Annotated in this window: 67 protein-coding genes and 1 pseudogene (1 of these 68 cut by a window edge); 42 read left to right on the plus strand and 26 right to left on the minus strand. The window is 66.1% G+C overall.

Annotation, left to right across the window (positions count from 1 at the left end):
- Positions 1-283 precede the first annotated feature (283 nt).
- Positions 284-1,285 (plus strand): tyrosine-type recombinase/integrase, encoded by a 1,002-nt coding sequence (locus tag VLK31_RS06950; protein WP_409167647.1) that lies wholly within the window; start codon positions 284-286, stop codon positions 1,283-1,285.
- Here the strand turns inward: VLK31_RS06950 and VLK31_RS06955 are convergent.
- The 15 genes from VLK31_RS06955 to VLK31_RS07025 form a co-directional block, all read right to left on the minus strand.
- Positions 1,250-1,498 carry a helix-turn-helix transcriptional regulator gene (locus VLK31_RS06955; protein WP_409167648.1) on the minus strand — a complete coding sequence of 83 codons (249 nt, stop codon included), beginning with the start codon at positions 1,496-1,498 and terminating at the stop codon, positions 1,250-1,252. The genes VLK31_RS06950 and VLK31_RS06955 overlap by 36 nt on opposite strands.
- Positions 1,495-1,821 carry a hypothetical protein gene (locus VLK31_RS06960; protein ID WP_409167649.1) on the minus strand — a complete coding sequence of 109 codons (327 nt, stop codon included), beginning with the start codon at positions 1,819-1,821 and terminating at the stop codon, positions 1,495-1,497. Before VLK31_RS06960 ends, VLK31_RS06955 begins: the two co-directional genes overlap by 4 nt.
- Positions 1,821-2,282, minus strand: a complete 462-nt coding sequence (locus VLK31_RS06965; RefSeq protein ID WP_409167650.1) for a hypothetical protein — start codon at positions 2,280-2,282, stop codon at positions 1,821-1,823. The genes VLK31_RS06960 and VLK31_RS06965 overlap by 1 nt, the downstream gene beginning before the upstream one ends.
- Positions 2,279-2,794 carry a hypothetical protein gene (locus VLK31_RS06970; protein WP_409167651.1) on the minus strand — a complete coding sequence of 172 codons (516 nt, stop codon included), beginning with the start codon at positions 2,792-2,794 and terminating at the stop codon, positions 2,279-2,281. Before VLK31_RS06970 ends, VLK31_RS06965 begins: the two co-directional genes overlap by 4 nt.
- Positions 2,795-2,797: 3 nt before the next feature.
- A complete protein-coding gene (locus tag VLK31_RS06975) occupies positions 2,798-3,493 on the minus strand; it encodes a hypothetical protein (protein WP_409167652.1) in 696 nt (231 codons plus the stop codon).
- A gap of 29 nt (positions 3,494-3,522) precedes the next feature.
- A complete protein-coding gene (locus VLK31_RS06980; RefSeq protein WP_409167653.1) occupies positions 3,523-3,765 on the minus strand; it encodes a hypothetical protein in 243 nt (80 codons plus the stop codon).
- 112 nt (positions 3,766-3,877) lie between these two features.
- Positions 3,878-4,489: an exonuclease domain-containing protein gene (locus VLK31_RS06985; RefSeq protein WP_409167654.1), complete on the minus strand. Its 612-nt coding sequence runs from the start codon at positions 4,487-4,489 to the stop codon at positions 3,878-3,880.
- Positions 4,486-4,914: a hypothetical protein gene (locus VLK31_RS06990; RefSeq protein WP_409167655.1), complete on the minus strand. Its 429-nt coding sequence runs from the start codon at positions 4,912-4,914 to the stop codon at positions 4,486-4,488. Before VLK31_RS06990 ends, VLK31_RS06985 begins: the two co-directional genes overlap by 4 nt.
- 1 nt (position 4,915) lies before the next feature.
- Positions 4,916-6,730: a YqaJ viral recombinase family protein gene (locus tag VLK31_RS06995; RefSeq protein ID WP_409167656.1), complete on the minus strand. Its 1,815-nt coding sequence runs from the start codon at positions 6,728-6,730 to the stop codon at positions 4,916-4,918.
- A gap of 13 nt (positions 6,731-6,743) precedes the next feature.
- Positions 6,744-7,715, minus strand: coding sequence for a hypothetical protein (locus VLK31_RS07000; protein ID WP_409167657.1), 972 nt, complete (start codon positions 7,713-7,715; stop codon positions 6,744-6,746).
- Positions 7,716-7,735: 20 nt separating this feature from the next.
- Positions 7,736-8,119 (minus strand): hypothetical protein, encoded by a 384-nt coding sequence (locus VLK31_RS07005; RefSeq protein WP_409167658.1) that lies wholly within the window; start codon positions 8,117-8,119, stop codon positions 7,736-7,738.
- A gap of 1 nt (position 8,120) precedes the next feature.
- Positions 8,121-8,363: a hypothetical protein gene (locus VLK31_RS07010; RefSeq protein ID WP_409167659.1), complete on the minus strand. Its 243-nt coding sequence runs from the start codon at positions 8,361-8,363 to the stop codon at positions 8,121-8,123.
- Complete coding sequence (locus VLK31_RS07015; protein WP_409167660.1) at positions 8,360-8,596, minus strand: hypothetical protein; 237 nt, start codon at positions 8,594-8,596, stop codon at positions 8,360-8,362. Before VLK31_RS07015 ends, VLK31_RS07010 begins: the two co-directional genes overlap by 4 nt.
- Positions 8,593-8,796: a hypothetical protein gene (locus VLK31_RS07020; RefSeq protein WP_409167661.1), complete on the minus strand. Its 204-nt coding sequence runs from the start codon at positions 8,794-8,796 to the stop codon at positions 8,593-8,595. Before VLK31_RS07020 ends, VLK31_RS07015 begins: the two co-directional genes overlap by 4 nt.
- 1 nt (position 8,797) lies before the next feature.
- A complete protein-coding gene (locus VLK31_RS07025; RefSeq protein ID WP_409167662.1) occupies positions 8,798-9,763 on the minus strand; it encodes a hypothetical protein in 966 nt (321 codons plus the stop codon).
- A 213-nt stretch (positions 9,764-9,976) separates the two neighbouring features.
- Between VLK31_RS07025 and VLK31_RS07030 the strand changes: the two genes are divergently transcribed.
- Entirely contained in the window at positions 9,977-10,231 is a 255-nt protein-coding gene (locus tag VLK31_RS07030; protein ID WP_409167663.1) for a hypothetical protein, read from the plus strand.
- Positions 10,232-10,550: 319 nt separating this feature from the next.
- Here VLK31_RS07030 and VLK31_RS07035 read toward each other — a convergent pair whose 3' ends face one another.
- Both VLK31_RS07035 and VLK31_RS07040 read right to left on the minus strand, forming a co-directional pair.
- On the minus strand, positions 10,551-11,120 hold the full coding sequence (locus VLK31_RS07035) for a DUF4124 domain-containing protein (protein ID WP_409167664.1): 570 nt from the start codon (positions 11,118-11,120) through the stop codon (positions 10,551-10,553).
- A gap of 121 nt (positions 11,121-11,241) precedes the next feature.
- Entirely contained in the window at positions 11,242-11,787 is a 546-nt protein-coding gene (locus tag VLK31_RS07040; RefSeq protein WP_409167665.1) for a helix-turn-helix domain-containing protein, read from the minus strand.
- Here VLK31_RS07040 and VLK31_RS07045 point away from each other — a divergent pair.
- The 37 genes from VLK31_RS07045 to VLK31_RS07225 all read left to right on the plus strand — a co-directional run bounded on the left by VLK31_RS07045 (position 11,775) and on the right by VLK31_RS07225 (position 40,358).
- Positions 11,775-12,071: a transcriptional regulator gene (locus VLK31_RS07045; protein WP_409167666.1), complete on the plus strand. Its 297-nt coding sequence runs from the start codon at positions 11,775-11,777 to the stop codon at positions 12,069-12,071. The two genes, VLK31_RS07040 and VLK31_RS07045, sit on opposite strands and share 13 nt — an antisense overlap.
- Positions 12,072-12,242: a hypothetical protein gene (locus VLK31_RS07050; protein ID WP_409167667.1), complete on the plus strand. Its 171-nt coding sequence runs from the start codon at positions 12,072-12,074 to the stop codon at positions 12,240-12,242.
- Positions 12,243-12,375: 133 nt separating this feature from the next.
- The gene (locus VLK31_RS07055; RefSeq protein WP_409167668.1) at positions 12,376-12,642 is read left to right on the plus strand and encodes a hypothetical protein; all 267 of its coding nucleotides are present in this window, start codon (positions 12,376-12,378) and stop codon (positions 12,640-12,642) included.
- Positions 12,639-13,625, plus strand: coding sequence for a DUF1376 domain-containing protein (locus VLK31_RS07060; RefSeq protein ID WP_409167669.1), 987 nt, complete (start codon positions 12,639-12,641; stop codon positions 13,623-13,625). Before VLK31_RS07055 ends, VLK31_RS07060 begins: the two co-directional genes overlap by 4 nt.
- A complete protein-coding gene (locus VLK31_RS07065) occupies positions 13,600-14,091 on the plus strand; it encodes a hypothetical protein (protein WP_409167670.1) in 492 nt (163 codons plus the stop codon). The genes VLK31_RS07060 and VLK31_RS07065 overlap by 26 nt, the downstream gene beginning before the upstream one ends.
- Entirely contained in the window at positions 14,088-14,561 is a 474-nt protein-coding gene (locus tag VLK31_RS07070; RefSeq protein WP_409167671.1) for a hypothetical protein, read from the plus strand. Before VLK31_RS07065 ends, VLK31_RS07070 begins: the two co-directional genes overlap by 4 nt.
- On the plus strand, positions 14,558-15,019 hold the full coding sequence (locus VLK31_RS07075; protein WP_409167672.1) for a RusA family crossover junction endodeoxyribonuclease: 462 nt from the start codon (positions 14,558-14,560) through the stop codon (positions 15,017-15,019). The genes VLK31_RS07070 and VLK31_RS07075 overlap by 4 nt, the downstream gene beginning before the upstream one ends.
- Entirely contained in the window at positions 15,010-15,228 is a 219-nt protein-coding gene (locus VLK31_RS07080) for a hypothetical protein (protein WP_409167673.1), read from the plus strand. The genes VLK31_RS07075 and VLK31_RS07080 overlap by 10 nt, the downstream gene beginning before the upstream one ends.
- A 220-nt stretch (positions 15,229-15,448) precedes the next feature.
- The gene (locus VLK31_RS07085; protein WP_409167674.1) at positions 15,449-15,622 is read left to right on the plus strand and encodes a hypothetical protein; all 174 of its coding nucleotides are present in this window, start codon (positions 15,449-15,451) and stop codon (positions 15,620-15,622) included.
- The gene (locus VLK31_RS07090) at positions 15,589-15,774 is read left to right on the plus strand and encodes a hypothetical protein (RefSeq protein WP_409167675.1); all 186 of its coding nucleotides are present in this window, start codon (positions 15,589-15,591) and stop codon (positions 15,772-15,774) included. The genes VLK31_RS07085 and VLK31_RS07090 overlap by 34 nt, the downstream gene beginning before the upstream one ends.
- A 6-nt stretch (positions 15,775-15,780) precedes the next feature.
- The gene (locus tag VLK31_RS07095) at positions 15,781-16,320 is read left to right on the plus strand and encodes a hypothetical protein (RefSeq protein ID WP_409167676.1); all 540 of its coding nucleotides are present in this window, start codon (positions 15,781-15,783) and stop codon (positions 16,318-16,320) included.
- Between the two features lie 51 nt (positions 16,321-16,371).
- Complete coding sequence (locus VLK31_RS07100; RefSeq protein WP_409167677.1) at positions 16,372-16,929, plus strand: hypothetical protein; 558 nt, start codon at positions 16,372-16,374, stop codon at positions 16,927-16,929.
- The gene (locus VLK31_RS07105) at positions 16,922-18,358 is read left to right on the plus strand and encodes a terminase large subunit domain-containing protein (protein ID WP_409167678.1); all 1,437 of its coding nucleotides are present in this window, start codon (positions 16,922-16,924) and stop codon (positions 18,356-18,358) included. The genes VLK31_RS07100 and VLK31_RS07105 overlap by 8 nt, the downstream gene beginning before the upstream one ends.
- 1 nt (position 18,359) lies before the next feature.
- The gene (locus VLK31_RS07110) at positions 18,360-20,504 is read left to right on the plus strand and encodes a hypothetical protein (protein WP_409167679.1); all 2,145 of its coding nucleotides are present in this window, start codon (positions 18,360-18,362) and stop codon (positions 20,502-20,504) included.
- Positions 20,501-20,713: a hypothetical protein gene (locus VLK31_RS07115; protein ID WP_409167680.1), complete on the plus strand. Its 213-nt coding sequence runs from the start codon at positions 20,501-20,503 to the stop codon at positions 20,711-20,713. The genes VLK31_RS07110 and VLK31_RS07115 overlap by 4 nt, the downstream gene beginning before the upstream one ends.
- Before the next feature lie 30 nt (positions 20,714-20,743).
- Positions 20,744-21,556, plus strand: a complete 813-nt coding sequence (locus tag VLK31_RS07120) for a hypothetical protein (RefSeq protein ID WP_409167681.1) — start codon at positions 20,744-20,746, stop codon at positions 21,554-21,556.
- Positions 21,557-21,573: 17 nt separating this feature from the next.
- Entirely contained in the window at positions 21,574-22,617 is a 1,044-nt protein-coding gene (locus tag VLK31_RS07125) for a N4-gp56 family major capsid protein (RefSeq protein WP_409167682.1), read from the plus strand.
- A gap of 45 nt (positions 22,618-22,662) precedes the next feature.
- Positions 22,663-23,019: a hypothetical protein gene (locus VLK31_RS07130; RefSeq protein WP_409167683.1), complete on the plus strand. Its 357-nt coding sequence runs from the start codon at positions 22,663-22,665 to the stop codon at positions 23,017-23,019.
- Positions 23,020-23,024: 5 nt separating this feature from the next.
- A complete protein-coding gene (locus VLK31_RS07135) occupies positions 23,025-23,525 on the plus strand; it encodes a hypothetical protein (RefSeq protein WP_409167684.1) in 501 nt (166 codons plus the stop codon).
- 1 nt (position 23,526) lies between these two features.
- A complete protein-coding gene (locus VLK31_RS07140) occupies positions 23,527-24,183 on the plus strand; it encodes a DUF6682 family protein (RefSeq protein ID WP_409167685.1) in 657 nt (218 codons plus the stop codon).
- Between the two features lie 50 nt (positions 24,184-24,233).
- Positions 24,234-25,475, plus strand: coding sequence for a hypothetical protein (locus VLK31_RS07145; protein WP_409167686.1), 1,242 nt, complete (start codon positions 24,234-24,236; stop codon positions 25,473-25,475).
- The gene (locus VLK31_RS07150; RefSeq protein WP_409167687.1) at positions 25,472-25,978 is read left to right on the plus strand and encodes a hypothetical protein; all 507 of its coding nucleotides are present in this window, start codon (positions 25,472-25,474) and stop codon (positions 25,976-25,978) included. Before VLK31_RS07145 ends, VLK31_RS07150 begins: the two co-directional genes overlap by 4 nt.
- A 10-nt stretch (positions 25,979-25,988) precedes the next feature.
- The gene (locus tag VLK31_RS07155) at positions 25,989-26,420 is read left to right on the plus strand and encodes a hypothetical protein (RefSeq protein WP_409167688.1); all 432 of its coding nucleotides are present in this window, start codon (positions 25,989-25,991) and stop codon (positions 26,418-26,420) included.
- A gap of 2 nt (positions 26,421-26,422) precedes the next feature.
- A complete protein-coding gene (locus VLK31_RS07160) occupies positions 26,423-27,097 on the plus strand; it encodes a hypothetical protein (protein ID WP_409167689.1) in 675 nt (224 codons plus the stop codon).
- Entirely contained in the window at positions 27,097-28,929 is a 1,833-nt protein-coding gene (locus tag VLK31_RS07165; protein ID WP_409167690.1) for a hypothetical protein, read from the plus strand. Before VLK31_RS07160 ends, VLK31_RS07165 begins: the two co-directional genes overlap by 1 nt.
- A complete protein-coding gene (locus VLK31_RS07170; RefSeq protein WP_409167691.1) occupies positions 28,926-30,743 on the plus strand; it encodes a hypothetical protein in 1,818 nt (605 codons plus the stop codon). The genes VLK31_RS07165 and VLK31_RS07170 overlap by 4 nt, the downstream gene beginning before the upstream one ends.
- Positions 30,743-31,774 carry a hypothetical protein gene (locus VLK31_RS07175; RefSeq protein WP_409167692.1) on the plus strand — a complete coding sequence of 344 codons (1,032 nt, stop codon included), beginning with the start codon at positions 30,743-30,745 and terminating at the stop codon, positions 31,772-31,774. The genes VLK31_RS07170 and VLK31_RS07175 overlap by 1 nt, the downstream gene beginning before the upstream one ends.
- A 78-nt stretch (positions 31,775-31,852) precedes the next feature.
- The gene (locus VLK31_RS07180) at positions 31,853-32,095 is read left to right on the plus strand and encodes a hypothetical protein (RefSeq protein ID WP_409167693.1); all 243 of its coding nucleotides are present in this window, start codon (positions 31,853-31,855) and stop codon (positions 32,093-32,095) included.
- Positions 32,096-32,107: 12 nt separating this feature from the next.
- Complete coding sequence (locus VLK31_RS07185) at positions 32,108-32,515, plus strand: hypothetical protein (RefSeq protein ID WP_409167694.1); 408 nt, start codon at positions 32,108-32,110, stop codon at positions 32,513-32,515.
- Positions 32,515-33,954 (plus strand): hypothetical protein, encoded by a 1,440-nt coding sequence (locus tag VLK31_RS07190; protein ID WP_409167695.1) that lies wholly within the window; start codon positions 32,515-32,517, stop codon positions 33,952-33,954. The genes VLK31_RS07185 and VLK31_RS07190 overlap by 1 nt, the downstream gene beginning before the upstream one ends.
- 132 nt (positions 33,955-34,086) lie before the next feature.
- Positions 34,087-34,695: a hypothetical protein gene (locus VLK31_RS07195; RefSeq protein WP_409167696.1), complete on the plus strand. Its 609-nt coding sequence runs from the start codon at positions 34,087-34,089 to the stop codon at positions 34,693-34,695.
- 9 nt (positions 34,696-34,704) lie between these two features.
- Positions 34,705-35,043: a hypothetical protein gene (locus tag VLK31_RS07200; protein ID WP_409167697.1), complete on the plus strand. Its 339-nt coding sequence runs from the start codon at positions 34,705-34,707 to the stop codon at positions 35,041-35,043.
- Positions 35,040-35,339 carry a hypothetical protein gene (locus tag VLK31_RS07205; protein WP_409167698.1) on the plus strand — a complete coding sequence of 100 codons (300 nt, stop codon included), beginning with the start codon at positions 35,040-35,042 and terminating at the stop codon, positions 35,337-35,339. The genes VLK31_RS07200 and VLK31_RS07205 overlap by 4 nt, the downstream gene beginning before the upstream one ends.
- Positions 35,336-35,854 carry a lysozyme gene (locus tag VLK31_RS07210; protein ID WP_409167699.1) on the plus strand — a complete coding sequence of 173 codons (519 nt, stop codon included), beginning with the start codon at positions 35,336-35,338 and terminating at the stop codon, positions 35,852-35,854. Before VLK31_RS07205 ends, VLK31_RS07210 begins: the two co-directional genes overlap by 4 nt.
- Positions 35,854-36,375 (plus strand): DUF2514 family protein, encoded by a 522-nt coding sequence (locus VLK31_RS07215; protein WP_409167700.1) that lies wholly within the window; start codon positions 35,854-35,856, stop codon positions 36,373-36,375. The genes VLK31_RS07210 and VLK31_RS07215 overlap by 1 nt, the downstream gene beginning before the upstream one ends.
- A gap of 171 nt (positions 36,376-36,546) precedes the next feature.
- On the plus strand, positions 36,547-38,406 hold the full coding sequence (locus VLK31_RS07220; RefSeq protein ID WP_409167701.1) for a hypothetical protein: 1,860 nt from the start codon (positions 36,547-36,549) through the stop codon (positions 38,404-38,406).
- Positions 38,406-40,358 carry a hypothetical protein gene (locus VLK31_RS07225; protein WP_409167702.1) on the plus strand — a complete coding sequence of 651 codons (1,953 nt, stop codon included), beginning with the start codon at positions 38,406-38,408 and terminating at the stop codon, positions 40,356-40,358. The genes VLK31_RS07220 and VLK31_RS07225 overlap by 1 nt, the downstream gene beginning before the upstream one ends.
- 121 nt (positions 40,359-40,479) lie before the next feature.
- Here VLK31_RS07225 and VLK31_RS07230 read toward each other — a convergent pair whose 3' ends face one another.
- On the minus strand, positions 40,480-40,824 hold the full coding sequence (locus VLK31_RS07230; protein WP_409167703.1) for a hypothetical protein: 345 nt from the start codon (positions 40,822-40,824) through the stop codon (positions 40,480-40,482).
- Between the two features lie 193 nt (positions 40,825-41,017).
- Here VLK31_RS07230 and VLK31_RS07235 point away from each other — a divergent pair, with 193 nt between their 5' ends.
- Positions 41,018-41,659, plus strand: coding sequence for a DUF6806 family protein (locus VLK31_RS07235; protein ID WP_409167704.1), 642 nt, complete (start codon positions 41,018-41,020; stop codon positions 41,657-41,659).
- A gap of 80 nt (positions 41,660-41,739) precedes the next feature.
- Here the strand turns inward: VLK31_RS07235 and VLK31_RS07240 are convergent, their stop codons facing one another.
- The 4 genes from VLK31_RS07240 to VLK31_RS07255 form a co-directional block, all read right to left on the minus strand.
- The gene (locus tag VLK31_RS07240; RefSeq protein ID WP_409167705.1) at positions 41,740-43,938 is read right to left on the minus strand and encodes an Ig-like domain-containing protein; all 2,199 of its coding nucleotides are present in this window, start codon (positions 43,936-43,938) and stop codon (positions 41,740-41,742) included.
- A gap of 89 nt (positions 43,939-44,027) precedes the next feature.
- On the minus strand, positions 44,028-44,816 hold the full coding sequence (locus tag VLK31_RS07245; protein ID WP_409167706.1) for a hypothetical protein: 789 nt from the start codon (positions 44,814-44,816) through the stop codon (positions 44,028-44,030).
- 4 nt (positions 44,817-44,820) lie between these two features.
- Entirely contained in the window at positions 44,821-45,648 is an 828-nt protein-coding gene (gene murI / locus VLK31_RS07250; protein ID WP_409167707.1) for a glutamate racemase, read from the minus strand.
- On the minus strand, positions 45,645-47,198 hold the full coding sequence (locus VLK31_RS07255) for a fumarate hydratase (protein WP_409167708.1): 1,554 nt from the start codon (positions 47,196-47,198) through the stop codon (positions 45,645-45,647). Before VLK31_RS07255 ends, murI begins: the two co-directional genes overlap by 4 nt.
- Positions 47,199-47,760: 562 nt before the next feature.
- On the opposite strand from VLK31_RS07255, the gene VLK31_RS07260 reads away from it, so the two are divergent.
- Positions 47,761-48,615, plus strand: a complete 855-nt coding sequence (locus tag VLK31_RS07260; RefSeq protein ID WP_409167709.1) for a hypothetical protein — start codon at positions 47,761-47,763, stop codon at positions 48,613-48,615.
- A gap of 14 nt (positions 48,616-48,629) precedes the next feature.
- On the opposite strand, the gene proX is transcribed toward VLK31_RS07260, so the two are convergent.
- The 4 genes from proX to VLK31_RS07280 all read right to left on the minus strand — a co-directional run bounded on the left by proX (position 48,630) and on the right by VLK31_RS07280 (position 53,129).
- Entirely contained in the window at positions 48,630-49,643 is a 1,014-nt protein-coding gene (gene proX / locus VLK31_RS07265) for a glycine betaine/L-proline ABC transporter substrate-binding protein ProX (RefSeq protein WP_409167710.1), read from the minus strand.
- Between the two features lie 21 nt (positions 49,644-49,664).
- Positions 49,665-50,879 (minus strand): glycine betaine/L-proline ABC transporter permease ProW, encoded by a 1,215-nt coding sequence (proW, locus tag VLK31_RS07270; protein WP_409167711.1) that lies wholly within the window; start codon positions 50,877-50,879, stop codon positions 49,665-49,667.
- 21 nt (positions 50,880-50,900) lie between these two features.
- Positions 50,901-52,184 (minus strand): glycine betaine/L-proline ABC transporter ATP-binding protein ProV, encoded by a 1,284-nt coding sequence (proV, locus tag VLK31_RS07275; RefSeq protein WP_409167712.1) that lies wholly within the window; start codon positions 52,182-52,184, stop codon positions 50,901-50,903.
- 465 nt (positions 52,185-52,649) lie between these two features.
- Positions 52,650-53,129: an Lrp/AsnC family transcriptional regulator gene (locus VLK31_RS07280; RefSeq protein WP_409167713.1), complete on the minus strand. Its 480-nt coding sequence runs from the start codon at positions 53,127-53,129 to the stop codon at positions 52,650-52,652.
- Between the two features lie 242 nt (positions 53,130-53,371).
- Here VLK31_RS07280 and VLK31_RS07285 point away from each other — a divergent pair.
- Positions 53,372-53,930 (plus strand): annotated as a pseudogene (locus VLK31_RS07285) (tryptophanase); its annotated part runs 365 nt beyond the window's last position; the annotation flags it as partial.

Consider the following 53,930-nt stretch of genomic DNA (forward strand, 5'->3'; position numbering starts at 1 on the left):
GGAAGCCGCCCATGTGGGAAAATCGGCGAACACCTTTTAGACAAACTCAAACCCGCCCCCCGTTAATCCCCCAAATTCTTTGCGAACCCGCATGAAATAAGGGAATACGGTGCACGTTCCGGGTACCACCATATATATCGGCTTTTGAGCCGGACTGCGTCTCCCAGACGCAAACCCCAGCAAATAGAGGGGTCCGCGCGGATATGATTCGGCGAACTCGGGCACTGAAACGCAAAGTGCTCCAAGTCCTCCCCTCGAATTCCCCCCGGACAATCCCCCGAACATGGCTGCACCGAAGAAGACTGCACAAGGCACCTGGCGCGTGCAATTGGAAATTGGCGGAATACGAGACAGCGGCACCTTCGACACGAAGCGAGAAGCCGACGATTGGAATGCTCGCCGCACCATCGAATTGCGCACGGAGCGTAAAAAAGGCCCGGGCGCGAACCGCACGCTACTGGAGCTGTTTCGCGAGTACTCCGAGAAGGTCACGCCGAAGAAGCGCGGCAATGCGAAGGAGACCATCCGGCTGCTGGCCTTCGAGGATGCTGCTCAGCACAAGCTGCCCCTGAAGAAGCGAGTGCACGAGGTCACCAGCGAGGAGCTGGGGCGCTGGCGCGACGACCGCCTCAAGAAGAACCAGCCCGCCACGGTGCTGCGCGATATGGGGCTCATGTCCGCCGTCTTCGAGCACGCGAAGGTCGAGTGGAAATGGATCACGACCAACCCCATGCGCGACGTGCGCCGGCCGCAGACCAGCGAGCACCGTGAGCGCGTCATCACGGGGCCAGAGGTGCGCCGCATGCTGCGCCAGCTCGGACACGGCAAGACGGTGCGCACGGTGTCGCAGGCCATCGCGGGGGCCTTCCTGTTCGCACTGGCCACCGGCATGCGGGCGGGGGAGATCTGCAAGCTCCGATGGATCGACGTGCGGGGCGACTATGCCGTGCTGACGCACACGAAGACGAAGACCACCGGGCGCCACGTGCCGCTTGGGCCGATGGCGCGCGCGGTGGCCGAGCGCATGAAGGGGTGGGATGACGTGATGGTGTTCGGCCTGCAGGTGGAGAGCCTGGACACCCTGTTCCGCAAGGCGCGGAAGAAAGCCGGGCTGGAGGGCTTCACCTTCCACGACTCGCGGCATACGGCCTGCACGCATCTGGCGCAGCGCATCAACGTGCTGGACCTGTGCAAGATGATGGGGTGGGTCAAGACCACCCAGGCTCTCGTCTACTACAACCCGAAGGCCTCAGACATCGCGCGCCGCATCGGCGCTGCTGTGTGACTCCCACTCGACGACTTCGGCCAGCAGCCACTTGCCGTCCTTGCCGGGCGTGGGCACGTCGCCGCGGCGCACGCGTGCGGTGAGCGTGTTGCTGCTGACGCCGAGGCGGTTGCACATCTCGGAGCGGGTGAGGCGCGCGCCGGTCAGCCGCGCCATCTGCACGAATGCCGACGTGAGGCTGTCGATGCGTTGGATCAGGGCTTGGTCGGTCATGAAGGGTCTCCGGCGTCGATGCCGACGCTTGAACAGTCTGGGCAGCGAGTGCCCTTCGGGAGGGTGCACGCGAAGCCGCCCGAACGTCGGCCGCAGGGCGCTCCGGCAGAGAGAGCGTGCGCGAGGTGCCGTGCGTAGGTGCTGACAGCGCGCCAGTACGCCGCCATCGGCCCTTTGCGCTTCAACCAGGATTTCTCGGCTTCGGTGTTGGCCTGGTCACGCAGCTCGCGCATAACGGCTTCCAGCGGCGCGCGCTGCTCGGCAGGGAGGTCGAGCAAGGCGCGGCCGGCGGGCAACTTCAGCAAGGGGTTGAGGTAGCCCATCAGCCGATCCTAGGTGTGTTGTCGATCATGGCCGGCAGCAGCTTCTGCTTCTCGATGTGCTCCATGACCGTCTGCCCGTTGCCCAGCATCAGGTTGCCGAGGAAGGCGCCTTCGAAGGTCAGGATGCCGGTTTCGATGGCGGTGACCTGGCCTTTGATCCAGTCGCGCAGGATCGAATAAACGGCCACGCTCGCGATCTGCATGGCCTTGGCGTTGTGCTCGGCCTCGGTGGCCTGCGTGCGCGGCCCGCGCTTGTTTTCGCGCAGCCAGGCGGCGGCATAGCCCTTGATGCTGGCCTTCACCGTGGCCTCGCGGCCGTGGTACTGGAACTGCACCAGCACGATGCCCTCGCCGTCGTCGATCATGCTGCCGAACTTGTTGCAGCCGAAGCCGCGCAGAATCTTCTGGATGTCGCCAAGGGCGCGTTCGCCGCTGGTGGCGCTGGAGTAGGGAAGGCTCATCGCGCATCCCCTTCGCCCGTTTCCAGCGGCGTGTCGTCGGCCTGCAGGGCCGCGTGCGTCTCGTTCATCTGGGCTTCGTACTTCGCCTCCTGTTCCATCCAGGGCTCGGCAGGCGTCGACCTTTGCAGCGCGGCGGCCTTGATGAGTTGTCCAGGATGGCCACCGAGGTGTGCGTCCAGCATGCGCACCGTCTCCGCCTCGCCACGCTGCCAGGCCGCATGCCGGATGTTGTGGAGCGTGCTCGCCGTGGCTTGCGGCGCGTTTCGCGTGCACCGGCTGCAGTCGTTGCCATCGCAGGCCCAGTCCCCGCCAGAGAGCTGGGTGGCGTTGCACTTGGTGCCCACCTGGTGCGCATGGAATTCTGCGACAAGCGTCTCGATGGGGTTGGGGTGCCCGAACGCGTGGAGGCTGCGCGTGGCCTGCAGCTCGCGGATGAGATGGCCGGGCCCGACCAGCGCCTGCAGCACCAGGTGCAGTGCGGCGCGGTCAACGGTGATGCGTTCGGGCTCCATCGCTCAGCCCTTGTCCGCAGTGGCGATGAACGCGGCTTCGGGCGTCTGCGCGGCGCCGGGCGCTTCGTTGGGGAAGGGCCAGGGCTCGTCGTCCTTGTGACCGGCCGCACCCTTCTTGGCGCCCTTCGCCGGCGCTGCTGGTGCGGCCGCGGGCGCGCCGTCGTCGAGGTCCTGCTGCTTCACCTCGGGCTCCAGCAGCTTCATGGGCACTTCGCGGCTCTTGAGCATGGTCAGCTCGCCCATGACCAACTTGGGCACGTCGACCACCTCGATGGACCACCAGGCCGCGACGGTGCCGCCTTCCTTCGCTGCAAAGCGGAAGTTCTCGAGCGTGGCGTCGCCCATCTTCAGGTTCGACTTGCCGCCGATGCCGTGGTCGATCTCGACGTCATAGCCGCTCAGCTTGTCCGACCACGCCACCTTCTTGATGTGGCGCGCGAGCGAAGTGAGGTTCGGCAGGTCGCTGATGGGCTCGACGCCCGGCAGGGTCTGGCGCTTGTCCTTGGCGGTCTCAGCCGCGGCGCTCTTCTGGAACAGGGTGTTGCGCAGCGCCGGGTCGAACTCGGAAAGCACGTAGTTCGGCAGGTCGGCCTGCACGTTCAGGCGCACGCCCGGGTTGGCGCCGGCGGGCCGGTTCTTCTGGGAAAGCACAGTGACGTCCAGCACCTTGACCTTCGTGAATTCGGGGAGAGAGAACATGGGGCAGGGCTCCAGTGGTTGGGGGTTGATCAGCAGGGGATGGATTTGAGGAGCGCGCCGGTCAACATGACGACGAAGCGCTGGCCGGTCTGGTCGAACAGCACGAGGTCGACAGTGGGCTTGCCGGCCTGCGTGCCGTGCTGGATGACGACGGCTTTCTCGATCTCGATGGGCTTGAACTTGTCGCCCTGTGAGGCGTAGTCGAAGCCCTGGGCGATGGCGTCGTCGGCGTCTTCGCAGACGACGACGCTCAGGTGTTGTTGCGGTCCCATGGTGGCCTTTCGGTGGTGGAGAAAAGAAAAAGGGCGCCGCTTGCGCGGGCCGGCCGGGAATGAAGGAGGAGGGAGGAGACGGAAGCCCAGCCGGGCGCGCCCTGGAAAGGGGTCAGGCCGCGACGGCCTCGGGCTGGGTGGCGGCGAAGAAGACGTCCATGCACGCGCGCACGTCAACGATGGCGCTGTGCGCGCCTTCGAGCGGCTTGCCCATGAAGTGCGCGTAGGCCTCGCCCAGGTTGGCCGACTTCGGGCCGCGCATGCGGGCCGCCACCATCTTCTCGGTGGGTGGCAGCTTCAGGATCGGCGTGGCGATCTTCTGCGTGCACTGGGCGGCGCCTTCCTTCCACTCGTCGGCCAGCGCGCCGGGGAAGTGGCGCATCAGCGCAATGCGCACGATGCGGGCGTCAAAGGTCTCGTTGTGGCCGATGCGGCACTGGGCGCGCTGCCACATGGCCACCAGCATGCCGACGGCTTCCGCTTCGGGCACGCCGACAGCCGTGGCCAGGTCGGTGCTGATGCCGTGGATGGCAGTGACTTCCGCCGGAATCTCCCAGCCTTCCGGCTTCACGATCACGTCGAGGGTGCTCAGGACGCGGCGCGTTTCGAGATCGACCAGGATGGCGCCGAGCTGCACGATGTGCGGCTGGTCGGGGTGTTCGCTGGGCTCCTTGAAGAGCGGCAGGCCGGTTGTCTCCGAATCATAGAAAAGGGCGAGTTTCATTGGATCTGTCCAAGGTGGTTGCGGGTGGTGATGACGTGGGCCGGCATGCGCCCCTCGGCGTGCGCTCGCCTCAGGCTCGCAGTGATGCGCGCCTTGGCTTGCTCGGTGTGACGGAAGCCCGTCTTGTGGTGGCGGTTGTGCTCGGCGGCCGACAAGGGCACGAGGTTGTCCGGGTGCTCGTTGTTGACGTCCTCGTCGACGTGATGTGCATGCTCGGCCGCGGTCAGCGCGCGGCCGAGCTTCGCGGCCAACAGCACTCGGCTGCGGCGCACGTACAGGCCGCCGTGGCGAGGTGTCACGCGGGGAAAGAAGGCATGCGGCCTGATGCGCACGCGCCAGTAGCGGTTCTGCCCGCTGGGCGCGTACTCGCCGATGACCTGGATGCCGTGCAGCAACACGTACAGAGGCGCCTTGAGCTTGGCCATGTCAGGCGGCCTGCTTGGCCTGGATGCGCTGCACGTGGTCGACCAGCGCAGCGCAGATGTGCGGGAAGTCGGCCTCGTGATAGAGCACCGTGCTGCCGGCGCGCGCGGCCTGCGTGAAGCCCAGCGTGGCAAGGCCACCGGCGGTGATCTGGATCGGGGCCAGTCGCTCGTTGAGCACGCCCAGGCGCAGGGTGGGCGCGGCCAGCGGCGCTGCGGCCGCTTGCTGTGCGGCCACGATTGCGCGCCGGGCATCGATCGACGACACCACGTCAGCGCGCTGCGCGGTGGCGCTCTTGCTGAGTTCGTCGAGCAGCGGCGTCGGCACCGATTCGGCTTCGCGTGCTTCGGTGATGCTGGACTGCGCGGCGTTGTCTGCTTCGATGACTTGGGCGCGCACCCTTGCATCTTCTGCGGCGTCGGCCTTGCGCTTCTCTTCCTGCTCGGCGCGTACCGTGGCCTCGGCCTTCAAGCGCTCCTCGACGGCGATCTGCTCGCGCAATGCTGCCGCCTTGGCGGCTTCTTTCGCCTGGTGCTCGCCGATGCGCGCCTTCACCTGCGCGGCCAGGTCGTCGCTGGCCTTCAGCACCAGCTGCGCCACGTCGGGGAACAGGAACACATGCTCGCTGGCCAGTTCGCGCAGCGTGTTCATGTTGATCTGAATGCCGTCGGCGATGTCGCTCGCACTGATCTTGGCGTTGGCCAGCGTGGTGGCCACAGCCTCGCGCAGGCTGGTCATCGACTTCTTGCCCTTCATGGCGCCCGCGAAGTCCGCCTGTGCGGCGCTCGCCGGCATGTACTGGCGGCCCAGCCGCTCGTTGAGCGCGGCCACGTGCGCGGCCAGCGCCTTCACGCCGTTCTGCTGGATCTCGTTGCGGCGGTTTTCCTTCTCCACCGTGATCTTCCTGTTGAGGTCGAGCCGCACGCGGCGCGCCTCGGCGCTGATGTCCTCGATGGTGCGGAACAGCGCGTCGATGCTTTGCGTCTGGCTCAGTGCGTGCTGCTTGGCGGCGGCCAGCCGCTCCTCGACGTCGCCGCACCACTTCACAGTCTTCTCGGCGTCCGAGAACTGCTGATCCGTCACCAGCTCGGTGTTGATGGCGCCGAACACTTCCAGCGCGTGCACACGGAACTCGGCCAGGTTGCTGGCGGTGACCATGCCGGTAACCTCGATGTGCAGTGCCGGCAGCGTCTCGGGCGTGCGGCCCACGGGCTTCGCTTCGACCTGCGCCGGCGTGTAGGTCTGCAGCTCCTCGGCAAACAGCGCCCAGCCCTTCACGAGCGCATCGCGCATGACCGGGTCGGATGTGTACCAGCAGTGCATCTCGTCGATCAGCTCGTTGCCTCGCCAGCTCGATGCCATGAACAGGATCTTCTCAGCGCCCGAAATCATGAGCTGCTGTTCCATCTGCGCGCGGTAGGCGGGCGGCAGTGCCGAGCCGTCGCAGCCGCCGGCCATGACGGCCCGCAGGTCCTTGTTCAGCGTCTTGTGCTCAAAGCCGATCGACTCGTCCATGGTCAGGCCGTCGAACGAAGCCGACAGCCGCCCCGCGGCGCCCACCACCGGGAACAGCTCTTCGCCGATGAACTCCTCGGCCAGCGGGCGCGCCATCGCTTCGAAGGCGTGGCCATAGTCGAAGCGCTTCTGCTGGGCGGCATCGACCTCGGGTTCCTGGCCGGTGGCCAGCTTGTGCAGCAGCTGCGTGCGCGTCTGGTAGGGCGAGCAGCCCAGCATTGCCGGCGCGTCGCTGGCGTTGAAGTGGCTGGCGCGGTGGGCGTGCCACTCGGGCGAGCCCTGGATCAGGTTGAGCGTGTCCATGGTGATGGTCCTTTCAGTCGGTGTTGTTGAGTTCGTCGCTGCGGGCTTCCCACGCCGTGTTCAGCTCTTTGCGCTGCTCGGGGTCCTGCACGCTGCTGATGAGGTCGCCCGCGATGGCGAGCGCGTCGACGTCGCAGGCTTTGGCGATGCGGTCGGCGACCTGGGCGAAGGTCATGTGAATGACGCCATCGGCATCGGTTTTGGGCTGCACGTCGGTGGCCGGTGCTGCATCAGCGGCAGGCGATACCACGCGCGGCGCCGCGGCGCGGATCTGCTGCTGCTGGGCGTCGGTCAGCGGAAACTTGGTCTGCGCCATCGCGATGATCTGGTCGGCCGTCTTGCGGCCCTTGGCCATCACTTCGCGCCACGCCGGCAGGTTCTTGTCGAACTGGTCGGACGGGTAGGTCTCGGGCTGCACCACCTCGACATCGCCCATGTAACGCGCGGCCGGGATGTCGCCGGCTTCTTCGGCCACGGCCAAGCCCTTGATGACGTCGGCGAACTGGTCACGCAGCGCGAAGGCGCGGGCGCGCTGCTTGAGCATGCGGTCGCGGTACTGCGTCCACGGGCCTTGTTTGCCGAGCAGCCCGGCGGCCTTGGCGTCCTTCAGCGAGAACTCGGCTACCTTGTCGGTGCGGCCGTGGCGCTGCGCGATGCACACCGCGCGGAAGTCGTCGCCGGTGCCTTCGTAGCGCTCGACCACGTCCTTGCACACGGGCGAGGACAGCACCAGCGACAGCAGCGCGTCGCCCCAGATCGACGGGCGGCCATTGATGACCGCGATGCCCTGCAGCGCCTGCAGCGGCTTCAGGCCCACTTCGAAGCCCCACTGCATGGCGATCAGGCAGTTGCCGGGCTTGCCCTTGAAGTCCTTCGGCACCATGTCGCTGTCGGCCATGTAGTTGGCGAACGTCAGCGCCTGCTCGAAGGTTTGCGGGCTCAGGTCGAATTGGGGGGTGTGGGTGGTCAGTTCAGAGGAGGCCATGGGTTCTCTCGGGGTGGTGGTCAAAAGGGGACTTCTTCGTCTTGGCGCTTGGCCTCGACTGCGGCGATGGCCGCGGCGGCTTCTTCGATGGCGGCCGGCAGCGGGCCGGCGGTCTCGTTGCCGTGGAAGGCGTGCACGACCTGGCGCAGCGCGTCTTCGATGCGCGACGGCGTGGCGTTGCGCAAGGCCTTGGCCTCGGCTGCGTCCTTGTGATCCTGGACGGTCAGCATCGGGCCGCGCTTGCTGTCGTATTCGTGCAGCGTGATGCGAGCAACGACGCCTAGCATTTCGTCCCAGCACAGGCTGTCGCAGATGCGGCCGTCTTCGGTGACGCTCCACAGCTCCGAATCCAGCGAGCTGTCGCGCGATGAGGGCGCGAGCGTGAGGATGATGGTGCGGGGCATGTCAGCCTTTCAGGAGGTGGCGCACGGTCAGCACGACCAGCACCAGGAGGACGACCACGACCGCAGCCATGGCGCCGAAGAGCGAGCGCACGTCGCGCTGCGCGGATTCGTGTTGGCCGGCGCCTTCGAACCCCTGCAGGTCCTTGAGCTCGACGCACGCGGGGTAGGGCCGCTGGCGGCGCGCGCGCTTCTCGCGGGCGTCGGCCAGGACGACGGGGGCGTGGTAGCCGGTGTCTTGGCTCACGACGTCAGCCCGATCACGACCAGCGCCACCACGGTGACGATGTAGAGCGACCAGTCGGCAGCGCGGTGCGAGAGCGCCGGGTCGGCCATGGGCACGATGACGCCGCCGGCAGCGATGCCGAAGGCCTGCTCGAGCGTGCGGGGGCAGGGCGTGCAGCGCTCGTGCGTCGCGTCGACCGTCCCGACGAACTGGCGCGGCGCGGTCAGCGGGGTGTGGAAGAGGGCGCGGCTCACGATGCGCCGCCTTCGCGCCGCTGCTGCTCACTCACCGCAAAGTTCTCGCGCAAGTCCATCGCAGCCAGCTCTTCCTGCGTCACCGGAGACAGCCGACGAACGAAGCCACGGTAGTTCTGGGGCAACGGCTCTAGCTCGAGCTGCAGTTCCCGCGCGGGCATCGGCTTGTGCACGATGTGGGGGAAGTTCGGGCCGTTCATCTCAGGCCTCGACCTCGACGAACTCGCCCGCGGCGCTCAGCGAGTACCAGGTGTCGGGCTTGATGCCGTTCTGCCCCACCATCGACGAACGGATTGCGAGCAGCTTGCCGTAGCCGTCGCGGCAGACCACGGTGATGGCGCCGCCGGCGCTGGCCTTGGCCTTGCTGTCGATGCCGAGCGCGGCTGCCACGGCATGCTCGCCCGTCGTGGCAGCGTTGGCCCCTTCGCCCGTCGTGGCAGCGTTGGCCCTGTAGCCCGTCGTGGCAGCGTTGGCCCAGTTGCCCGTCGTGGCAGCGTTGGCCCTGTAGCCCGTCGTGGCAGCGTTGGCCCAGTTGCCCGTCGTGGCAGCGTTGGCCCCTTCGCCCGTCGTGGCAGCGTTGGCCCCTCCGCCCGTCGTGGCAGCGTTGGCCCTGTAGCCCGTCGTGGCAGCGTTGGCCCCTTCGCCCGTCGTGGCAGCGTTGGCCCCTCCGCCCGTCGTGGCAGCGTTGGCCCCTTCGCCCGTCGTGGCAGCGTTGGCCCCTTCGCCCGTCGTGGCAGCGTTGGCCCCTCCGCCCGTCGTGGCAGCGTTGGCCCCTTCGCCCGTCGTGGCAGCGTTGGCCCTGTAGCCCGTCGTGGCAGCGTTGGCCCTGTAGCCCGTCGTGGCAGTTGCCTCGGGGTTCGCGCCGTCCGCCTCCACCTGCGCTTCAATCTTCGCGGTGTCCGCCCCGGCCATGGACACCGTGTGCGTGACCACGCCCGAAGTGTCCAGCGACTTGAACGCCGCCGACGCCAGCCAGTCGGCATCGGCGTAGCGCTTGTTCGCGCGCAGCAGCGCATAGACCTCGCCGAAGTCCGCACCCTGCGGAAACTTCTCAAGGAACCAGCGGTAGCCGTCGCTGCACGGGCTGTGCGGCTTCAGCCATTCCTTCGTGATCTTCGTGAGCCCGCTGACCTGGGTCGCGGGGGCTTCTTGCGAGGTTGCTTCCATGTCCATCTCCGTGTTGGGATGGACAAAGTATCACTCTAGTGATTTATGTTGTCAACACTGAAGTGATTAAAACTTTTCAACTGTGATGTTTGAGGCGAAAAAAAACCCGCTCGCGGCGGGCTGGTGCTGGTGCCCCCAGCAGGGTTTAGGCGCTCGGGCGAGCGCGCATACGCTCAGGTCTCAATGCTCGCGTGGCGGGCTGAAAGGAGCGAGATGGAAAGCGAGCAGATGGTGGGCGCAGAGAGGTGGTCCGAAATACGGGTGGCGACCGGCACGCCGATGGGGGTCATGCGGAGCGGGGTAAAGGTCGTAGAAGACGCCCCGCTTTTCGACATCAGCGGCCCGGACGGTGAGCACTTCAAGCTATGGGCCGATGGGCGCTTTTCTGGCTTCAAGGCTGGCACGCAGGTGGTCGTCAATCACGGGGCACGGCTGGAATTTTTCGAGGTCATGTCGGACCCGCAGTAGCCCCGCGCGTTACGAACTCGGCAACCATGCGTTTGGTGGCGACACCCGGACGCTCACCAGTTCGTTCATCCGGGCGCGGCGCCCGGACGACCAGTACAGAACCCATTGGCGTGCGTTGCGCCATGCCCTGGAGTTGGCTCTGTCGTTCGGTGCGGGTACTCGCAGCCATCTCCTGCAGGTAGTCCTCGCTGCTCTCATCGATGAAAAAGCTCCGGCACGACGAGCATTCAAACATCTTCCCGTCGGGATCAGACACGGCGCTGAACCTGGCAGGTTGATCGCAGAGAGGGCAGGCTTGGTTTGGCATTTTTCTCGATGGTCAGTTGCAGCTGATGGTGTTGCGGTCGGCGCGGCAGAATTTGCCGTCCGCGCGCCACAGTGTTCGTCCGTCAGTCCCTGTTCGGTTGTAGCGGGCGCCTGAGGTGTCCCAGCACCCAGTGCGGTCGCAAGCCGAAATGTTCCTTGGCCCGTTGGCGACCATACGTTGGCGGGCTTCCTCGGCCCTAGCTGCTCGTTCCTCACGGCGGCCCTGCTCTTCGTTGAGTTGCGCCGTTCGCCGCTGCATGTTGCGCTCGTCTTGCTCGCGGATGCGTTGGTTTGGGTCACTTGGGATGATGCCGGCGCCAGCGTTGCCCACGGCGTCGCTGGTGGGCTCTCGCAGGATGCGCGAGGCGTTCTCGATGCTCTCCAAGTTGCGCTGCGCGGCGTAAGGGTCGGTGGGTGTGTCTGTGGCGCTGCGCCCCAGTACCTGCAGTGCGCTCTTGGCCGTGGTCGGGCACGGCACGTCGCTGAAAGAGGTCTTGCCGGCGGCGTCAGTACACCGGTGAACCTGAGCGTGCGCGCTGCCCACGAAAGCGATGGCGGCGAGCGCTGCAAAAAAGAGCTTCATGTTCTTCTCTCCCTATGCGCGCCGAGGTAATAAACCCGAGAAATACCGGAGCTCGGGGAACCGGCGGCGCGTACCTTCGTTTCTAATTGTGTATCGAAGTTATAAAGTCGAGCCGACTGCTTTATTTCGATCCGCCGGATGCCACTTTTTGCGGTGCGTGCAGTTCCCCCGACAGGCGCTTCTCAATGAGCGGGAGTAAATCCGCATTGGCACTTGGGTTCTCGATGAACGCTGTCATCAGCTTGACGATCCCACTGCGGTCTTCCGTCGCCGATTTTTCGATGGCAGCGCCGAGTAAAGCGAGCGTCGAAATGCTTACCGACACCGGCGCACCAAGTGCGCTCATCGTCATTGGCGGCTCGGTCATCAACACGACCGCATAGTCGTCGGTCTCACATCGCAGATATTCCGGCGGCACACGGAGCACCTTGGCGATGTCCACCAGGCTTTCGCCGTAACCGCGGTGACCGCCTTCGATGTTCCCGATCGTGCTCTGAACAACACCAGCCGCCCGCGCGAGTGCAGCCTGCGTAAGGCCTGCAGCCTTGCGCAAGCGCTTCAGGCGCTCCGGTATCTCTTCCATCCCTTCGATTGCATCACTTGCGTGAATCACTGAGGTGTTGACTTCATTATCACTGCGGTGATAATTGAGTAATGGACCAATCACAAGCCACTCCGCTTCCATCGCATGTTCTGGCGCTCCTGCGGGCTGCCGAGATCTGCGGTGGCATCACCAAACTCGCGATTGCCTTGAGCGTCGGCCAAAGCGTCGTCAGCAACTGGAAGACGCGCGCAACACTGATCGATGCCGTGTACTGCGTTTCCATCGAGCGGTTGACCTTCGGAGAAGTAGGGCGCAAGCAGCTGCGACCCGAAGACTGGGCCGATATCTGGCCAGAACTCGCCTCGGTCGCCGAACGCACCCCCGAGCCCGAAGCCAAGGCGGCCTAAGTGCTGCGCTACCCCCACATCACAGGCCATGCGCTGTGCGTGCTGGCTGCTGGCGTCGGCCTGTACGGCTCGTTCTTCGACCGCCCGGGCTTGCTCGTTGTCGCGGCAGCCGCGGGCGTGATCGGTTTCTTCCTGCTCATGGGCGGCGCGCACGCGCTGCAGAGCGAGTAGGGCGGCGTCATGCACATGCACCCATTCGTCTTCATCTGCATCGCTGTCCGCGCTTGACGTAGTCATTTCAAATTCAAGGAAGTTCATCGTGTCCGCATCGTCTCCAACCCCGCCTGAAAGAGCCAGAAAAGGGATGCAGCTCGTTTTGCGCGCGCTGCAAGAGCCTGGAAAGGCCGGTGCTGTCGCTGTCGCGATGGGCCTGTCTGACGCCACGGTCAGTCGCATCAAGACCGAGCGGCTGGAGGAGGTGCTGCAGTACCTAGCCTTCCTCGGAATGAAGGTCGTTCCCTCCGACTACCAGTGCGTCGACCCCAAGACCTTCGCAGCCTTCGAGGTGCTGTACGAGCGCGCCATGTCGATGACGACACCGGGGAAGCTGATTTTTGAGGATAGCGAATGACGGAGCCGATGGTGCCGCCCGACTGCGACCTGCGCGGCATGCCCTTCATGCCGCTGCACTGCCAGCGCCTGCTCGACTCGGACCTCTTCGGCATCAGCACTGGCGACGAGTTCAAGGCGGCTGTGGCGTTGTGGGCCAAGAGCTGGAACCAGGCGCCCGCCGGCAGCCTGCCGAAAGACGAGCGCGTGCTGGCGCACCTGTCGTCCGCAAAGTCCTGGAAGAAGGTGCGCGAGATGGCCATGCGCGGCTGGGTGCTGTGCTCCGACGACCGCTACTACCATCCGCTCATCGCTGAGTACGTGCTGGAGGCTTGGGGTCGGCGTGAGGATTTCCGTGAGGTGCGCGAGACGAAAGAGACACGGCAGCAGCGTTGGCGCGACAAGGTCAAGCAGCTCTCTGGGCTTCTTCGCGCTGCCGGTATCACCCCTCCTGCTGGTGCCTCGCTCGAAAAGCTGACGTCTCTTTGTGTGACGCATGTAGACGGTTTTGTAGACGCTCAAGCGTCTACCGGTAGACGAGATGTAGACGACCCTGAGATGTCTTTGACAGGAGACAGTAGACAGGGGACAGGGGACAGTAAAGAGACAGGAGACATAGCGCGCGCCAATCCCGTCCTTTCCGCGGGCGAGGTGTGCAAGGCCATCCGATCCGCCGGCGTGGCCGACGCCAACCCGTCGAGCCCGAAGCTCGTGAAGCTCATCGAGGCCGGCATCACGCTCGACGAGTTCATCGCCGCAGCCGAGGCGGCGGTGCGCAAGCAGGCGGGCTTCGGCTACGCGCTCACAACCGCCGAGAACCGCCGCCGCGATGCCACTGTCGCACCGCTGCCGGCCGCCGCACCGGGCCGCCCACCCGCAACCGAACCCGAATGGCGCCGCGAACAGCGCGAGCGCGTGCAGCAAGCCGCCCCCTACGCCGCAGCCCGGCGCGACCCCAAACCCACCTCGGAGGTGTTCGATGCGCTCCCCCCAACCACTCGCTGACGACGTGGTCGACCGGCTGTTTTCGGCCCTGACGCTGCGCTACGGCACGCCGTTCCTCGACCGCTGGCGCGACCTCGACCTGCACGCCGTAAAGACCGATTGGGCCATCGAGCTCAACACCTTCGCGAGCAACCTGCACGCCGTGCGCTACGGCATCGACCACCTGCCCGAGAAGCCGCCCACGGTCATGGAATTCAAGCGGCTGTGCCACTCGATGCCGGCCGCTGTGCAGTCGATCACCTACAGCGACGACGTGCGCGGCCCGACGCCAGCCGAGCGCGATGCGTTGCGTGCGCTGTCGGCCGACATCAAGGCCGGAATGCTCTTCGCCAAGCCTGGCCGGGAATGGGCGCGGACCCTGGTCGACCGCCACGAAACCGGGCAGCACCACACGACCGTGACCGGCCTCGCCATGGCCCGCGATGCGCTGCGCGAACCCACCTTCACCGAGGAAATCACTTCATGACAACCCCTCAATTCCGAGGCGAAAACCGGAAGTCACCCGGGCGCCTGACCCACGGCATGCAGGTGCTGGCGCTCATGGCCGACGGCGGCCTGATGACCTGCAAAACGGTCCAGCGCACGCTCGACGTCAGCCCGAAGTACAGCCGCAACATCGTCTGCAGGCTCGTGACGCAGCAGCTGGCCGTGCAGGTCACGCCGAAGGGCTACGGCATCTCGGCCACCTACCGCATCACGCCATCCGGCCGCGCCCAGGTCATCGCCGCTCAGCTGCTGGCCCGCGCCGCCATCGACCTCGACGACGAGCAGGACACCGACGAGCTGGCCGAGCGCGCCGCGGCCCGCGCCCGCATCGACACCGACTTGGCTTGGGCTCGCGCCAAGGTGCCCAACAGCGTGTTCGCGCTCGGCGCTGCCCATCCCGCGCGCGAGACGGTGCGCGCCCAGGTACGCGGCGAAGGAGTCTCGGCATGATCACGCTCACCCTCCCGTACCCCATCTCGGCGAACCGCTACTGGCGCACCGCCGTGCGCGGCACCTTCGTCAGCACCTACGTGTCGAAGGAGGCCGAGAACTTCAAGGAACAGGTCGGCTGGCTGTGCAAGGCCGCCGGCATCCGCACGCCGCTGACCGGTCGCGTCGCCATCTCGGTGCAGCTCTACCCGAACCGCCCGCAGGACTTCAAGACCCGCATGCGCAAGCTCGGTGCAGCTTGGGACGACGGCGTGCAGTGCATCGACATCGACAACGCCAACAAGGTGCTGCTCGACGCGCTGAAGGGCATCGCCATCGAGGACGACAAGTGGGTGCGCCGGCTCTCGTCGGAGCGCATGGAGCCCGACGAGCACGGCGCGCGCGTGGTGCTGCGCATCGAGCAGCTGGCGGTGCCGGTGGTGCAGGGCGATCTGCTGGGGGCTGTGACATGCGCGTGATCCTCATCGAAGAAGACCGGTTCGCCGAGGTGGCGCAGCTCATGCACGCGGAGGCGATCAGCGCTGGCAAGAACCATTTCCTGCGGCACCAGGCCGGCAACCTGACCGAGGAACAGTTGACCGCCGCGGCTGACGCCATCGGGCGTGCCATTCACTTCCACTTCGTGCGCTGGGCCCAGAGCCATGGCGCCAGCTGCGTGCCGAAATGACCTGCGGCACCTGCACCCACTGGACCCTCGCCGGCAGCCTGGCCCAGCACGGCTACGGGCAGTGCGCTGCGCGGCCCGAGCAGGTGCGCGCAGCCATCGGCACCACGGCGCAGAACGTGTGCAGGGTGGGGAAGTTCTCCCCTGTGCAACCGCGGCCGACCGAATCCCTTTTCTGAAGCGCAGCGGCCCCGCTTTCCGGGCCGCACAACTGGAGAACAGCATGTACCTCAAGCAAGCATCCGATTCCATCGCACAGAGCGCTGTGCGCGCCTCGTCGCAACCGCAACCCCTGCGCGATACACCTCCCGTGGCCGCCGAGCTGAACGAGTTGTCGATGGCGTTGAACCGCCTCGACGCTACGTGGCAGGTCTCGATGAGCAGTTGGACCCGGTGAAGAACATGGGCCGCATCCCGCCCAGCGCCGCCAGCAAGGGCGAACCCTTTGCCCAGATCTGCCCGATGGGCGAGATGATCCGCGCACTCACCGCCCGCGTGAACGCGGCCCAGACCCAGCTCGCCACGCTGCGCGACACCATCGAGGTCTGAGCGGCAGTGAACCACCTTGTCCTCACCCGCACCGAGCCCGCAGAAAAGCGGACGATGCTGACCTCTGCCCGCGTGTTGCAGCTCATCGCCGAGATCCATGCGTCCGGCCGAATCGCAACCCGGCAAGCGGTGGCCGACATCCTCGAAGTGCCCGTGGGCAAGGTGGACGAGCACACGAAGAAGCTCATAGAGGCAGGCTCGGTCCGCCGCCTGTTGCCCGGGGTCTTCGAGCCTGTCGATGTCATGCCAGAAGCCCGGCCGGTCCATGTCTCTCGGCTGAGTGGAGGATGGGTCAAGATCGAAGTGGGCGAAGGCATGCTGACTCTCACCGCTGAAGAAGAGCGCATGCTGGCCATGTCAGTGAAGGGTGCGGCCGAACAGTTCCAGGCCCTGGCCGCCGGTCGCGACCTCGCCGACCAGGTGGCCGACCTGCGTCGCCGGAACACCGAATCTCTGGAGCGCGACACCGCGGCCAAGGCCCGCATCGCTGAGCTGGAAGAGCAGGTCCGCGTGCTCATGGGCATTCCCAAGCAGTTGTTGATCTAGCACCCCCGGTAGGGTTTCCAGTATCCAGAGCGCCCGGTAACCATCTGGGCCATGGATACCAACGCCACCAAACCGACAGCGCCCGACTGGGCATTGATCGAGCGCGACTACCGCGCTGGCGTCAAAGCTCTGCGCGCCATTGCCGAAGAGAACGGCATCACCCACGCGGCAATCTCGAAGCGCGCCAAGCGCGACACGTGGGAACGCAACCTGAATCCGCGCATTCAAGCTCGGGCAGAAGCGCTGGTCGCCAAGGAGGTGACCAGGCAGAAGCACGTGCACGCAACCGAGCGCCAGGTGGTCGAAGCTGCCGCTTCCGACGTTGCGACGGTTCGCCTGCGCCACCGTGCCTACCTCGACCGGCTGAGCTCGCTGTGCGACGGCCTGACCAAGGAACTCGAGACCGAGAACCAGAAGGCCGAGAAGGAGCGCGTGGCCCTGACCGTGCGCACCAAGACCATGAAGACGCTGGTGGACGCCGCAGGCACGCTCATTGGGCTGCAGCGCGAGGCCTACGGCATCAAGGTCGAGCCGGCACGCGACGAGAACCTGGCTTCGCTGGCCACGAGCGAGCTGATGAAGCTGCGAAAGGACCTGACCGGTGCGTGACGACCTGCGCGGCGCCATGCTGGCGCAGATCGAGGGCGAGCTGGCACGCCGTCGCCTGGAGCAGTACAACGCGTACAAGAAGCAGCGCGACTTCCATGCCGCGGGCGCGACGTTCTCCGAGCGCCTGTTCATGGCGGGCAACCAGCTGGGCAAGACGGTGGCCGGCGGGGCCGAGTGGGCAATGCACCTCACCGGGCGCTACCCGGACTGGTGGCAGGGCGCCGTCTTCGAGAAGGCTGTGACGCTGTGGGCGGGCTCGGTCACCGGCGAATCCACGCGCGACAACCCGCAGCGCATCCTGGTGGGGCCGCCTGCTGTTGCCGAGGCGTGGGGCACCGGGATGATCCCCGCCGATGCCCTCAAGGACTACAACCGCGCCATGGGTGTTGCCAACCTGCTGGACAGCGTGGTGGTGCGCCACGGTGGTGGCGGCGACGTGCAGGCCGGCGAGTCGGTGCTGTCCTTCAAGGCCTACGAGAAGGGCCGTGAGAAGTGGCAGGGCCCGACCGTCGACGGCGTCTGGTACGACGAAGAACCGCCGCTCGACATCTACAGCGAAGGCCTCACGCGCACGAACAACGGGCAGCGCGGCCAGTTCTCGCAGATGACTTTCACGCCGCTGCTGGGCATGTCGGCGGTGGTGACGATGTTCCTGCTGCCGGCCAAAGATGCCGGCGCCACGGCGCGCCACGTCACCAACATGACGATCGAGGACGCCGAGCACTACACGCCCGAGGAGCGCGCCAAGATCGTCGCCAGCTACCCGGCGCACGAGCGCGAGGCGCGCGCCAAGGGCATCCCCACGCTTGGCTCTGGCCGCATCTTCCCAATCGAGGAGGAGGCCATCAAGGTGGCACCTTTCCAGGTGCCGGCGCACTGGCCGCGCATCAACGGCATCGACTTCGGTTGGGACCACCCGACGGCCGCCGTGCAGATCGCATGGGACCGTGATGTCGACTGCCTCTATGTGATCCGCGCGCACCGCATGCGCGAGGCCACGCCGGTCATGCACGCCGCCACGATCAAGCCTTGGGGACCATGGGTGCCCACCTCTTGGCCGCACGACGGCCTGCAGCACGACAAGGGCAGCGGCGAGCAGCTCGCTAAGCAGTACGCCGCTGTCGGCCTGAAGATGCTGCGCGACCGCGCCACCTTCGACGACGGCAGCAACGGCGTGGAGGCCGGGCTGATGGACTTGCTCGAGCGCATGCAGACCGGCCGGTTCAAGGTTTTCTCCAACCTGGACGACTGGTTCCAGGAATTCCGCCTCTATCACCGCAAGGACGGCAAGGTCGTCAAGGTGATGGACGACCTGCTGAGCGCCACGCGCTACGCACTGATGATGAAACGCAAGGCCATCGTGCGGCCGGTCGACCCGTCGACGAGCCGCCGCGGCTGGGAGCCTCTTGATGCAGAAGTCGGGTACTGACATGGACAACACCGAAGACAAGCCCGATGACGCGCTACGGGCGTCGCTGCTGGCCACGTTGCTGGGCAAGCGCCGCGAGGCCGTCAGCGGGCGCCAGTCCTCGGGCATCGAGAACGACTGGCAGGAGGACGAGGAGCACTACCAGGGCATCGACGACGCCAACAGGCGCTACCAGTCGACGTACCGCATGGGCAACCTCAAGGGCTGGGTGGAGCGGCGCGACGCCGACTCGAAGGCGCCCACACGCTCGGTGATCTTCCTGAACATCACGCGGCCCTACGTCGATTCCGCCGCGGCGCGCGTGGCCGACATGCTGCTGCCGACGGACGACCGTGCATGGGAGCTCAAGCCCACGCCGGTGCCGCAACTGTCGCCCCAAGCCGTGCAGATGCTGGGCGGCCCTGAACAAGCAGCAGATGCACTGGCGCGCACCAAGGAGCAGGCCGACAAGGCAGCCGAGGGCATGCAGCAGCAGATCGACGATTGCCTGGTCGAGTCGAACTGGCACGGCGAGGTGCGCAAGCTCATCGAGGACTCGGCGCGCCTGGGCTCAGGCGTGCTCAAGGGCCCGTATCCCGTCAAGCAGTCGGGCAAGATCGTGCAGCGCGACCCCATGGGCACCGTGTCGCAGATCGTCATCAGCGAGATCAAGCCAGCCTCCAAGCGCGTGGACCCGTGGAACTTCTTCCCCGACCCAGCCTGCGGCGACGACATTCACCAAGGCGGCTTCACCTGGGAGCGGGAATACCTGAGCCGCCGGCAGCTGCTGGAAATGGTCAGCATGCCGGGCTACGACACCGAGCAGATCAGCGCGGCGCTGAAGGAAGGCCCGTCGCTGACCGGCGCGCGGGAGGCCACAGACGGCACCGCGATGCGCCAAGACGAGCAGTGGGAAATGTGGATCTTCTACGGCTACTGCGATAGCGAGCAGCTGCGCGCCGTGGGCGTCGAAGACATCGAGAGCATCGAGGGCGACAAGATTCCCGCCATGGCCGTGCTGGTGAACGACCGGTTGGTGAAGGTCACGCTGTCCGCGCTGGACTCCGGCGACTTTCCCTACGACGTGCTGGCCTGGCAGGCGCGGCCCGGCATGCCTTGGGGCATGGGCGTGTCGCGCCAGATCCGCACGGTCCAGCGCATGCTCAACGGCGCGGTGCGCGCCCTCATGGACAACTCGGCGCTGTCTTCGGCTCCTCAGGTCATCATCGGCAACGGTGTGACGCCCGCCGACGGCACGAAGGACTTCACCTTGCGCCCCGGCAAGATGTGGCGGCTCGAAGGAGGCGACGTCGCCGACGTGCGCGCCGCGTTCAATGCCTTCGTGGTTCCGTCCGTGCAGGCTGAGCTGATGAACGTGGTGGAGTTCGCGCTGAAGATGGCCGAGGACACCACCGGCATGCCCGCCATGCTGCAAGGCATCCGCGGCGATGCACCCAACACGCTGGGCGGCATGCAACTGCAGAACAACAACGCGTCGAGCGTGCTGCGCCGCCTGGCCAAGCGCTTCGACGACTACGTGACAAGCCCGCACGTCGAGCGCTACTTCGACTGGATGATGCAGCACAGCCCTGACGATGCGATCAAGGGCGACATGCAGGTCGACGTGCGCGCGTCCTCCGCGCTCGTCGAGCGCGACGCTCAGCAGCAGTTCCTGATTCAGATGGCGACCATCGTGCGCGACCCAGCCTATGGGGTTGACCCAGCGAAGTACTTTGCCGAGCTGGTCAAGGGCCAGCGCATGGACCCGAAGCGCTTCATGCTCACGCCAGAGGAGCGCGCCCAGCAGGGCCAGCAGCCGCCCGACCCACTGGTCGAGGCCAAAGCAGGCGAGGCAACGGCACGCGCCGGGCTGCTCACTGCCCAGACCAAAGAGTCCGAGGCCAAGACCGCCACGAAGAACGTGGAGGGCATGTTCTCGGCCACGCAGGCGGGCCAGAACATCGCCATGAACCCTTCGGTGGCACCCGTTGCAGACGCCATGTGGGCCGCCGCGGGCGGCGCAGATGCCACGCCACAAGACCCGGCCATCCCAGAGGCGAATGTTCCTGCGCTGCCGCCCGAGCACAACACCAATCCGCTCACGCCGGCCAATCCAGTGAGCCCGGCCGTCGGCCTGAATGCGGGCATCGAAGGTGGCCAGCAATGAAGCTGGAGATTGATCCGCGCTCGCCCACCTGGCGCTTTGTCGAGCAGCACGCCACCAAGCGCCTGACCGAGCTGCGCCTGAAGAACGACCGCATGAGCATGGGCCCCGACGAGACCGCGCACACGCGCGGGCAGATCGCGGTCTTGAAAGAACTGCTGGCGCTGCCCGAAACGGCGGCCCCGGCGCAACCCGCTGGCGATCAGCACTGACCCCCGGCGAACACAAGGAGAAGAGTGCACATGGACCCCGAACAGATCGAGCAAGCAGCCCAGGACGAAGCCGCATTCGATGCCGGTTTCGCCTCAGTCGCTGGCCAGGACGAACCCACCGCAACCCCCGCACAGGCCAGGCCTGCCGCCGAGGCTGCTGGTGGTGAGAAGCCAGCCGGCGAGGGTGTGCAGCCCGGTACCACGACAAACGCAGCAGCACCTGCAGCCGACGACCAGCCGCGCATCGCGGGGCTGACCGAGGCCGAGGTGCGCACGCTGCTTGGCCGCGTGCCCGAGCTGGAGCAATCGCTGCGCAAGGTCAACGGCAAGCTGGGCGAGTACGGCAGCGTGATCCAGGAAATGCGAAGGGCCCCGGCGCAACCTGCGCTGACGCCCGAGCGGATTCAGGAGATCGAAGCCGCTAACCCGGACTTGGCCGCCTACGTCAATGCACGCATGCCCACGAGCCAGGACCCAGCGTCCGGCGAGGCCCCGCAGCACCAACCGCTGCCGAGCCAACAGCCAGACCTGCAGGCCGAGCTCATGGACCACTTCAACGAGGGCTGGCGCGAAAAGATTGGGTCGCAGGACTTTCAACTGTGGCTCGCGGCGCAGCCGGACGATGTCCGCACCACCTTCAACTCCACCGAAAAGGCCAAAGAGTTGAGCGCGGTCATCTCCAAATTTGACGCCTGGGGCACTGCCAAGCAGACGCAACAGGCTAAGAGCAGCGCTCGGCTGCAGAACTCCTTGACCCCCACCGGCACGCCCGGCAAGGCCAAGACTGCACTGAGCGATAACGACGCATTCGAGGCCGGCTTCAAGTCGGTCAGGGGCCACTGAGCCCGAGGAGTGAAAACATGAGCGGCTTTACATACGACTCCCCCGCGGGTCGGATCAACAAGATCAAGGGCGAGATCCTCGCCCACGCTGTCGGCGCCGAAATCCTCGGCATCACCGGCATGCAGCGCCAGCTGCCGAAGAACATGGGGCAGACGGTGGTGTACCGCCGCTACTTGCCCTACGGCGCGACGGCGGTGGACTTCAACACGCAGAACCGGCCCAAAGCTGACCCGGTGGCGCACATGCTGACGGAAGGTGTGACGCCTTCGCCCGACAGCCTGGTGCCGCAGGACGTCACCACGCGCATCCGCCAGTACGGTTGCCTCTACCAGCTCACCGACCAGACCGCCGACACCTACGAGGACGACGTGCCGGCCGAGATGAAGAAGCACTGCGGCGAACGCATTGCGCTGGTGCGCGAGATGATCCGCTACGGCGTGCTGAAGGCCTGCACCAACGTGTTCTACGCCGGCGGCTCCTCGCGCGCTGCCGTGGCCGCCAAGATCACGCTGCTGATGCTGCGCCGCGTGAGCCGCAACCTGCAGACCAACCATGCCGAGCGCATTACCGGCATCCTGGCGCCCTCGTCGAACATCAGGACGACGCCTGTCGAAGCGTCGTACCTGGTGTTCGTGCACACCGATGCTGAATCGGATATCCGTGACCTTCCCGGCTACGTGCCGGTGGCGCAGTACGGCGTGCGCAAGGTGGTGAGCCCCTACGAGATCGGCACGGTGGAGAACTTCCGCTTCGTCACCTCGCCGGAGCTGGCCTCGTACCAGAACGCCGGCGTGGCAGTGGGCGCCACCGGCCTGTACAGCACCGGCGGCGCCAACGTCGATGTGTACCCGTTCATCGTGACAGGCGAGGACGCCTGGGGCCAGGTGGCGCTGCGCGGTGGCGACGCCCTCGACCCGACGTACATCCCGCCGGGCACGAAGGACAAGTCGGACCCGCTGGGCCAGCGCGGCTACATCGGCGCCAAGTTCTACATGAGCAGCGTGCTGCTCAACGAGGGCTGGATGGCGGTCGTCGAAGCGGGCGTGTCGTCGCTCGCGTAAACCTCATGCGGGGGCCAAGCGCCCCCGCGCATGAAAGGAAAAATCATGGCTGACAACACCGCGGGCCAGACCCGCACCACCGCCCAAGACCCGGGCACTCCCGGCATCGCCATCGGCAAGGTCGTTTTCGATGCCACCGCGCTGACCGTTGGCGACGATCTCTTCATCAACTGCGGCTTCAAGCCGCGCTACGTGAAGGTGCGCAACGCCAACGGCGTGACCGTCGAGTTCTTCGAGGGAATGGCAGAAGGCTCGGCATTCAAGCTGGACGTTGCTGGCGCGGCCACTCTGTCGGGCGCTGCCGGCGTCAAGACCGACCCGCGCGGCTTCCGCGTGTCGCAGAACGCGACGTTGGCGGCTGTCGTCGCGTCCCAGACCCTGTACTACTGCGCAATGGTCTAACCCCCTTGCCCGCCCTGGCAGCGCCGGAGCGGGCATCCGAATTTCCCAAGGAGAAGAGCATGTCCCGAGGCCGTCAAACCGAAGCCGCCAGCGAATACATCGGAGCCGATTCCGATCTGACCATCGGCGAGCGCCACCGCGAAACCGACATCATCGACAAGGTGGTAGCCCTCGACGGCGCCGACCTGGAAGCGTTCATGAATGAGCGTGTGAGGATCGTGATTTCCGAGTCGTCGGATGAAAACGACCCGCAACTGGTGCAGGTCGGCGTCAACGGCGTCACGCAGTTCATCATGCGCGGCATGGAGCAGGTCGTGAAGCGCAAGTATGTCGAGCGCTTGGCGCGCGCGAAGCGCACCGACTACGACCAGACCATCGACGACCGCCTCGGTGAAGCCATGAACCGCCTGCGCCGTCGCAACGCGCTGCGCTTCCCGTTCACTGTGCTGGAAGACCAAAATCCCCGCGGCCAAGCCTGGCTGCGCGGTGTGCTGGCCGAGGCCTGAAATGAACCTGCAAGAGCTGATTGCTGCCTACCGCGACGAGTCGGACGACAACGCGGTGCCGCCGCTGTGCACCGACGAGCGCCTGACGCGCTTTGCGAACGAAGGCCAGGTCGAGGCCTGCCGCCGTGCGCTGGTGCTCACGGACTCGACCTCTGCGCTGTGCACGATCAGCTATGCGGCAGGGGACGCCACGATCACGATCGACCCCCGCATCCTCGAAGTGCGCAGCGCCAGCATCGGCAGTGAGGAAATGATGCTGCGCACCGTCGAGCAGGTGGGTTGCGCGTGGCCCAGTTGGCGCACCGACACGCTGCGCAACGTGCCCAGCGTCCTGATTCGAGGCCTCGACAGCGGCAAGCTGCACCTCTATCCGCGCCCTGCGGTTGGCGGCACCATTCAACTGGCGGTGTACCGGCTGCCACTGGCACCGTTGGTCGACGACGAGGATGTGCCCGAGCTGCGGCTGGAGTGGCACCAGAGCCTCGTCGACTGGATGCTGTATCGGGCCTACAGTCGCCGCGACAGCGAGCAGCTCGACCCGAAGATCGCAGGCGAGGCACTTGCACGCTTCGAGGCTGAGTTCGGTACGCGCACCGGCGCTCGCAATGAGGACTGGTCGCGCAACGGCAGCGTGGCCAACTCGCCTCCGCTGGCCTGACCCCCTCTAGAGTTCGACGCGTGTGCGCATGCCGGGAAAACTCCCGGTCCATGCCCACCCGTCCCGTCGCCATCGGCACCTTCACCGGTGTGAACAACCGCCTTGAGCAATCGCAGCTCGAGTCCCAGCCCGCGCGCGGCGTGAAGCTACAGGCGCTGCCCGCTGGCGTGAACATCGACCTGAACGACAAGGGCGGCGTGCGCCGGCGCCGCGGGCAGACGCCGCGCGCCGCTGGCATCGCACATTCGGTGTGGGGCGATGGCCATGACGACGGATATGCCGTCATTGGCACCGACCTCGTGCGACTCACGCCCAGTGGCCCAGGCCTGCAGGCGGAGGTGATGCGCGCAGGCGTGTCCGCTGGCCGGCCCACGTCCTTCGAGCGGTTCCCCGATGGCGCCGTCTACTACGCCAACGGCGAGGTGATGGGCCGCATCCGCGACGGCGTGGACGGCCCCGTAGTCACCGAGGCGCTGGGCAGCCTGCCGGTGTTCACCGTGATCGCTGGCAGCCTGGCTGCCGGGCGCTACACCGTGGTGCTCACGGCCGTGGGCACCGACGGCGAATCCGCTGCCACGGCGCCCGTGCAGATAGAGGTGCCCGCCAATGGCGGCATCCGCCTGGCCAACCTCCCGGGCGACCTGGTGCGCGCCTACATGACTGGCCCCAACGGCGAGATTCCCACGCTCGAGCTGGAGACCACGGCCACCAGCGTCGACCTGGTGACGCACGCCGCCTCAGGCATCCGCTGCCAGACCCTGCTGCTGGCCAGCATGCCGGCCGGCGAGCTCGTGCGGCACTACAACGGCCGGCTGCTCACGGTGGTGGGCAACCTGCTGATTCGCTCCGAGCCCTACTACTACGGCGTGTTCGACGCCTCGAAGGGCTACATCCCATTCCCGGCTCCCATCACCATCGTGCAGCCCGCCGTCGGCGGCGTGTACGTGGTGGCCGACCAGACCTACTGGCTCGCTGGCGACCTGGACAACACCAGCGCGCCGCCGATCCTTCCTTACGGCGCTGTGCGCGGAACTGGCGGCTACGACGCCACCAGCGAGACCGTGTTCTGGCTGTCCGACCGCGGGCTGGTCATCGCCGACGGTGCCGGCAGCGCCAAGAACGTGCAGGAAGACGCGCTGGCGCTGGCCGGCGGCACGCGCGGCGCGGCCCTCTACCGCGAGCAGAACGGCTCCCGGCACATCGTCACATCGCGCAGCGGCGCCGAGCCCGCGCGCGGCGTATCCCGTGGCTGGAAGGCCGCCGAAATCATCCGCAAGGACATCGACCAATGAACAAGCCTCAACTGCCGCATGGCGGCCTCGAATACTCGCTCGAACTGATTGACCCGCGCGGGCGCCTGATCTGCCGGGAGCGCGCGCTGAACCTGGTGCCCATCGAAGGCTTGAACCACATGCTGAACGTGGCGCTGAAGGGCGTCACCCCGATCACCACGTGGTACATCGGCCTTTTCGAAGGCAACGCCACGCCGGCGCCCACCATCACGGCCGCCACGTTGCCGGGCCTGCTCACGGAGTGCACTACCTACACCCCGGGCACCCGCGTGGAGTTCGTCGACGGCAACGTGGCCAACGGCAACACCGACAACGCCGCGTCGCTGGCTGAGTTCACCTCGACGGCCGACAAGCAGATCTACGGCGCCTTCCTAAGCGGTGCGTCTACCAAGGGCGCGACCTCCAGCGTGATCCTGAGCGCCGTCCGCTTCCCGTCCCCCAAGCCTTTCAGCACGGGCTCGATCCTGCGCGTGCTGGCAAGCCCTTCCATCGCATCTACCTGAGGAACCCGCCATGAAGCTCTCGACTGGCCTGCGCAACTACCTGCTTTCCACCGGCTCGCTCAAGGCGGCGCTCGCCGGCGGCGAGATCCGCATCTACTCCGGCACCGTGCCAGCAACCGCCGACGACGCGATCGGCTCGGCGGTGCTGCTGGTGACGATCAAGAACGCCGGCGCCGGCATCAACTTCGACACCGCCGCCGCGGCCGGCGTGCTGCCCAAGGCGCCCGGTGAGACCTGGACCGGCGTGAACGTCGCGACCAACAGCTCATCGTTCTTCCGTCACGTGCTCGCTGCCGACACTGGCGCCAGCTCAACGACGGCTGCGCGCATCCAGGGCACCTGTGCCGTGGCCGGTGCCGACCTGAACCTCACTTCCACGTCGCTCACCAGCGGCGCGACGCAGACCATCGACTCCTACACCGTGGCGCAGCCCGCAGGCTGATCGTGGCAGCCGTCTTCGACGACCAGTTCAACACGGCCGGGTCCACGTCCGTGGTCGGGCGCGCGCCTGATGTGAACCCGTTCACGGGCGGCTTCTCTTCGTGGGACGACAACGCCGCGTTCGGTGGCGCCACGGCCATCGTCACCGGCGGGAAGCTGACGACCGCTGCGGGCTCGCCGGCTGGCTCGTATGCGCGCCCCTCCATCGGCGCCGGCGGGCTGTCCTACGGGCTGCCCACCTTCATCGAGGTGACATGGAACTGGGTGGCGCCGCCTGCCCCAGACATAGCCGTCGCCGACGCCGAACTGTTCGGCCTTTACTTCGACATCTCAGCTGAAATCTTCAGCGGTGCTCGCTTCGAGGTGAAGAACAACGGGGCTGGCGGCGTGAGCGTCTACGACGGCGGCGCAGGCCTCATCAATGGCGGGGTGGCGCCGCTTCAGGTTCCGCTGGTGCCCGGGCAGTCCTACCCCGGCAAGATGGTCTTTATGGACGGCGTTCAGACGGTCGAATTTCTGGGCATGTCGTTCTCCAACGACCAGCGCTTCAATCAAAGCTACGGGTTGAGCCGCATCGTGTGCTTTCTGGGCCGCAATTCCTCGCTGGACTTCCTCACCGTCAATGTGGCCAAAGGGCCGGTCTGGACCGGCTATCAGAACACCTTCGAGGTGGTCTGATGAAGTTCGTCAAGAACCGCGACGGGTTCAGCGCGCAGGGCAATAGCGACGCGCGCTTCATCGCTGACTCACGCGTGCCCTACCTGTCGCGCCGGCGGCCCGCCATGGGCAACCTGCCGGCCACGGTGGCGACGAAGAAGCTCGGGTTCCTGGAAGTCACCTTCGAGCAGGCGGCCACGGTCGTCACAGCTTTCCTGTGGTCCCTCATGGCGCGCACCACCGGCAACCTGCTGTACCGCCGCATCGGCACCACGCCAACGCGCAAGGATGTGGACTTCGACAACCCGCTGCGCTCGCCCGGCGGCTTCCCCAACGGGCACGAGATCTATGTGGGCGGCGGCTATGTCTTGGCGTTGACCCACGACAACGGCACGGGCAATGCCAACGACCCTTGCAACTGCTGGATCTCGCTCATCAACGCCAACAGCGGGGCCACCGAAGTGCTCTCGCTGTCGGCCGACAACAAGGCCGGCGCCAACGTGTCGTTCGCCGACGTGGTGAACCTGCCGTCGCGTCCGCGCTACTGGTACAACGCCGTGGGCGTAGGCGCCACCACGCTGACGGAGCGGCCCAGCATCTTCGTGACAGGCTGGGACGCCGCGGCCGGCGGCTATGGCTTCGGCATCATCGGGCGTCGCCTGCTGACCGATCAGGGGCCGGAGAACTACTACGCCGCCGGCGACCTCACGCCGTTTGACCTGGTGTGCTTCTACGGGAACACGGTGACGCGAAAGGTCACGCGCGTGGATCTGCCGGGCAGCGCCGACTTGATGTTCAGCCGCTTCTACCGCGTGTGCACGGTGGGCAACGGCAAGTTGATGGCGCTGGTGCACCCCTACACCGAGGTGCCCACCACCGGCGGGCCCGGCACCATGCAGCTGGCGCCGCTGGCGTACCCGAACCCGCCCAAGTTCCTGCGCTCCGACGACCACGGCCGCACCTGGTACACCGAGACCGTGCCCGAGCTGGTGCCGCACCTCTACCGGCTGGCCGGGCCGCCCGTGAGCTACGCCACCGGCACGCTGCTGAGCACCGACGCCGACACCTGCGCGCCGCAGTTCTTCCATGCCAGCCCCATTGGCGGCGGGCGCATCGCCATGGTGGTGCTGGGCGGCCGGGACTACGACCACGCCTATACCACCGGCGAGTTCGCTGCGGCGCGGCCCATCGAGTACTCCGACAGCAACGGGGGGCGCCTGGCCTACTTCACGCGCTGGCGCTTCTTCGTGTCCGACGAGACCGGGCGCAACTTCGTCAACAAGCCGTGGCCGGCCGACAGCTGGGACGGCTACCCGCGCGCCAACATCACCGCCGTGGCCGCGGGCACCTGGATGGCGCCCATGATCGCCACCAGCTTCGCGCCGCAGCGTTTCGAGAACGCCATCAGCACGGCCGGCCCGGGCACATTCTTCCTGTCGGTGGGTGAGCAGCAGTCGCAGGGCAACACGCCGTCCGACAACTACCCTAAGCGCTGGCGCATGCTCTACACGCTGGACTACGGCACCACCTGGACCGTCTCGGGCTACCTGCCGACCGACGCGGTGAACGACCGGCCGGTGGCCACGCCCGTGGTGGCGCGGCCCTACCGCAGCGCGGACGACAAGGGCGAGGCCTACACCATCGCTCTGGCGGGCACCACGGTGCGCGTCTTCAAGAGCGACCTCACGTTCTCGGCCATGACCAAGGTCTACGAGAAGGACGTGCCCAACTACTACGCCTACCCGACGCAGAGCCGCATCAATTCCGTATTCACGGGCAGCGCCGCCGCGGCGACGGATGGGCGCTACACCGGGCGCACCTTCCCCGGCTACCCGGAGTTCAACAAGCCATGAGCAATGCTCTCTACCGCGCCGGCAATTTCTACACCGTCCCGGCCGTGCCGTACCAGCCTGCGCGTGCAGCCTACACCTGGTCGGAGACCCTGACCGGCACCCGCGTGGTGGTCGGCAACAGCCAGTGGATACGCGTGCAGACAGCGTTGGGCGGGAGTGGCAGGGGCAGCTTGACCACGCTGATCTACACCGGCCCCGTGACCGGCAACGGCGGTATCAACGAGACCTTCACCTACGCCGTGCTGCACGAGGTGCCGGGGGTGCCGGAAGTGCCTGGCTCACCGGCGTATCGAGTCGACAACCCGCCGCAGGGCTGGACGTCATTCGCGCGCACCGTGGCGGCTGCCTTCGGCTTCTGCCAGTCCACCTTCAAAGTGCGCGATACCGTGGTGGGCGCCGCTGTGGGCCTCTCGAGCTTCGACAACCCGACAGCGGGATACGGTCACATCCCGCACGGCCTGCTGTTCACCGGCGGCCAGATCAAGAACCTGCGAACGGGCGCGGTGCTCGACAGCTTCGTGGCGGACGACACGTTCGCCATTCGCAACTACGGCGGCAGCGTCACCTTCTACAAGAATGGCGCCAGCATCGGCTCGGAGAGCTCGACCTACGGACAGGAGACGCTGCGCCTGGCCGCTGTGCTGTACGCCGCCGACGATTTCGTGTCCGACCCCGCGCTGGTGGCCATGGGCGCGGGGTCGTCGGCCATGCAAATGCCGGGCATGCAGATGGCGGCAAGCAACTACATCGTGGCTACGTCCGCGATGACGCTGCCAGCGCTCACCGTGCAATCGAACCCATGGTCGCGCGCAGCAATGTCGCTGCCTCTCATGGGCATGCTGGCCAGCCAAACGTCTGTTTTCAGTCAGGCCGCGCTCTCCATGCCACGACTGGGGCTGCTGAGCTACGGTGGCGCGCTTGGCGTGATGGCGCGCAGTTCGGCCGTGTTGGCGCTGCCAACTATCGCAGGGCAGGGCATTCTGCTGGTGGGCCAGACGGGCAGCGCCGCGATGGCGCGCGCGCCGCTGGCGATGATCGCCGCCGACCGACCTTACGCCGCGGCCGCTATGGTGCTGCCGCGCATGACGATGGAGGCCCACAAGGAGCCCGACGACTTCGCCTACATGCTCGAGGGCCTGCGCATGGGCATCGGCATGTCGGCCCAGTTGGTCGACGTGGCCAGCATGCCTATCGGGCTGGCTTTCGGTATCGGCATGGACGCGCTGGTCCTGGCCGACGCCGCCATGCCCATCGGCATGCTGATGGACGTGCCCATGAGCGCCAGCACCGTGACCACGGGCGAGATGGCAATCCGCATGCTGTTCGATCTGCCGCTGGCCGCGCCCGCCGACGATGTCGACGTCTGGGCGGTCAACCTGGCCACCAACGGCAGCACCAGCTATTCGGGCTTCGTCTTCAACAGCTTCGCGAACATCGGCGGCCGGTACTTCGGCTCCAACGCCGACGGCATCTTCGAGCTGGACGGCGACGACGACGCGGGCACGCCCATCGACGCGGCCATCTCCCTGGGCGCCAAGGACTTCGGCAGCGCGCAGAAGAAGACGCTGGTGGAGTGCTTCGTGACCATGGCGGGCCCGGCGCCGCTGTACATGAAGCTGCGCGCCGAGGGCCGCGAGTTCGTCTATCAGACGCAGAGCTACAGCGACGAGCTGCAGCTGCAGCGCTTCAAGTTCGGCAAGGGCAAGGCGCTGCAGGCCAACTACCTCACGCCCATCATCTACAACGTCGACGGCGAGGACTTCGAGCTCGAAGGCATCCAGTTCGCTGTCGCAGACCTGCAAAGGAAACTCTGATGGCAACCATCCCACCCGGCGGCATCGTCACCGTCCCCGACGCATCTGGCGGCGCCGGCGCGCCGCTGCTCACGTCGCAGATCGTCAACGCCGCATGGCAGAACGGCCAGCAGCGCACCATCGACGCGGCCAACCGCGTTGACAGCGCCATCGCCCTGGCCGGCCCCGCGCCCCTGATTAACACGCCGGCGCTGGACACCAGCTACGTGCCGCCCATCTCGCCCGGGCTGGTGCCCAGCGATCCCAGCGACGCGAAGGCGATCTACGACGACACCAACGCCGAGATCACGCAGAAGATCGAGGACGGGTTCGCCGACTTCCAGGCCACGTACTTCCCCGACATCCAGCCAGCGGCCGACGCGGCGCTCGCATGGCTGCTGAAGTCGCTGACCACGGGCGGCACCGGCATCGGCGCGGGCACGGAGGCGCAGATTTGGGAGCGCGATCGCGCGCGGATCCTGGGAGAGTCGGGCAGGGCAGAGGCCGAGGCCTTCTCGACCTTCGCAAACCGTGGCTTCCCTCTGCCGCCGGGTGCGCTGGTCAGCGGGCTGATGCAGATTCGCAAGGCCGCCAATGACCAGCTGGCGGCGCAGTCGCGCGACATCGCCATCAAGACGGCCGACACCGAGATCGAGAACGCCCGGCTGGCGGTGCAGCAGGCCACGGGCCTGCGCATCTCCGCGCTCGCGGCGGCCGGGGACTACATCAAGACGCTGATCCTGGGGCCGCAGACTGCCATGCAGCTGGCCACCGGGTTCGTAGGCCTGCGCAACGACTTCAACCGCACGTTGGTCTCGCTCTACCAGGCACAGAGCGCGGCGCTGGATCCGCGCGTGCGTCTGTCCATCGCCGACGCAGACCTGAAGATGCGCGGGCAGGAGGCGAACCAGCGTTCGCAGCTGGCGATCATCGAGGCGAAGGTGCGCGCGGCGCTGGAAGCAGCGCAGCAGCTCGCCACGCAGGCAGCCGGTCTCCTGAACGGCATCCACGCCGGCGTGAGCATCAGCGGGCAGGACTCGACGTCCACCTGACGCGCGAGCGTCCCCCCTCTAGGGTTCGACCGAAGGGGGGCGGGCCGACACCATGCGGGCATCACAGGAGATTGCCCCATGGACGAACAGCAAACCTTGACCGCCGATGACGTGGGCCGCCTGCCGACTTCAGTCCTCGACGCGGCAACGCCGGACACACCGCTGGAGCTGATGCTCAGCACGCTGGCCACGGTCACCAACGCCAAGGCGTGGGCGCTCGCAAAGGCCGAATCCACCGAGAGCCGCATCACCGCCGCCGGTGGCGCAGTGCCGCCCGCGCTGCAGGCCGTGCTCGACGCCATCCGCGCCGCGGCAAAGTAAGGAAGCATCGCCATGACCGTCCAACGTTCAACCACGGTGCGCAATGCGCGCCTCGACGCCATCGAAACCGCCATCGGCACATCGGCCAAGGTGCGCATCTACAGCGGCGCGCAGCCGGCGAACTGTGCTGCGGCTGCCAGCGGCACCCTGCTGGTCGAGTGGGCCCTTGGCGCCGACTGGGCCGCCAACGCTTCCGCCGGCGTGAAGGCCTTCAACTCCACGCCCGTGGCTGGCACCGCGACCGGCAACGGCACGGCCGGCCATTACCGCATCGTCGACAGCGCGGGCACCACGTGCCACGAACAGGGCACCGTGACGGCCACCGGTGGCGGCGGTGACGTCACCATCGACAACACCACCATCGCCAGCGGCCAGACCGTCAACATCAGCAGCTGGACCGTGACCGAGCCGGGGGCGTAATGGCAGAAGTCACGGCGGACCGCGTCTACGAGACCAGCACGACCACGGGCACGGGCTCGTACACGCTCGCCGGCGCGATCACGGGCTACCGCGCGTTCTCGTCCGTTTGCGCGAACGCGGACACCGTGCGCTGCTTCGTGGAGGATGTGGACGCCAACGGCGTGCCGAACGGCGGCTGGGAGGTCGGGTTCTACACGTGGGGCACGGGCGGCGTGCTGGCGCGCACGACCGTGGAAGCCAGCAGCAACGCAGGCGCTGCCGTCAGCTGGGCTGCGGGCACGCGCCGCATCGGCTTGGGCGTGACGGCATCGAAGCTGGCTTCGTTGGCTGGTGGGCTCACGAATTTCACCGAGTCACTGAATACGTCTTCGCCGAATTCAACGGTCAACGCGGCGCGACTACTCGTGACCGCGCCAGGCGCCACGACCGACACTGATGTCGTGCTGCAGCCAAAAGGTGCCGGAGCCGTCTTGGCACAGCTTCCCGACGGCTCAGCAACGGGCGGGGCGAAGCGCGGCACGAATGCTGTGGACTGGCAAACGAACCGCGCCAGTTCGTCGCAAGTAGCGTCTGGCACGAACGCCACCATCGGCGGCGGCCGAAATAACACAAGCGCCGGCATTAATTCCTTCGTTGGCGGCGGATTCGGTAATCGCATTGATTCCGGCCCTACGTCGCCAACCATCAGTGGCGGTTCGTCAAACATCATCAGCGGCGGCGACTACGCGACTATTGGCGGCGGCACAGGAAACGCAACTAGCCGTGCAAGTTCTACCATCGGCGGCGGCACGCAAAACGCTATCTCTGTAGGGAACGCCTCCACGATTGGCGGAGGCGACCGAAATGCCATTACGAACTACAACGCAACCATCGGCGGCGGCACACTCAACAAGGCAAGTGGAGACACCTCTACTGTAGTTGGCGGCGGATTCAATGAGGCCGCAGGCGATGGTTCAACAGCAATGGGCACTTACGCCCTAGCTCGTGTGCGCGGCGCGGTGGCAAACGCGAGTGGAAATTTCGGCTTGGTCGGCGATGCGCAGCTCGAGAACCTCGTCCATCGCGCACTAACTTCAAATGCGACCACGACACCACTTTCTGCTGACGGTAGTGCGCCGTCGGCGGCGACGTGTGCAATCCTGCCTAACAATTCCATGTTCGGTTTCGAGGTCACAGTTTCGGCGAAGGTGACGACATTCGGCGACCGAGCGGTGTATCGCATCACCGGAGCGATATCGCGCGGCGGGATTGCCGCCGCAACACAGATTGATGGCACGCCAACGGTGACGACTGTGGCAGCGATTGGCGGTGCATCTGCATGGGCGGTGACTGCCACGGCCAACACCACACTCGGCTCTCTGTCTATCAATGTCACTGGTGCGGCATCCACGAGCATCAAGTGGGTTGCGAGTATCAAGTTGACTGAGGTCGTCGGGTAAACCATGCTCGGCTCGCGCTCTCTCGCGTCCACTCCTCTCGGTGGGAATGCACGCGTTGCTGTAGCTTCGGCCAGCAGCGCTGCCGCCAGCCAGACAGCGGACGCAACGACCCAGACGGCAGCCCTGCTCGCGGTGGAGCGCATTGCTGCCGCACAGGCTGCGGCGGCGACGACCCAAGCAGCCGCGCTGACCACTGCTGCGGCAGCCCGGTCGCTCCAGGCGGCACAAACCGCACAGGCGACGACCCAGGCCGCCACGCTCGCGAGCGTCGCCCGGTTCGCTGCAGCGCAGAGCGCGCTGCCCACGTCGCAGGCTGCCACCGTCTCTGCCACCTCGCAGGTGACAGCGAGCCAACTGGCCGCCGCCACGGCGCAGATCGCCAGCATGGTGCACCTCGCCACCGTCGCCGCCGACCAGATCGCCGATGCCACGACGCAGGCGGCCGAACTCATCGACCGCGCGCAAGCCTCCGCCGAGCAGCTCGCAGAAAGCACCTCGCAGGTGGTGGAGCTGCTGCTGGCCGGCATGGGTGTGCGCGCTGCCCAGACGGCGACCCGCACCACGCAGATCGCCCGCATCGGTCACGCCTTCAGCTTCGAGCGCAACGAACGCACGCTGCTCGTCGCCGGCGAGTGCCGGGGCTACGCCGTGGTGCGCGAGGTCCGCAACGTGGCCGCCGTGCCCGAGCAGCGCACCGCAGCAATCGCAGGCGAGCGCCGCCGCATCGCCTTCACCGACTGAAAGACCAGCATGGCCACTCCGAAGCCCACCACCTACGTTGTCGACTCGAAGGGCGATTTCGTCATCGACCGCGACACCGACGCGCAGCTCGACTATTCCTTCGACTGGGCCGCCTGGCTCGCGCTGAACCCCGGCGATGCGATCGCGTCGGTGGTGTTCATCGTGGACCCCACGCTCACGGTGGTGAACCAGTCGCACGACGGCACCACGGCCACCGTCTGGCTCACCGGTGGAACCAAGCCCGTCGACGGCCCGAACAAGCTGCGCGTCACCTGCCGGATCACCACCACCAACACCCCGCCACGGATCGATGACCGGTCCATCTTCTTGAGGACCGTCGAACGATGAACAGCACAGAGCAAACCAAGGCCGCGGATGGCGCCGCACCACCGCATCCCGAGATCGTCGCCATCCACGCGCGGCTCGACGAGGGTGATGAGCGGATGGCGCGCATCGAGACCAGCTTGGCGGCGAACACGACGCTGACGCAGCAAGTGGCCAGCGACACCACCGACCTGGTCGAGTTCGCACGCGCCGCGGCCTGGATCGGGAAGATGGCCAAGCCCTTCAGCTACATCGCCACCATCGGCGGCGCCATCGCGGCGACCTGGGTTGCGTTCAAGAGCGGGACAACACTCAAATGAGCGGCAACACAAAGCTGCTGGCCAAGGTGGCCGCACCGCTGGTGCTGGGCAGCGCTGCGCTGCTTGGCGCAATGCACCATTGGGAAGACCAGCGCCTGGTTGTCTACGCTGACAAGCTGGCCGGCGGGCTGCCGACCTACTGCAGTGGCCGCACACAGCCGCCACGGCCTGTGGGCGAACGGCTCACGCAGGCCCAGTGCGACACCATCGACAGGCAGACGGCTACGGAGTACGGCCGCGCAGTGCTCGTATGCATCCCGGCCGACAGGTTCGACCAGAACAGCCTTGACGCCTTCACCCTGTTCGCTATCAACGTGGGGAAGCAGGGCGCTTGCGGCTCGCGCGCAGCGCAACTGCTGCGCGACGGCAACCGCGAGGCCGCGTGCAAGGCGCTCGCGCGCGGGCCGGATGGTCGGCCGGTGTGGAGCTTCGCCGGTGGCGTGTTCGTACAGGGATTGCAGAACCGCCGGCAGTACGAGGCGAACTGGTGCTTCAAGCTGGCGGAGGCGGGTTGATGCTGCCCGACCTGAAGACCCCGCTGCTCTGGGCCCTTGGCCTCGCCCTCGTGGCGGCGCTGGCCACCGCCGGCATCGAGCGTACGCGCGGCGCCAGCGCGCGGACCGACGCGGCCTCAGCGCGGCAGGAACTTGCTGAATACCGCGCAGCACAGGCCGAAAGCCAGCGCCTGGCCGAGCGCGCCCAGCGCACCGAAGAACAGCGCCGCGCCGCGGCCGTCGCAAAGGAGGTCATAGATGCCCAATCCCGCATTGCTTCTCTCGAAGCTGACCTGCAGCGCGCTCGTACTGCTGCTGTCAGCCTGCACGACGCCGCCGTCATCGCCGCCCGTCGAGCCCGCGCGCAATCCGCCGCTGCCGGCGCAGGCGAGGGCGAGCCTGGTGCAGACGCCCTTGATCTGCTCGTTGGTGTGCTCGAGCGGCATAGCGACGAGCTTGTCACGGTCGGCCAGTACGCTGACCGGCTCCGTATTGCCGGCATCGCCTGCGAGCGCTCCTACGACGCCCTGACCACGAAATGACGATGCCAGGCCAGTAGGGGGTGCCTGTCGTCTGCGGCGCTCTTCTTCGTCGCTATCCAACCCCCTGCAGTGAGGGCCGGGTCTAGAACAAGGCCCGGCCCCCGCACCCCCGTAGCGTTTGCCCGCGCTTGGGCCTCCGACGACCATTGCAGCCACATGAAAGGCTGAACCATGGCGAACGAACAACAAGCCGGCGTTCTGGTGCGCGGCCCCGGCACTGGCACTTCCGATTCCATACCCGCAGCGCTGAGCGACGGCGAGCTGGTCATCCCTGCAGACGATGTGCGCCGCTTCGGCGCTGCGCACCTGATGCGCATGGTCAAGCAGATGGGCAGCCAGTTGCCAGAGCCCGGCATGAAGGAGGGCGTGCAGCACGCTGCCGCCGGCGGCATGATCGCGGACCCTTACGGGCAGCCAACCAACGACGTGACCCGAGTTGGCAACAGCTACTCGGGCGGCAATGTCGTTGGGAGCGTTGCCATCAACGGCCAAGCGCCAGGCGGAACGGTGAGCACCGTCGACAGCTACAAAGCGCCCCCACCACCTGCAGCACCGCCGGTTTTGGGAACCCCGGCCGCGCAGACCCCCCTTGCGCCCAAGCCGGTGATTCCCGGCGCGCAAGTAGCACCTGCACCAGCCGCAGCCACACCAGCGGCGCCCAGTGGGTTGGGCATCATCTCCAGCGCCCCAGTCCAGCAAGTGCGTAGCGCGTTCGCGCCCCCCGTTGCTCCGGCTCCAGCGGCACCTGCGCCAGCACCGCAGGTGCCGGCGGATCGTCGCTTGGGTCTGGCCAGCGGAGGCTTGGTGGACGAGCGCGACCTGAATCGCGCAGCCTTCGGGTTTTTTCCGCAGATGCCAACTGGTGGCACGCCTGTCGCGCGTCCTCTCGCGACGCAGGCGCAGGTTCGCACAGTGGACGCGACACCCGCGGCAACAGCGGCGATTGCTGCTGCTCCAACCGCTCCGGGCGGAGCGCCGGAGGCGTTGCCGGCGTCCTCCTCGGTCGGCCCCGGCCCGCTTTCTGCCCGCGGCAACGTCACTGACCTTGGTGGCGCGAGCGCGCCGGCGGCGGACCGCGTGGCTCAACTGAACCGTGACTCGGATGTACAGCGCAGCCTGTCGGCGCGCGCGTTGGAAACGGCTCAACAGGGCGTCGGCGGCCCGACGCCTGGAATGGGTGTGATCGGCCCCGTCGACTACGCAAACCGCAACGCCGATTTCAACGATTCTGCTCAGATGCGCACGGTTCTCGCGCGCGGCGCGGCGCCGGGGCGAGGCGGCGCGCAGGCGTTCCAGGATGCAGTGCAAGGCGCTGCGATGCCGCTCGCGCAGCGCGCCCAACAGCAGGCTCTGCAGACGAAGGAGCAGGGCGACACGAACCGGGCCCAATTGCAGGAACAGGGCTTGGCAGCGCGCGCTCGGGTGGTTGACTCGCGCCAGCAGGAGGCCAACTCTATCGACCGCGCAAAGCTCGGTGTCGACATCTACAAGTCGGATCAGGCTGCACGGGTCGCCGGCGCGAAAGCGGGTCTCACCGAAGACCAGGCGAAGAGCGCTGGCTATGCGGTGCGCATGGAGAACGCGCTGAAGCTCATCGGCGGGGTGGGCGCCACCAACCCGGGCGCCACGCAGCCAGGGCTTGGCACCGCGCTCGTGAACGTGCTGCCTGAGGCGTTGGCCAACAAGGTCCGCCCTGAAGACCGGCAGCGCGTGGAGGCCGCGCAGCTAGACGCGCTCGACGCTGCGTTGACGCTCAACACGGGTGCGGCCTACACGAAGGAGCAGTTGCAGGGGCTCAGCCGTTCCTACTTCGCGCAACCAGGCGACGCCGACAAGACTGTGTCCGAGAAGCAGCAGCGCCTGAACAGCCTCATCGACACTGCGCGGTTGCGCGCGGGCCCATCGGGTGGGACTCTGGCAGATACCGCGGTTCAGAAGGCTACGGCGGCAAACGGCGGCGGGGCGCCGCCCGCGCGGGCTCATCCCGATGACATCAACGCGATCCTGAAGAAGTACGGGGGGCCGAAGTGATGGCCGGCAACGACCAACTCTACGACGCGCTGCGACGCGCTGACGCCGCCGGCGATACCGCCAGCGCGACGCGCCTCTCGGATTACATCCGCAGCCAGCCGTCTGCAACGCCCGACGCAGCTCCGACGCAGGAAGCGAAGGGGCAAGGCGGCGGCGTGGCCGAAAACCTCGGCATGGGCCTGCTGCGCGGCGCTAAAGATGTGGTCGACACGGGCGCGCAGTTCCTGGCCAGCGGCTTCGACAAGATCGCTGGCACGAAGGAGGGCGAGCGCGTCAAGGGGCTGAATGATGCTGGCAAAGCCGAATTCGACAAAGGGTACGGCGACAGCACAGCTGCGAGCATTGGGCGCGTGGGCGGCCAGGTGGCAGCGACGCTGCCCGTGGGCGGCGCCATGGGTGCCGTCGTAAAGGGCTTCGGTGCAGGTGCCGCGCTGCCCAGGGTGGCCGCACTGGGCGATGCGATCACGACAGGTGGAATGAGCGCATCCGGTGGTGGTCTTGCGATTCGTACCCTGGGCGGAGCAATCTCCGGCGGCGCGCAGGCAGGGCTCGTGAACCCGGATGACGCTGGCACGGGCGCAGCCATTGGCGCCGCAGTGCCGCTTGCGGCGCGCGCGCTTGGACAGGTCGGCAAGGCCATCGGCGGTGTGGTGCGCCCCTTCTACGGCGCGGGCCAGGACAAGATCGTCGGCGGTGCGCTGCGTGAGTTCGCGACCGATCCCGATGCGGCGCGCGCCGCATTGGCCGGCGCGGGCGAAGTGATTCCGGGATCCGCTCCAACGGTGGCCATGGCTTCTGGCGACTCAGGGCTGGCGGGGCTGAGCCGCACCGTGCAGGCGAACAATCCCGCCTTCGCTGGCGAACTCGCCGCGCGGCAGACTGCGCAAAATCAGGCACGCACCGCGGCCCTTGAAGACGTCGCCGGAAACCCCGGCAAGCTCTCGCTCGCGAAGCAAGCGCGTGACGACCTCACCGGCTCAATGCGAGAAAACGTGCTCGACCGTGCGGGTGAAGTGCCGGTGGGCGATCTGCTGGGCCGAATCGACGGCATGCTCGCGAACCCAAACAATGCAGGGCAGTTGTCGCAGCAGGCCCTTGGCCAGTTTCGCAGCCGCATCGGCTCGTTCATGGCCGAGGATGGCACGGTGAACGCCCGCGCGCTCTACGCCATTCGCAAAGACATCAACGACGTGCTCGAGGGCAAGTTGCAGGGCGAAGCAGGCAACCTTCGCTACGCTGGAGGGCAGCTCCGGCAAGTGCGGGGCGCCCTTGACGATGCCATCGACACCTCAAGCCGCCGCGCCTCAGTTCCTGCATCCCGCGAGCTGGGCCCGCTGTCGCAACGCGTGGGCCCGGAGACCGGCGGCATCACGGGGGATGCTGCCCAGCCGACCTGGCTTCAGTATCTGCGCACCTACGCTACGCAGAGCAAGCCCATCAACCAGATGGAAAAGCTCTCTGAGGTTCTGCAAAAAATTCAGACCGGCACGGTGGACGCCCAGGGCAATGCTGTGCTCTCGGCCGCGACGTTGAACAATTTGCTGAAGAACCAAGGCGAGGATCTGGCGCGACAGCTTGCGCCTGAGCAGCTGAGCTTGTTGCGCCGGCTCCAAGCCGACCTCAACGCTAGCCAACTCGCCAGCAACGCCGGGCGGGCGGTGGGGTCGAACACGGTGCAGAACCTGGCGAGCGGCAACCTGCTGCAGTCGGTGATGGGGCGTGGTCTGTCTGGCGTCCCCGCTGTGCAGGGCTTGGCCGGCCGGGCGCTGAACGTGGTGTATGGCGGCGCGAACGCGCAAATTCAGGAGCGGCTTTCGCAGGCCCTTCTGGACCCGCAGCGCGCCGCGGCGCTCATGCAACCCAAGGGGCCTCTGTCGCGCAGCCTGGCGGCAGTCCCGCTCAGTCTCGCGGCCCGTGCCGCTCCGGTTGCCCTGACAAGTCCAAATCGTTGATGCCGCAGTAGATGCCCCATCCAAGCGCTCCGATGCCGAAGAGGGTCAGTTTGATGATGAGGAACGTGGTCATGGCGGGCACTGTAGCCGGTTTCCGACCTGGTGCAAGTTCGCTGCCGGGCTACTCGCTGCCCTGGCGCTCAGCCGGCACCACGTGCCAGACCTGCCGGTGCTCGAGCATTCGGGGTTCGCCGCCGACCTGCTGCGGATCGAGCTCGATGCCGGACAGCAGAAACCCGGCGCCCTTGAACGGCAGGATGACGGGGTCAGACATGCGGCCGGCAGAGCGGGCCTGAGCAAGGCCCCAGTGCTCAAACAGCATCACCTCCACCAGGTTGCGGCCGGAGTTGTTCTTGTCGCGGTCAGAGTCCCGGATCATGACGGTCGCGCGCAGGGGAGGCTGGCGCTCGGCTGGTTTGAGGCGCAGGCCATTGCGCATCAGGAAGGTGACTTCGGCGAAGAACATGGAGGCAGAATAGCGCGCCCTGCACCGAAATTCGGGGGAATTCCGGGAAGCCGCCCATGTGGGAAAATCGGCGAACACCTTTTAGACAAACTCAAACCCGCCCCCCGTTAATCCCCCAAATTCTTTGCGAACCCGCATGAAATAAGGGAATACGGTGCACGTTCCGGGTACCAAACTTACATGGGAGCATTCGATGCCTCGCTACAACGCTCCATTTGAAATTCATGTGCACGGCGACGTGCCGCTGCGCTCGGACGTGAGCTTCGACCAGATCCAGGAGGCGCTCAAGCCCCTGTGGAAATACGCTGGCGCCAAGTCGCTGGCCGACGGTGCCACCAGCACCTACGAAGAAGAGCCGGGCATCCGCTTCGAGCAGAAGGACCACACGCTGCAGATCTGCTGGACCGTGCCGGGCGACGAAGACTTCCGCCAGGCGCTCGACGAAATGTGCATGGCGCTGAACGAGCTGTCCGACCGCGGCGCGGCCATCGAAGTCACCTTCTACGACACCGATTTCGACGAAGAAGAGGGCGACCCCGACGAAGAGTCGCGCGACGACTTCCTGATGCTGTTCGTCGGCCCCAATCCGGCCGCGATCATGCAGGTGCAGCGCGACCTGCTGGTGGAAGACGTCATCAACCTCATGGAGCGCCACTTCGACGGTGCCGAGCTGGGTGGGGTTGTCTCCGAGATCGATCGCCTCTTCAGCGACCGTTTCGACGCCCTGGTGAACTCATTGGAGATCGGCAAGCGCCCGCGCGGCACGGGCGGTCCGGGCAGCGGCGGCAGCGGTGGTGGCCACGGCGGCGGTCGCCGTCCGCGTCACCTGCACTGACCGACTTCTGCACCCTGCTTGAAACAGGGCGCGCAGCCCTGTTTCTTGCCTCCAACCCCGCGCTGCGGGGTTGATTCCCCTCAGGGCAGCTTGTCCCCGAACAGGCTGTCGTTCGTCAGCGGATAACCGACCGCAGGCGCATAGCGCTGCACCCAGTTCGCCGGGTTCTTCACCCGCGCCGCGAACGCGCCCAGGTCCGACCGGTCAAGCGATCCGGTGTAGATCGAATTGGTCTGGTTGGCCGGCGACACCGTGAAGCTGAAAGCCGTGCCCGCCGTCGTCAGAGCCGCGGGTATCTCGCCCGCAGGCCCGCCCAGCGTGATGCTCGCGAGGTAGTTGCCCACCGCGGTGATCTTCCCCGCCTTGCCGTCTCCCAGGTCCTCGATGGTCCCTCCCGCAATGGCAAAGATCGTCTCCGACTTGCCGATGCCGCCCGGCGACCCCATCGTGAAGCCCTTGTCCGCAATCGGACTCCCGACGACGTCGGTCTGAATGGTCACGATGGTGCCGGCCGGCAGGTTCTGATCGGCGGTCCAGAAGAAGGCCGTTTCGTTGATGATGTCCTTGAACTCGTTCGGGTCCGCCTTGCGATCGCGGTCGGTGAACAGCACCTGCGTGCCGCCGTTCACCGCCTTCAGCAGCACGAAGGCATAGGCATCGGGTGCCTCCGCGTTGGCGGCCATGAAGAGCAGATCACCGGCGACCAGCGGCGTGGGCACGCCGGCCGTCACAAAGCTCAGCCGCGTGGCATCGGCGATGCCCGCGAAGGCATTGCCGGCATCGTCGGTGATGGCATTGGCATCCACCGTGATGTAGTAGCCCGTGCTCATCGCCAGCTTGGCCGTCGGCACCAGCTTCAGCACGTTGAACGCTGCCTGCACGCGCCCGGCGGGGCTGTTGGTGTGGAAGCTCTCGACCACGCTGCCGTCGGCCTTGTGCAGCACGATGCTGCCGGCGCCCAGGCGCACGCCTTCGTTGAAGGTCAGCGTGATGGAGGTGTCGAGGTTCACGCCCACGCGGCCTGCCGCCGGCATCGCTTTCTTGAGCACCGGCCCGGTGGTATCGACCCGCGGCGCACCCAGGCGAACGACGAAGCCGTCGAACTTCTGCTCGGCCGCCGGCAGGTCTTTCGAGGCGGTGTTGCCGTCCCACTTGGTGTCGCCGTTGTCCAGCAGCAGCTGCACCTGCGTGCCGGCCTTCACCGGCCCCGGCACGTCGACGGTGGACTCGAAGCTGCCCCCCGTTTCCTTGCGCAGCGCATCGAGGTCGTTCGACAGTTCGACAGGCGCGTTGTTGGCGTTGCCGTCCCAGGCGAACAGCGCGAAGTTGCGGTCCACGTCCGGGCTGCTGGCGCCTGCCGGGCCGGCAACGATCAGGTAGTTGCCGTCCGTCCCCTTGTCGATCGAGCGAATGCCGCGCCCGCCCAGCGCCAGCTCGATGGGCGCGCCGAAGGCTGCCTGCGTCGCCGTGCCGGCCATCAGCGCGGCGTAGTTCTGCAGCGGCACGATCAGCGCCTTGGTGCGCACCGACGCGCCTGTTTGCGGCGCCCTGAAGCCCAGCCACAGCGCCGTGTCGCCCGGTGCGCTGGTCATGCCTTCGATGGAGAAGCCGTCCACGCGCTCCGGCACCACGCCGGCCGCCGCCGACGCGGCAAAGCCGAAGTGTTTGGCGCCCAGCCCGTGCGCGTTGCCGGTGTCCCAGGCGATCAGTTGCGCCTCGAGCAGCGAGAACTGGCCCACGTAGTCGAACGCGGTGGCCGCGCCGGTGCCTGTGACCTTCACCGCGAAGAGGTGCGAGCGATCGGCCGCCGCGTCGCCGCCGTCTTTCTTGTTGCTGTTGGAGCCGGTGAAGTACAGCGTGTCGCCGATGCGCGTGCCGGCCTCCAGGTCGAGCTCCTTGGCCAGCTTGGGGCCTTCGAGCTTGTAGCTCCATTCCTTCACTGCGGCGCCACCACCGCGCGGGTACACGCGCAGCACGTTGGCTTCGTCGTCCGCCACGAGCATGAAGTTGTCCGGCAGCGCGAGGGCGGTCGATGCGTCCGAAGAGCCTTCGGTGGTGCCTGCGTTGGGCGTGAACCGCGCCTTGGACACCAACTGGTCGGGCTCCACTGTCGGCGGGGTGGCGGGAGGCTGCGCCACGGGTGGCGTGCTGGCGACCGGCATAAAAAAGCCGGCGTTGCCTGCGTCACTGCCGCCGCCGCAGGCGATCAGCAACAACGAGAGGGTGCTGGCGAGCAACATGGGCTTGAAGGGAATGCGGGTCGGAAAGAGCGAGTTCATTGTGCGCGGAGGTTCTCTGGGGGAAACCGCGCATGCTGTTGATTTCGTGTGACTGGCCCGTGAAAGACCAGTCGAAAGTCAGGTGCTCGTCAGGGCATTTGCCGGAGCGTTTTCGGCACCTTGAAGCGCTCGCCGTCGTAGCGCAGCGTGACGGTGCTGAACTTTGCCGGCAGCGTTTTCTCCACGCAGCCCTGGTCTTCCAGCTCTTGCGCGCGGCTCTGGATCAGCGTGCGCGACAGCTGCAGGTCGGCAAAGCCGTTGCTGGCGCCCTTGCCGACCGACAGCATGGTGCGCAGGTTCTCGAAGTGGCCGGTGCAGGTGGCGTCCCAGCCGCCGTTGTCGTGGTCGAGCTCTATCTCCTGCAGCACCTGGCGAAACTGCTTGCCGTGATGCACGTACAGCCGCACGGTCTCGCTCGCCAGCGGGCTGCCCGGTCCGCTGGTGCCGCGGTAGCGTACGCGCACGCCGAAGGCACGCGCCTCGGGCGACAGCACGTAGCGCGAGGTGTCGATGCGAATGTCCTGAATCGACGTGGTGGCGTCTTCGTCGAGCGCCTCCGGCTGCATGAGGCGGCCGATGACGGTGTCGCGCTCGGTGTTGCCGTTGTCGGGCCGCTGAATCAGCAGGATCTCCAGGTCGAAGACCTTGGCGCCGTGGTCGGTGGTTTCGCGCGGCATGGGCAGCACGACGATGCTGCGCCCCGGAAACGCCGGCCAGATCTTGCAGGCCGCGAGCCGCTCGTCGAGCGGGCGGTTCGGATGCAGCTTGGCGTGCATGCGCTCGGCCAGGCCGCTCTCGCAGGCCGCGTGGGTCACCTGGCTCAGGCCGGTGGCCGAAAGAAAAAGAAGGAGGAGGGCGGCGTGGCGCAGCAGATGCATGGGGTCAGACTGCGGTGGTCGCCGTGGCCGGGATGGCCGGGGTGGGCATCGTGAGCCCGAGCCAGCGCCTGGCCGCGGCTTCGAGCACGGTGACGTGGCCGCTGCTTTCGAGCGTCAGATTGCCGGGGCCGCCCTCTGCCAACTGCTCCGCGAGTTGCCCCGCGGATGCCAGCAGCCGCCGCGTCTGCTGCGCGACCGGCACACCCGTGTCGATGAAGCGCAGCGAGGCCGGCGCATGCCGGCGCAGTTCGTCTTTCACGAGCGGGTAGTGGGTGCAGCCCAGCACCACCGTGTCGACGTCGTCCGGGCCGTTGCCGAAAGGCCCGGCCTCGTTCATGTAGCGCTCGCACAGGGCCGAGATGCCCGCGGCGTCGAAGCCTTCGATGGCCTTCACCAGCCCGTCGCAGGGCACCTGGCGCACGTCGGCCGATCCGGCGAACGATGCACGCAAGGCCGCGTACTTGGCACTGGCCAGTGTGCCGCGCGTGGCCATCACCGCCACGCGACCGGTGCGGCTTGCCGCCACCGCGGGCTTCAGGCCGGGCTCCAGGCCCACGATCGGCAGGTTCGGGTGCTCGGCCCGCAGCAGGTGAATGGCGGCGGTGGTGGCCGTGTTGCAGGCCACCACCAGCGCCTTGATGCCGTGCGCGCGCAGCAGGTGCTCGACCACCGCGCGCGAGCGCTCGATCACGTAGGCGTCTCCGCGTTCGCCGTACGGCGCATAGGCCGTGTCGGCGAAGTACACGAAGTTTTCGTGCGGCAGCTCGGCCCTCAGCGCGGCCAGCACGCTGAGCCCGCCGACGCCACTGTCGAAGACGCCTACCGGGTTCAAGCGGCTTCCATCATGATGGTCTTGAACTCGCCGCTGGCGATGCGCTTCTGCCACTCGGCCGGGCCGGTGATGTGCGCGCTGGTGCCACCGGCATCGACCGCCACCGTCACGGGCATGTCGACCACGTCGAATTCATAGATCGCTTCCATGCCCAGGTCCGCAAAGCCCACCACCTTGGCGGTCTTGATGGCCTTGCTCACCAGGTAGGCGGCGCCGCCCACGGCCATGAGGTAGGCGCTCTTGTGCTTCTTGATGGCCTCGATGGCGACCGGGCCGCGCTCGGCCTTGCCGATCATCGCGATCAGGCCCGTCTGGGCCAGCATCATTTCGGTGAAGCCGTCCATGCGCGTGGCGGTGGTCGGGCCGGCCGGGCCCACGGCTTCGTCGCCCACCGGATCGACCGGGCCGACGTAGTAGATGACGCGGTTGGTGAAGTCCACGGGCAGCTTCTCGCCCTTGGCCAGCATGTCCTGAATGCGCTTGTGCGCGGCGTCGCGGCCGGTGAGCATCTTGCCGTTCAGCAGGATCGTGTCGCCCGGCTTCCAGCTGGCCACTTCGGCGGGCGTGAGCTTGTCGAGGTTCACGCGCTTGCTCTTCTTTTCGTCGGGCGCCCAGTTGACGTCGGGCCACAGGTCCAGCGACGGCGGGTCGAGGTACACCGCGCCGCTGCCGTCCATGGTGAAGTGCGCGTGGCGCGTGGCCGCGCAGTTGGGAATCATCGCCACGGGCTTGCTGGCTGCGTGCGTGGGGTACATCATGATCTTCACGTCCAGCACGGTGGCCAGGCCGCCCAGGCCCTGTGCGCCGATGCCCAGTGCGTTGACCTTCTCGTAGAGCTCGATGCGCAGCGCCTCGACGTTGCTCAGCTCGGCGCCCGATGCCTTCTTGGCCTGCAGCTCGTGCATGTCGAGGTCGTCCATCAGGCTTTCCTTGGCCATGAGAGCGGCTTTTTCGGCGGTGCCGCCGATGCCGATGCCCAGCATGCCGGGCGGGCACCAGCCTGCGCCCATGGTGGGCACGGTCTTGAGCACCCAGTCGACGACGCTGTCGCCGGGGTTCAGCATGGCCAGCTTGCTCTTGTTCTCGCTGCCGCCGCCCTTGGCCGCGACGGTCACTTCGAGCTTATTGCCGGGGACGATCTCGGTGAAGATGACGGCGGGGGTGTTGTCCTTGGTGTTCTTGCGGTCGAACTGCGGGTCGGCCACCACGCTGGCGCGCAGGGTGTTGTCGGGGTGGTTGTAGCCGCGGCGCACGCCTTCGTTGATGGCGTCGTCCAGGCTGCCGGTGAAGCCGCCCCAGCGCACGTCCATGCCCACTTTGAGAAACACGTTGACGATGCCGGTGTCCTGGCAGATGGGGCGGTGGCCGGTGGCGCTCATCTTGCTGTTGGTGAGGATCTGCGCGATGGCGTCTTTGGCCGCAGGGCTCTGTTCGCGTTCGTAGGCCTTGGCTAGGTGGGCGATGTAGTCGGCGGGGTGGTAGTAGCTGATGTACTGCAGCGCGGCGCTGATCGATTCGATCAGGTCGGCCTGCTGGATCGTGGTCGTCATGGTGGGGGGCTTTTTTATGAATGTGAAAACGCCCGGGGATTATCTCAGCGCCGTTTGTGTGACGTGGGTTCATCCCGGGTTACGTTGTTCAGGGCGTGTGCACAGGCCGCCGGGTACTCCCCTCCGCGAATGTCCCCCGCTTCGCTCCTCCTTTATTTCGCTGCGGGGAGCACCCGACGCCCTGTGCACTGGGGCACGCTGCTGGTGCTCGCTGATCAACCCGCGCTCTGAGCAACGACCCCGCTGTCGGTTTGCAGCCGATCAACCAGTGCGCTGAAAACGCTCACGCCGATGGGGTGCCTTGCGCAGCGAAATAAAGGGGGAGGCCGAAGGCCGGAGGACATTCGCGGAGCAAGGTACCCCGTCGGCGTGAGTGGCGCCCCGAATGGCTTTGGTGTCGAAGTAAATCATTACCACCTAATTGATCCACGCTGCCATCCCATATTTTGGTGACCTCAATCCAAATTCCCGGAAATTTTTCTCGTATTCATTAAATTCCTATTGACGAATCCTGCTCGCACGGCGAATCTGCCGGCGGCGGAGGACGCCAAAAGGAAAAATCATGAAAATTCTGTCGAGCGCAATACTGTGCGTGGCCATCACCCTTGCCGGCTGCCAGACAATTGAAGATCATGCATTTGCGGGCTATTCGGTTCGACCCATCGATAAAGATTCGATGGCTTCCAGTTCGGCCATCGTGACCGAACTCAAACGCGTCAGAACGATAGATGCTGAAAAAAGTCCGGGAAGAAGCATTGTTTCTGAAGCTTGCTTTGCAAACTTCACCGTCGTACCTCCGGATTGCCAAAGGGAAAGAAACGAAGCCCTGTCTATTTTGATGATGGCATCTTCGAATCTTTGTCTCAAACACAGGCAGTCGATTTACGGTCGGGAAGCCGCTACAAACGTCACTTTCGGAACCCTGACCAACTTCTTCGCAGGTGCCGCAGCCGTCGTCAATTCAGACAGCGCCAAAACGCTTTACGCCGCTCTCGCCTTGTTTTCTAATTCCGAACGTTCGTTGGTCAATGAGACCGTCTACAAACAGATGGTCGTCACTGCGGTGGATAAAAAAATTGTTGAATCGTACGAATCGAAAATGCTTGTCATCGACGGGAAAATGAACGACTCCTACGCCAGCTACGGCATCTATCAAGGAATTAATGACATAACAACGTTGCACAACAGTTGTTCATTCATGTCAGGCCTGGGCCTTGCGCTTGAAGAAGGCACAAAAGGTTCAAAGGCCAAGAAGATTTCGACTCTTCGTGGCAATTTGATGAACATCGAAAATGATCGAAAGAAATACTGCGTCGCTGGCAATTCGGCGGATCAGCAAGCAGCATGCACCAATGTCACTGACCGCGCCAAAGCTGTCACTATCAGCCTCACCGCGCTCGAAAGCTCTCTCGACTGACCGAGCGCCAGCGCCTAATTCGCAGCAGCCCGCGCCTGCGCAATCCACCCGTCGAACAATTGCTGGTGCACCTTGATCCACCCGTCCGTGTGCCGCTCCACGTCCTTCTGCGTGTTCGCGCCCTGGCTCATGCGCAGGTTCTGCGCATTGATGTCGCTGATCGGCAGCTTCATCACCTCGAACAGCTTCGCTGCCGCCGGGTTCTTCTCCGCGAAGGCCCGGTTGGCGACGATCTGTTCCTGGTTGGCCTGAAAACCGTAGTTCTTGCCGTTCGGCAACTGCGTGTCCGCCTGGCCTTGCTGCGATGAAGAAAACGGCACCTGCAGCCACACCACGTCCGTGCCCGGGCGCAGCACCGCGCTCACCCAGTAGGGCGTCCACGTGTAGTACAGCACCGGCTTGTCCTGCTTGAACCGGGCCATGGTGTCGGCCATCAGCGCGGCGTAGCTGCCCTGCTTGTGCGTGACGGTGTCGCGCAACTGATAAGCCGCGAGGTGGCTCTCGATGGCCAGCTCGCAGCCCCAGCCGGGGTTGCAGCCGGTCAGGTCGGCCTTGCCGTCACCGTCGGCGTCGAACAGCTTGGCAATGGCCGGGTCCTTCAGCTGCGCGATGTTGGTGATGTTGTATTGCTCGGCCGTCTTGCGGTCGATCAGGTAGCCCTGCACCGCGCCGTCTGAATACACACCCTTGCGCCACAGCTTGGCGTCGCCGCCGCTGTTCTTGTAGAAGTCGGCGTGCAGCAGGCTCCAGTGGTTGGCCATGAAGGTGGCGTCGCCGTTGGCAATGGCCAGGTGTTCGGTGGCGGGCTCCAGGTCTTTCATGGGCTCGACGGTGTAGCCGAGCTTCTCCAGCCCGCGCATCACCAGCAGCGTTTGAAACGCCTCTTCAGCCAGCGAGCTCTTCAGCGGCAGCACGGTCACGCCCTTGCCGGGCAAATCGTTGGCGGCGTGGGCCAGCGGGGCGGCCAGGCCGATGGCCACGAAGCCGAAGGCCAGCAGGCCGCGTGAAATGAGGTTCATCTTGTTCATGTGTCGGGTTCCTCCTGCGGCTCAGTGCGCTTGGGTGGACAGGGCGGGGAGCGCGGGAAGGGCGGCGTTGTTGCCGGGCTCTCCTTGGCGCGAAGACGTTCCCGCCACGCTTTGCAGCACGCGCAGCGTGAAACCGGCCGGGCCGGTGTGCCACCAGCGGCGCCCGCCCGCGCGGCGCGACTTGCCCATGGCCTGCGTCAGGCGGTCCAGCGTGATCGCCAGCAGCACGATGCCCAGGCCGCCCACGGTCGCCAGGCCCATGTCGAGCCGGCCGATGCCGCGCAACACCATCTGGCCCAGGCCACCCACGGCGATCATCGAGGCGATGACCACCATCGACAGCGACAGCATCAGCGCCTGGTTGATGCCCGCCATGATCGACGGCATGGCCAGCGGCAGCTGCACCTTCACCAGCATCTGCCAAGGCGAGGCGCCGTAGGCGCGCGCGGCCTCGATGAGGTCGGGCCGCACCTGGCGCAGGCCCAGGTTGGTCAGGCGCACCAGCGGGGCCAGCGCGAAGATGATCGTGACGATCACGCCCGGCACGTTGCCGATGCCGAACAGCATCACCACGGGCACCAGGTACACGAACGCAGGCGTGGTCTGCATCGCGTCGAGCACCGGCCGCATGATGCGCTGGGCCCTGTCGCTGCTGGCCAGCAGCACGCCCAGCGGCAGGCCGATGACCATGCAGAACACCAGCGAGGTCAGCACCAGCGACAGCGTGACCATCGCCTCCGGCCAGATGCCCAGCATGGCCACCAGCAGCAGCGCCACCGTGGTGCCGATGGCCAGCGCGCGGCCGGCAAACTGCCAGGCGAGCAGGCCGATGAGCGCGATCATCGCCAGCGTGGGCAGGCCGGTGAGCAGGCTCTGCACCCAGTTCAGCGTGCTGTCGATGGGCAGGCGCACGGTCTGGAAGAAGGGGCGGAAATGTTCCACCACCCAGCCCAGGCCCTGGTTGATCCAGGCTTCGATCGGCAGCGAGCCGTCCCACAGGCGGTGCAGCTGAAAGCCGCCGCTGACGGCATCGGCCTGGCCGGCAGCCTGGTGGGCGGCGTCGAGCTGCGTGGGGGCGTCGAGCCAGGCGCTGGTGGCGGAGGTGTCGGGCGCGGCGGACATGGCTTCCCAGGGGTCGAGCGAGGGTGCCGGTGTCGGGGCCTGCATCGTGTTCGTCATGGCGCTTGCCGCGTCATTCAGCGGCGTGAATTCGGAGGTCGGTGTGGTCTCGTTCATCTGTAGGTCCTTCGAAGTCGATCAGGCCGCGGCGGCGGTGGTTGCTGCGGGCGCGGTCGGCGGCTGTGGCTGCTGTGGCTGTTGCGGCTGATGTGCAGGGTCGATCGGTGGGGTGTCCCGGTCGAGAAACTTCAGCAGCGTCGTCTTGCTGATCGCGCCGCAGAAGCGACCGTCGGCGGCCACCACGGGCACCGCGCACGGTGCCGTGCCCACCTGGCCGAACAGGTCCGCCACGGGCGCGTCGGCGTCGATCACGCCCAGGTCGTTCAGGAACGCATGGCGCAGGCCCAGCGGGCCGGAATGCCCGTCGAGCGCGGCGCGCAGCGTGTCGGCCGACACGGTGCCCAGATAGCGCTTCTGCGGGCTGGTGACGTAGGCAAAGTCGCGGTCCTGGTCTTCGAGCTGCTTCAGCGCCGCGCGCGCGCCGCGCTCCGGGTGCTCGCAGACCACCGTGAGCGACTTGCGCGCGATGTCGCCCGCCTTGAACACGGCCGCCGCATCCACGCCGCGCACAAAGCTGCGCACATAGTCGTCGGCGGGGGTGCGCAAGATTTCGTCGGGCGTGCCGACCTGAATCACCTGGCCGTCTTTCATGATCGCAATGCGGTCGCCGATGCGCATGGCCTCGTCCAAATCGTGCGAAATGAAGACGATGGTGCGGCGCTGTTCCTGCTGCAGGCGCAGCAGCTCCGACTGCATCTCGGTGCGAATGATCGGGTCGAGCGCCGAGAAGGCCTCGTCCATCAGCAGGATCGACGGGTCGGACGCCAGCGCGCGCGCCAGGCCCACGCGCTGCTGCATGCCGCCGGAAAGCTCGTCGGGGTAGCTCGCGCCCCAGCCCGACAGGCCCACCTGCGCAAGTGCCTTGTCGGCCTGCGCCAGCCGGTCTTTCTTGCTCGCGCCCGACAGCTCCAGGCCAAAGGCGGTGTTGTCGCGCACCGTCATGTGCGGCATGAGCGCGAACGACTGAAACACCATGCTGATGTCCTTGCGGCGCAGCGCGCGCAGCTTGGCGTCGGAGTGCTCGTTGATGTCCGCCCCGTCGATCACGATGCGGCCCGCGGTCGGCTCGATCAGCCGGTTCAGCAGGCGCACCAGCGTCGATTTGCCCGAACCCGAGAGACCCATGATGACGAAGATTTCTCCAGCCTGAATTTCGAAGGTGGCGTCGAACACGCCGATCGATTGACCGGTGCGCGCGAGGATTTCTTTCTTTGAAAAACCTTGCCGGACCAGCTCAAGAGCTTGTTCCGGCTCGTCGCCGAAAACCTTGAAAACGTGGTCGATGAGAATTCCTTTGGCCATACGCCGGGGCTCCTTGTTGAAGGTTGGACACAGCGCCGCCCCGGAGGACGGCAACGGACACGCCATCAGCCGATGGGGCCGACCGGGCAAAAAGAGCGCGTGAATAAAAACACGTGCAATGACCCGGCGAGCCTTGAAGGGCTGCCGACAGGCACTGAAGACGACGTGGCGACGAAACCAGTGCCCGCCTGAAGGTGGCGTGGCAGTGGGGCCGGAAAGATCCGGCCGATTTGCCGGGCAGGGCCCGGCGGGGAGAACCTTGCACCGCGACGGGATTCGGGGATCCGCGAGTAGTGCTGGGTGGGCTTTTCCGACCCGGTCGTCATGACCGGTTGAGCGTCGGAAGCCGTTGATTATAACGTTTTGGTATGAAGGGAGTCAACCCGGGGCCTCCGCCGGTATGACGGACAACGCCTCGTTTGTGTGTAGATCGCAGTCCGAAGCGCTCGGCGTTATGCCGCCGAATCAGCTCATTTCGGCAACAGGCAGCGGCAAGGCAGAGCGCGCCATGATTTCTTCCAGGCAAACACTTGAGCGCACCAGGCCGATGCCGGGCAGCGCGACAAGGCGCTCGGTGAGGAACACGTTCAGGTCTTCGAGGTCGGCGGCGATGACCTTCAGCACGTAGTCGAAGTCGCCCGTCACCGAATGGCACTCCAGCACGTTCGGCATGTGCGTCAGCGCTTCGCGGAACGACTTCAGGTCCCGCATGTGGCCGCGGTCCATGCCGATGTGCACGAAGGCCACCACCTTCAGGCCAATGGAAGCGGGGTGCAGCCGCGCTTCATAGCGCGTGATGACGCCCAGCTCTTCCAGGCGATGGTGCCGCCGGCTGCATTGCGCGGGCGAAAGCCCGACGGCCTCCGCCAGTTCGAGGTTCGACATTCGTCCGTTCTGCTGAAGCAGCGCTAGCAAGCGCAGGTCCAGACGGTCAAGTTTTGCCATGCGCAACTTTCCTGGGGTTTGAGCTCAACCCTGCAATAACTTTTCATTTTTTGATGAACAAGTGTTGCAAGTGAGAGCCTATTTCCTCATGAAACGAACAAAATTTCAACGAGCGATGCAAGGAAAGTTCATTTCATTTGGAAAAGTGGACAACGTATTTCATCGCCGCGCAGCCTTCAAATCCAATGAATGATTGAGTTTGAAGTGAATAAATTCGCAGCCAATATTCAGCCGGGGTTTTCATGAATCGTATTCCAGAGCCATTCAGAATAAAGACCATCGAACGCATCGCAATGACGACGCGCGAGCATCGCGTCGAGGCGTTGAATAAAGCCGGTCTCAACCCTTTTCTTTTGCGCAGCGACGACGTGTATATAGATTTGCTGACAGACAGCGGCAGCGGCGCCATGAGCGATCAGCAATGGAGCGCCATGATGAGCGCGGATGAAGCCTATGCCGGCAGCCGCAGTTTTTATCGGCTGCAGGAAGCCATTGAAAAGGTATTCGGTTATCCCTATTTGGTGCCAGCGCACCAGGGGCGCGGGGCAGAGCAAATTCTTTATCCGGAACTTGTGAAACGCCGCGATTCTCAGCGGCCCGTTTTCTTGTCGAACTTCCATTTCGACACCACCAAAGTGCATATCGAAATTGCAGGCGCTCGCGCATTCAATGCATTGAACAAAGAAGCGCTGAACACCAAAACGTACCACGACTGGAAAGGGAATTTCGATCTGCAGGAATTGGCCAGGCTCATTGAGGTGGAAGGCGCATCCAATGTCGCAGCCATCGTCGCGACCGTGA

Origin of the sequence: Variovorax sp. H27-G14 (assembly GCF_046156345.1) — a bacterium.
GTDB lineage: Bacteria > Pseudomonadota > Gammaproteobacteria > Burkholderiales > Burkholderiaceae_C > Variovorax.

Coding starts and splice junctions, on each gene's coding strand:
- VLK31_RS07220 (WP_409167701.1), top strand. CDS start 36,547: ATGGCGAACGAACAACAAGCCGGCGTTCTGGTGCGCGGCCCCGGCACT.
- VLK31_RS07185 (WP_409167694.1), top strand. CDS start 32,108: ATGACCGTCCAACGTTCAACCACGGTGCGCAATGCGCGCCTCGACGCC.
- VLK31_RS06995 (WP_409167656.1), bottom strand. CDS start 6,730: ATGGACACGCTCAACCTGATCCAGGGCTCGCCCGAGTGGCACGCCCAC.
- VLK31_RS06980 (WP_409167653.1), bottom strand. CDS start 3,765: ATGGGACCGCAACAACACCTGAGCGTCGTCGTCTGCGAAGACGCCGAC.
- proX (WP_409167710.1), bottom strand. CDS start 49,643: ATGAACAAGATGAACCTCATTTCACGCGGCCTGCTGGCCTTCGGCTTC.
- VLK31_RS07115 (WP_409167680.1), top strand. CDS start 20,501: ATGAAGCTGGAGATTGATCCGCGCTCGCCCACCTGGCGCTTTGTCGAG.
- VLK31_RS06985 (WP_409167654.1), bottom strand. CDS start 4,489: ATGAAACTCGCCCTTTTCTATGATTCGGAGACAACCGGCCTGCCGCTC.
- VLK31_RS07120 (WP_409167681.1), top strand. CDS start 20,744: ATGGACCCCGAACAGATCGAGCAAGCAGCCCAGGACGAAGCCGCATTC.
- VLK31_RS07070 (WP_409167671.1), top strand. CDS start 14,088: ATGACAACCCCTCAATTCCGAGGCGAAAACCGGAAGTCACCCGGGCGC.
- proW (WP_409167711.1), bottom strand. CDS start 50,879: ATGAACGAGACCACACCGACCTCCGAATTCACGCCGCTGAATGACGCG.
- VLK31_RS06970 (WP_409167651.1), bottom strand. CDS start 2,794: ATGGAGCCCGAACGCATCACCGTTGACCGCGCCGCACTGCACCTGGTG.
- VLK31_RS07210 (WP_409167699.1), top strand. CDS start 35,336: ATGAGCGGCAACACAAAGCTGCTGGCCAAGGTGGCCGCACCGCTGGTG.
- VLK31_RS06975 (WP_409167652.1), bottom strand. CDS start 3,493: ATGTTCTCTCTCCCCGAATTCACGAAGGTCAAGGTGCTGGACGTCACT.
- VLK31_RS07205 (WP_409167698.1), top strand. CDS start 35,040: ATGAACAGCACAGAGCAAACCAAGGCCGCGGATGGCGCCGCACCACCG.
- VLK31_RS06955 (WP_409167648.1), bottom strand. CDS start 1,498: ATGACCGACCAAGCCCTGATCCAACGCATCGACAGCCTCACGTCGGCA.
- VLK31_RS07260 (WP_409167709.1), top strand. CDS start 47,761: ATGAAAATTCTGTCGAGCGCAATACTGTGCGTGGCCATCACCCTTGCC.
- VLK31_RS07125 (WP_409167682.1), top strand. CDS start 21,574: ATGAGCGGCTTTACATACGACTCCCCCGCGGGTCGGATCAACAAGATC.
- VLK31_RS07055 (WP_409167668.1), top strand. CDS start 12,376: ATGCAGCTCGTTTTGCGCGCGCTGCAAGAGCCTGGAAAGGCCGGTGCT.
- VLK31_RS07215 (WP_409167700.1), top strand. CDS start 35,854: ATGCTGCCCGACCTGAAGACCCCGCTGCTCTGGGCCCTTGGCCTCGCC.
- VLK31_RS07000 (WP_409167657.1), bottom strand. CDS start 7,715: ATGGCCTCCTCTGAACTGACCACCCACACCCCCCAATTCGACCTGAGC.
- VLK31_RS07225 (WP_409167702.1), top strand. CDS start 38,406: ATGGCCGGCAACGACCAACTCTACGACGCGCTGCGACGCGCTGACGCC.
- VLK31_RS07130 (WP_409167683.1), top strand. CDS start 22,663: ATGGCTGACAACACCGCGGGCCAGACCCGCACCACCGCCCAAGACCCG.
- VLK31_RS07080 (WP_409167673.1), top strand. CDS start 15,010: ATGCGCGTGATCCTCATCGAAGAAGACCGGTTCGCCGAGGTGGCGCAG.
- VLK31_RS07020 (WP_409167661.1), bottom strand. CDS start 8,796: ATGAACGGCCCGAACTTCCCCCACATCGTGCACAAGCCGATGCCCGCG.
- VLK31_RS07030 (WP_409167663.1), top strand. CDS start 9,977: ATGGAAAGCGAGCAGATGGTGGGCGCAGAGAGGTGGTCCGAAATACGG.
- VLK31_RS07165 (WP_409167690.1), top strand. CDS start 27,097: ATGAAGTTCGTCAAGAACCGCGACGGGTTCAGCGCGCAGGGCAATAGC.
- VLK31_RS07230 (WP_409167703.1), bottom strand. CDS start 40,824: ATGTTCTTCGCCGAAGTCACCTTCCTGATGCGCAATGGCCTGCGCCTC.
- VLK31_RS06965 (WP_409167650.1), bottom strand. CDS start 2,282: ATGAGCCTTCCCTACTCCAGCGCCACCAGCGGCGAACGCGCCCTTGGC.
- VLK31_RS07175 (WP_409167692.1), top strand. CDS start 30,743: ATGGCAACCATCCCACCCGGCGGCATCGTCACCGTCCCCGACGCATCT.
- VLK31_RS07240 (WP_409167705.1), bottom strand. CDS start 43,938: ATGAACTCGCTCTTTCCGACCCGCATTCCCTTCAAGCCCATGTTGCTC.
- VLK31_RS07190 (WP_409167695.1), top strand. CDS start 32,515: ATGGCAGAAGTCACGGCGGACCGCGTCTACGAGACCAGCACGACCACG.
- VLK31_RS07060 (WP_409167669.1), top strand. CDS start 12,639: ATGACGGAGCCGATGGTGCCGCCCGACTGCGACCTGCGCGGCATGCCC.
- VLK31_RS06960 (WP_409167649.1), bottom strand. CDS start 1,821: ATGGGCTACCTCAACCCCTTGCTGAAGTTGCCCGCCGGCCGCGCCTTG.
- VLK31_RS07200 (WP_409167697.1), top strand. CDS start 34,705: ATGGCCACTCCGAAGCCCACCACCTACGTTGTCGACTCGAAGGGCGAT.
- VLK31_RS07280 (WP_409167713.1), bottom strand. CDS start 53,129: ATGGCAAAACTTGACCGTCTGGACCTGCGCTTGCTAGCGCTGCTTCAG.
- VLK31_RS07150 (WP_409167687.1), top strand. CDS start 25,472: ATGAACAAGCCTCAACTGCCGCATGGCGGCCTCGAATACTCGCTCGAA.
- VLK31_RS07100 (WP_409167677.1), top strand. CDS start 16,372: ATGGATACCAACGCCACCAAACCGACAGCGCCCGACTGGGCATTGATC.
- VLK31_RS07045 (WP_409167666.1), top strand. CDS start 11,775: ATGGACCAATCACAAGCCACTCCGCTTCCATCGCATGTTCTGGCGCTC.
- VLK31_RS07065 (WP_409167670.1), top strand. CDS start 13,600: ATGCGCTCCCCCCAACCACTCGCTGACGACGTGGTCGACCGGCTGTTT.
- proV (WP_409167712.1), bottom strand. CDS start 52,184: ATGGCCAAAGGAATTCTCATCGACCACGTTTTCAAGGTTTTCGGCGAC.
- VLK31_RS07255 (WP_409167708.1), bottom strand. CDS start 47,198: ATGACGACCACGATCCAGCAGGCCGACCTGATCGAATCGATCAGCGCC.
- VLK31_RS07005 (WP_409167658.1), bottom strand. CDS start 8,119: ATGCCCCGCACCATCATCCTCACGCTCGCGCCCTCATCGCGCGACAGC.
- VLK31_RS07025 (WP_409167662.1), bottom strand. CDS start 9,763: ATGGAAGCAACCTCGCAAGAAGCCCCCGCGACCCAGGTCAGCGGGCTC.
- VLK31_RS07180 (WP_409167693.1), top strand. CDS start 31,853: ATGGACGAACAGCAAACCTTGACCGCCGATGACGTGGGCCGCCTGCCG.
- VLK31_RS07085 (WP_409167674.1), top strand. CDS start 15,449: ATGTACCTCAAGCAAGCATCCGATTCCATCGCACAGAGCGCTGTGCGC.
- VLK31_RS07140 (WP_409167685.1), top strand. CDS start 23,527: ATGAACCTGCAAGAGCTGATTGCTGCCTACCGCGACGAGTCGGACGAC.
- VLK31_RS06990 (WP_409167655.1), bottom strand. CDS start 4,914: ATGGCCAAGCTCAAGGCGCCTCTGTACGTGTTGCTGCACGGCATCCAG.
- VLK31_RS07155 (WP_409167688.1), top strand. CDS start 25,989: ATGAAGCTCTCGACTGGCCTGCGCAACTACCTGCTTTCCACCGGCTCG.
- VLK31_RS06950 (WP_409167647.1), top strand. CDS start 284: ATGGCTGCACCGAAGAAGACTGCACAAGGCACCTGGCGCGTGCAATTG.
- VLK31_RS07145 (WP_409167686.1), top strand. CDS start 24,234: ATGCCCACCCGTCCCGTCGCCATCGGCACCTTCACCGGTGTGAACAAC.
- VLK31_RS07110 (WP_409167679.1), top strand. CDS start 18,360: ATGGACAACACCGAAGACAAGCCCGATGACGCGCTACGGGCGTCGCTG.
- VLK31_RS07235 (WP_409167704.1), top strand. CDS start 41,018: ATGCCTCGCTACAACGCTCCATTTGAAATTCATGTGCACGGCGACGTG.
- VLK31_RS07245 (WP_409167706.1), bottom strand. CDS start 44,816: ATGCATCTGCTGCGCCACGCCGCCCTCCTCCTTCTTTTTCTTTCGGCC.
- VLK31_RS07075 (WP_409167672.1), top strand. CDS start 14,558: ATGATCACGCTCACCCTCCCGTACCCCATCTCGGCGAACCGCTACTGG.
- VLK31_RS07035 (WP_409167664.1), bottom strand. CDS start 11,120: ATGAAGCTCTTTTTTGCAGCGCTCGCCGCCATCGCTTTCGTGGGCAGC.
- VLK31_RS07170 (WP_409167691.1), top strand. CDS start 28,926: ATGAGCAATGCTCTCTACCGCGCCGGCAATTTCTACACCGTCCCGGCC.